This is a genomic window from Caulobacter sp. SSI4214 (assembly GCF_012184455.1).
Lineage (GTDB): Bacteria > Pseudomonadota > Alphaproteobacteria > Caulobacterales > Caulobacteraceae > Caulobacter > Caulobacter vibrioides_E.
The window spans coordinates 1-52,719 of record NZ_SZWJ01000028.1 but is presented as its reverse complement, the minus strand read 5'-3'; the positions used below and the strand labels follow the sequence as shown (position 1 = coordinate 52,719).

Here is a 52,719-nt window from a genome sequence, read left to right as displayed (position 1 = left end):
GGGCGAGACCGCCTCGCTCACCGCCGCCAGGGTATGGGCCTTGGTGACACGCGCCAGGTAGCGGTCGGCGGTGGGCGCCCACCAGTCGGCCATGTCGAGGTCGAGCGCCGTTGCAAGCTGCTCGGCGTGCGCCCAGGCGGCGGGGCGACGCTCGTAGCCGTGCAGCGCATTGACGCTCAGCCCCACGCAGTGGGCCAGGAGGCTCATGCGGCTGTCGAGGTCGAGGCCGACGACGAAGTCCCAGAGGTCGACGGCATTGCTCGGCGCCTGGGCCGCCCAGGCCGCATGGCGGTCGGCCACGGCGAGCGCCGCCGCCGCCCCATCGATGGCGTCGCCCTCCCCCGACATCGGGATCGAGCTCAGCCGGACGTCGAGGCAGGTTGGCATGGCGCCGTACTTGAGGAAGGCATGGCAGACGAGCGCGTGGGTCAGGGCGACCAACGCCAGATCCGGGTTCTGGGCCAGGGTCTCGCGCATGGCCATGGTGCGGTGGGCGGTGAGGTCGGCGACCAGCCGGGCGGTCAGCGGGGCGGCGGCGTCGCCCTCGGGCTCTTCCGGCTCGGCCTGACCGCCCTCGTCCGCCGATTGGCGCTCGTCCCAGGGCGGCGCGTCGTCCTCGCCGGCCATCGCGTCCTCCGCCTCGCCCGCGTCCGCTTCGGGCGCGGGCGGCGGGGGAAGGTCTTCGGCCCGGACCATGCCGCGCTCGATCCGCGCCACGCCGTCCTGCCCCAGGATGACCATTACGCCGGCATAGGCGATCTCGGTCGGGTCGAAGGCGTAGTCGGGCGCGGCGGCCAGCGCCGCCTCGAACGCCGACAGGCGCGCCTCGACCTCGGCGGGCAGGTCCTCGACCGCGCCCCACGCCTCGGAAAGGGCCGCGTAGTCCTCCCGCAGCGCCGCGAGCCGCGCCTGTTCGGCCTCGTCGCGCACGACCGGACGCGGATAGACCCGCGAGAGACCGTGGCCATGCGGGTAGTCGAGATAGGCCGCCGCCCATTTCCAGCCCTCGGCCTCGCGCAGGTCCGTGGCCTGAGCGGTCAGCTTCTCGGCGACCAGGCGGTCCAGCAGCGGCACGTCCTCGACATAGCCGCCGTCGTCCTCGCTGAAGAGGTCGCGCAGGATCGTGCCGCCCGCGCCGAGATAGGCCGGTAATCCCACGAAGGTCAGTCGCCGGTCGCTGACCATGGCGGTGTTCTCGGTCATGGCCCGGCGGATGGCATAGGGCTGGCGGTTGGTCAGGGTCTCGAAGACCTGCCTCTGACGGGCGTGGTCCTCGGTGATGGCGAAGGCCTGCAGCTGGTCCAGCGTCAGGCCGCCCTGGCGGTAGACGTCCAGAAGGTCCGGGGCCACCGCGCCCAGCCGGAGGCGTCGGCGCACCACCTCGGCGGTGACGCCGAACCGCGCGCCGATCTCCTCGGCGCCGAACCCACGCCGCTCGGCCTGATCCCGGAAGGCTTCGTATTCGTCGGCCGGGTGGAGCGCGCTGCGGGAAACGTTCTCGTCGAGCGAGATCTCCTGGGGATCGTTGAGCGTATCCACCAGACACCGCACCGGCGTCGTCTTGCTGATTACCTTGCGCTTGGCCAGCAACCGCAGGGCCAGACGCCGCCCCTCCCCGGCGGTCACAAGGCCATAGCCGGTCTCGGTCCCATCGGCGCGAAGCTCCGGCTCGACGACCAGGGGCGAAATCAGCCCCTTGGCCTGGATGCTGGCCGCCCGCGCCTCGATCTCGGCCTCGGTGTGCGCCACCTTGCGCACGTTGCGCGGCGACTTCTTGAGCTTGTTGAGCGCATAGACGCGCTCCTGGCCACATTGGACGCCAGCGGGCGAAACAGCTTGGCTGTGGGTGTTCATGTCTGCCTCCTCAAGGGCATGGGGGTTCAGGCGCAAAAGGCGCGCCTGAACCCCGACGCCCGTCGGCGAGACCGGGGGTGCAAGCGGAGCGGCCGGCTTCGCGGGGACCCGGCTGCAGGGCGTTCCACCCCGACCATCATCGCCCTTACGACCACGACCGAAGCTGGGCGGAAGCCGGTCCGAAGCGCGCTGGGGGCGGAGCCCTAAGCACGCGGCCGCCAGGCCGCCTCCAAGAATGAAGCCTGCACAGGAGCCCGCGCGAAGCGCGTGGCGGGAGGCGGCGTCGAGCGTCCGGCGGCAGGCCAGAGCCTGCCCAAGGGGGCGCGCCCGAGGGAGCGGCGAAAGCCGCGGGACCGAGCGTGACCGCCGGTCGCTTTCAAAACCCGGTGAAGCCGAACGCGGAAGCGGTCGGCGGGAACCTCGCCTTGTCGCCCTCCGGCTACGCCCCGCAAGAAACCTGCCTTTACCGTCGCCTGTTCGACGTCGAGCGCCCGGTTCTTGCGCCTTCGAACACATGTCCGACGATGGCCCATGTCCCGCCGCCCCCCCGCCCCCAGAAGCCCCATCCCCGACTTCTTCGACTACCTCGAAGAAAAGTCGCCGCCCCCACTACCAACACCTCCGCCCCCATCCGTCTCGTTCTCGGTGACCGATGACTGGCCGGCGCGCGTGCCCATCACTGAGCGCGAGATCGCCGTCCTTGAGGCTCACCTGGCCCGGGTGCTGGACGAACTCCTCGGGTCATCACCCTGACCCAGGAGACTAATCGTGGCCCGACAATCCAAGCGCACCACCCTGCCCACCCAGGCCGCCCTCTATCTTCGGGTTTCAACCGGGCGTCAGGCCGACAACGACCTGTCCATCCCCGACCAGCGTCGCCAACTCGAGGCCTATTGCCTCGCCAAGGGCTGGACCGTCGCCGCCGAGTTCGTCGAGCCTGGCGCCAGCGCGACGGACGACCGTCGCCCGGCTTTCCAGGCTATGATCGAGGCCGGCGCGACCAAGCCGCCGCAGTTCAACGTGGTGCTGGTCCACTCATTCTCGAGGTTCTTCCGCGACCAGTTCCTGTTCGAGTTTTACGCCCGCCAGCTGGCCAAGGCCGGGGTGCGGGTGGTGTCGATCACTCAGGAACTGGGCGACGATCCCATGGGGATCATGATGCGCCAGATCATGGCGTTGTTCGACGAATACCAGTCCCGCGAAAACGCCAAGCACACCCTGCGGGCCATGAAGGAGAACGCCCGACAGGGCTTCTGGAACGGCTCACGCCCGCCGTTGGGCTACCGGGTCGTCGTCGCCGAACAGCGCGGAGCGAAAGCCAAGAAGAGGCTGGAAATCGATCCGCTCCAATCCGAGACGATCCGGCGGATCTATCGTCTCGCTATCCACGGCGAGAACGGCTCGGGACCCATGGGGGTGAAGTCGATTGTCGTCCACCTGAATGATCGTGGTGTCCGCACCCGAGACGGCGGTCGGTTCGGCGTGTCGGCGATCCACGCCATCCTGACCTGCACGACCTATGTCGGCCAACATCGCTTCAACCAGCGGGTGGCGGCGACCGGCGAGTACAAGGACGAGGACGAGGTCATCGTCTGCGAGGTCCCGCCCATCGTCAGCCAGGCCGAATTCCAGGCCGTGCAGGACGCCCTCCACAAGCGCAACCCGAAGCGAATGGCCCCGCGGTTCGTCAACAGCCCGATCCTGCTGGGCGGCATCTGCTTCTGCGGCCTCTGCGGCGGCGCGATGACCCTGCGGACCGGCAAAAACGGGAAGTACCGCTATTACACCTGCTCGACCAAGAACCGCACGGGCGACGGCGGCTGCAAGGGGATCACCGTCCCCATGGACCGCGTGGACAACGCCGTTGTCCACCACCTGGAGACCCGCCTTCTCGATCCGTCGCGCCTGGCGGGCCTGATGGAGAATATCATCGACCGCCGCGCTCAATGGGCGGAGAAGCGCCAGCAGCACATCGGGGACTTGCGCCGACGCGCCACGGAGGCCGCGGCGAAGCTGACCAGACTTTACGCCATGGTCGAAGACGGCTTTGTGGATCCCCGCGATCCGTCTCTGAAAGACCGTATCCGCGCCCTAGCGGATCTGCGCGACACCGCCGAGGCGGAAGCCGACCGCGCCGCCGCCGCCGCCGAAAAGCTAGGACCCGTGATCAATCCAGAGATCCTGATCCGCTTCGCCGCCGCCACCCGGGAGATGCTGCGCGACGAGGACGGGAACCTGCGGCGCGACCTGCTTCGCGCCGTCGCCCAGCGGGTCGAAATCACCTCGACCACGAGCGCAACCGTGATGGGTTCAAAGATTGAACTGCTACGAACCTTGGCGTCGAACGGCGGCGTGGAGACGGCGGTTCTCGACGTTCGCAGTTTGGTACCGAAGTGGCGCGCCCTGCAGGATTCGAACCTGCGACCGCTCGCTTAGAAGGCGAGTGCTCTATCCAGCTGAGCTAAGGGCGCGCGCTGGCCGGCCGGTAACAGGCCCTAGTGGGTCCAGGGCTGCTTGCGGTTGGCGGCGAAGTTGTCGGCGTAGGCCTTGATGATGCGCTTGGGCGTCTTCGGTTCGAACAGCTGGAACGCGATTTCGTGGCGCTGGGCGTAGGCCACGGCCTCGTCGCGGGTCTCGAAGGTCAGGCGGATCTGGCCGTTCATGTCGCTGGACTGGGTCCAGCCCATCAGCGGGTCGGGCTTGCGCGCCGAGGCCGGCTCGAATTCCAGCACCCAGTCCTTGGTCTTGGCCTTGCCCGACTGCATGGCGTTCTTGGCGGGACGATAGATGCGGGCCAGCATGGACCTTCTCCCAAAGAGCCTCACCGATGGTCGGAGCGGCAGGATTTGAACCTGCGACCCTCTGCTCCCAAAACAGATGCGCTACCAGGCTGCGCTACGCTCCGAAACATCGGCAGGCGATGGGGTATAAGGGCTTTTCGATTCCGCGCAACCACGATGCGGAAAACGCGTGGCTTTCCCGCTGATTCCGTGTGGACGGACCGAGCGGGAATGGGATTGCTAGGCGCGAAAAGTCGATGACGCCCTGGATCCGCTCCAGCGCGAGCGAAGCGCCATCGACCTAACGCGTCCGGCTTCTCCGCGCGCCGATCAGGCGTCGCCGGCGGTGATCTCGGCGACAACGAGGCCCTTGGGACCTCGCGCGAACCGCACCAGGACGTCGTCGCCCGGCTGCAGATCTTCGAGCCCCCCCCGTCGGAGCGTCTCAATATGCACGAAGATGTCCCCCGGCTCGGCGTCGCGGATCACGAAGCCATAACCCTTGGTGCGGTTGAACCACTTGACCTTGGCCCGTTCCGCCGGCCCCTCCGGCGTCAGCGCGCCCCGTCCGTGCGGGTCTCGCGACTCACGACGCGGCGGATTATCGGCGAAGGTCCGTCTCTGGCGCTCCAGCGGCGCGGGCGCGCCGCTTTCGTCCAGATCGACGACCTCGCTGACCTGCCAGCCCTTGGGCCGCCTCACCACGTCACACACGATGACCGCCCCCTCCATGGCGGTTTCGCGGCCGCAGTTGCGAAGCGACGTCACATGCAGAAGCACGTCCTTCAGTCCGGTCTGCCCGGGATCATCGGGTACGATGAACCCGTAGCCTTTGCCGGCGTCGAACCACTTCACCCTTCCGCTGATGCGCACGAACTCGTCGGGCGCCGCAGCGTCCTCTAAATCATAACCAGACATCCCACCCCTCTGGCTCGCCCAATCAGCCCATCGGAGCGAGCACCACGAGAACAGTGTTCTCGCGTGACGAGAACCGTCAATGACGAAATCGCGCCGAAACCGCATCCAAGCGCGATCCGCGTCATTCCGTCGCAGTTATGTCATGGAAATAATTGTTAACTACAGCCGAAGGTGGCAGTCCCTAGGGGAGTCGAACCCCTCTCTCCAGATTGAAAATCTGGCGTCCTAACCGATAGACGAAGGGACCACGTCGCCGAAAGGCGAGCATCGTCGGTATGTAAGCCTCGCGGGTGGCAGTCCCTAGGGGAGTCGAACCCCTCTCTCCAGATTGAAAATCTGGCGTCCTAACCGATAGACGAAGGGACCAGCGGCCCCGCGAGGAAGCGGGTGTATAGCCGCGCCGTTTTGGGCGCGCAACCCGCGAAACCGGATTTTTTCGTTCGGACTTCAGTCCGTCCACACCCGGCTGTCGTGGGCGTCCTCGATCTCGATCTGAACCCCGTTTCGGCCCATGTAGTCGTCAGGCTTCAGCTTGCCCACGACGTTCAGCGCGCCGCCGCCCGCCAGCAGGCGCTGGCCCAGCGGCGTCTCGGCGCTGCGCCAGCTGATCGCCTTGATGCGGTCGCCCGTCGGACCGACCAGATCGAGCCGAACATGGCCGCCCTTCAACGCCGAGACGCGCTCGGGCCGCACCTGGGTCAGCGCGAACATGGGCTCGGGATTGCCCAGGCCGAACGGCGCCAGACGCTGAAAATCGTCCAACAGAGCGCGATTGGCCGCGCGGGGTTGGACCAGGGCGTCGATCTCGACCGCCTCCACGCCGATCGCTTCCATTTCGCCCGCCAGCCGCTCTTCCAGAAAGGCTCGGAATTCGGGAATGGCGTCGGGGCGAATCGACAGCCCCGCCGCCATGGCGTGACCGCCGCCGGCCATCAGCAGCCCTGTCTCGAAAGCGGCCTGAATGGCGCGACCAAGATTGACCCCCGGCTGTGAGCGACCCGACCCCTTGCCGACATTGGCGGCGCGGTCGATGCCGATCACCACCACCGGCTTTCGATAGCGCTCGCGCAGACGACCGGCGACGATGCCGATGACGCCGGGATGCCAGTTCTCGCCGGCCACCACGATCACGGGGGCGTCGGGATTGAAATTGCTGCCGCGCTCCAGCATCGCCGCGGCCTCCTCGACAACGGCGGCCTCGACCGCCTTGCGCTCGGTATTGAGGCCGTCGAGCTCTTCGGCCAGGGCGGCGGCCTCCAGCGGATCATCCGTGGACAGCAGCTTCGCGCCGAGGTCCGAGCGACCGATACGCCCCCCGGCGTTGATGCGAGGCCCCAGAATGAAGCCCGCGTGAAAGACCGACGGCTCCCCGGAGCCCTTTCCGACCTCGAACAGGGCTTTCAGCCCGGGATTTGCCCAGGCGCCCATGGTCCGCAGGCCCAGCGCGGTCAAGGCGCGATTGAAGCCGACCAGCTGGGTGACGTCGCAGACCTCGCCCAAGGCCACGAGATCCAGCCACTGGCGCAGATCCGGCTGCGGGCGTTCCTCGGTGAACAGGCCGCGCCCCCGCGCCTCGCGATTCAGGGCGGCCAGCAGCACGAACGTCACCCCGGCGGCGGCCAGAACCCCCTGCCCGCTCCGGCAGCCCGGCCGGTTGGGATTGACCACGGCGGCGGCGGCGGGCGGGTCCTCGCGCATCAGGTGGTGGTCGATGACGACGACCTCCAGACCGATCTCGGCGGCGCTGGCGATGGCGTCATAGGCCGCAGCCCCGCAGTCGAGGGTGACGACAAGTTCGGCCCCGCCTTCGCGGATGGTCTTGAACGCCGCTGGGCTGGGGCCATAGCCTTCGGTCAGGCGGTCCGGAATGTAGATGGGCAGTTCGACGCCCATATAGCGAAACCAGCGGACCAGCAGCGCGGCGCTAGTGGCTCCATCGACGTCGTAGTCGGCGAAGACCATGGTGGGCCGGCCTCGTTCCAACGCATCGATCAGGATCTCGGCGGCCCGGTCCATGTCGGTGAAGGTCGACGGATCGGGAAACAGCGCCTTCAAGGTCGGACGCAGATAGTGTTCCGCCTGTTCCAGCGTGACGCCGCGCGAGGCGAGCGCCCTGGCCAGGGGCTCGGTCAGGCCATGGCGCTGCTGGATATCGCGCACCACGGCCAAGTCGGCCGGGCGCTCGCGCCAGACGCGGCCGCTCAGCGAGCGCTCGACGCCCAGAAAGGCGGGGGAAGAGAGGTTGGGAGCACCGTCGGCGGCCATCGCGGCAGAGTATCCGGTCATGCGGATTCGGACCATGCGCCGCCGCGGCGACAGTTCGGGACGTGGCTAGCCCGCCCGCATCTCCGCGCGCACGGCCTCGACCTCGTTGGCCGAGCCCAGCGCGACCGGCACGCGCTGGTGCAGCCTGGTCGGCTGGACGTCCAGGATATCGCCGCCGTCGCCGATCGCCTTGCCGCCGGCCCGCTCGACCAGAAGGCTCATCGGATTGGCCTCGTACATCAGGCGCAGCTTGCCGGGCTTGTCCGGCTCGCGGGCGTCCCACGGGTACATGAAGATCCCGCCGCGCATCAGGATGCGATGGACGTCGGCCACCATCGAGGCCACCCAGCGCATATTGAAGTTCTTGCCGCGCGGGCCGTCCTTGCCCCTTAGGCAGCCGTCGATATAGCGGCGCACGGGCTCGGCCCAATGGCGCTGGTTCGACATGTTGATCGCGAACTCGGCGGTGTCGGCCTTGATGGCAATGGCCCGATGGGTCAGCAGCCAACGCCCCTCGGCGTCGAGCGTGAAGCCGTTGACGCCGCTGGCCAGCGTGAGCACGAGCATGGTCTGCGGACCATAGACGGCATAGCCCGCCGCCACCTGATCGCGGCCCGGCCGGAGGAAATCGGCCTCGACCGGCGCGTGGCCCGCCGGCGCGGGCAGTACCGAGAAGATCGTCCCGACCGAGACGTTGACGTCGATGTTGCTGGAGCCGTCGAGAGGATCGAACGTCACCAGATAGCCGCCGACGCGGCCCGTGGGTTCGACCTCTTCCATCTCCTCCGAGGCCAGGCCGGCGACCGGGCCGCACGCCTTCAGGGCGTCGCTGAGCATGTCGTTGGTGATGACGTCGAGCTTCTTCTGCTCCTCGTCCTGGACATTGATGCTGCCGGCCGCGCCGAGGCTGCCCGACAGGGCGCCGGAGGCGACGACGCGGCTGATCCGCGCGCAGGTCGCCGCGATCGTCCGTACGACGTCCTTGAGCGCGGCGTCGGCCGGCTCGGCCGCGAGCCAGGCGGTCAGGTCGACGAAGGTGGTCATCTCATATCCTCGGGAACCGGAAGCGGACCGCCGCTACTACAGGACGGTCGTGACAAGAAAGTCTCGGGGTGCGCGCGCCCTAGACCTTACGCTTCATGCGAACCTCGCGGACCGTGCCCGTCGAGGAGTTCATCACCAGGGTGTGGGTGTGGACGCAGCCGTCGCGGAAGACGACGCCGTCCAGCAGCCCCCCGCGCGTCACGCCGGTGGCCGCGAAGATCGCCTCGTCTCGGACGATCTCGTGCAGGTCGTACTTCTTGTCCAGTTCGGTGACGCCCCAGCGCGCGGCCCGGGCCCGCTCGTCGGCGTTGCGGAAAAGCAGCCGCCCTTGGAACTGGCCGCCGACGCACTTCAAGGCCGCGCAGGCCAGAACGCCCTCGGGCGCGCCGCCCGAGCCCAGATAGAGATCGATGCCCGTCGACGGATCGGTGGTGTTGATCACCCCGGCCACGTCGCCGTCCGTGATCAGTTGGATGCGCGCGCCGGCCGCGCGGACGCCGGCGATGATCTCGGCGTGGCGCGGGCGATCCAGCACGCAGACGGTGATTTCGCTGGCGGCGACGCCCTTGGCCTCGGCCAGGGCCTGGATGTTCTCGGCCGGCGAGCGGTCCAGGTCGATCACCCCGGGGGGCAGGCCCGGGCCGCAGGCGATCTTGTCCATATAGGTGTCGGGGGCGTTCAGCAGCGTGCCCTTGGGCGCCCAGGCCATCACCGTCAGGGCGTTGGGCTGGGACTTGGCCGCCAGGGTGGTGCCCTCCAGCGGATCCAGGGCGATGTCGATCCTGGGGCCTTTGCCCGAGCCGACCTTCTCGCCGATATAGAGCATGGGCGCTTCGTCGCGCTCGCCCTCGCCAATGACGATCTCGCCGTCGATGTTCAGCTCGTTGAGAGCGTTGCGCATCGCGTCGACGGCGGCCTGATCGGCGGCCATCTCGTCGCCCCGCCCCAGCATCGTCCATGAAGCGATGGCGGCGGCTTCGGTTACGCGAACGGCGTCCAGGACCAGCGAGCGGTCCAGGGTGTTCGAACTCATCCGTTTCTCCCGGTCCTCCTAGGAGGACCTGTTCCCAATGTCGCCTTCGGCGCCGTCTTTTGACGGCTTTATTAGATGCGCGCGACGCGCAGAAGACGGGGACGCTCTAGCACGGTCCGCAGCTTTTCGATGCGGCTAATCGCGTCCAGCAATTTGGATTCCGGAGTCGCATGGGTAACGAGCACGATCGGCACCCCGCCCGCGCCTTCGACGGGCTTTTGCAGGAAGCTGTCGATCGAAACGTCGCATTCGGCCAGGGTCTCGGAGATCGCGGCGATCACGCCCGGCTGGTCCTGGACCATCACGCGCAGATAAGCCTTGCCCACCGCGCGGGCGGGATCGATGGCCACGAACGGCGCCAAGTCGCCGGCCGGAGCCTGAAACACCGGACGCACGGCCTTGGTCATGACATCGGCGATATCGGCGGCCACGGCGGCGGCGGTCGGACCCGCGCCCGCGCCCGGCCCCTGGATGAAGATCCGGCCGATGCGCTTGCCCTCGATGAACAGCGCGTTCAGAGCGCCGCCGGCCTGGGCCAGCGGATGGTCCAGCGGGACAAGCGAGGGATGCACCTTCACCGCGACGCCGTCCTCGGCCTTGGCCGCCGCGGCGATCAGCTTGATACGATAGCCCAGATCCTTGGCCAGCTTGATGTCCAGCAGGTCGACCTCGCTGATGCCCTCGATCTCGGCGGCGTCGAAATTGGGAGCGCAGCCGAAGGCGAGCGCGGCGAGGATGCTGATCTTGTGGCCCGCGTCGAAGCCGCCGACGTCGGTGGTCGGATCAGCCTCGGCATAGCCCAGCCCCTGCGCCTCGCGCAGCACGTCGGCGAACGAGCGACCGGTCTTCTCCATCTCCGAGAGGATGAAGTTGCAGGTGCCATTGAGGATGCCGGCCACCGAGACCACGTCGTCGCCGACCATGGCTTCGCGCAGCATCTTCACCGCCGGCGTGCCACCCATGACGGCCGCTTCGAACAGCAGCGGCACGCCCTGAGCCTCGGCCAAGGCGGCCAGCTCGGCGCCGTGGACGGCGATCAGGGCCTTGTTGGCCGTGACCACCGGCTTACCGGCCTTCAGGGCGGTTTCGACGGCGACCTTGGCCGGACCGTCGCTGCCGCCCACCAGTTCGACGAACAGGTCGATGTCCGGCGATCCCGCCAAGGCCACCGGATCGTCGAACCAGGCCAGATTCGAAATATCGACCGTGCGCGGCCGCGACTTGTTGCGGGCCGAGACGGCGGTGATCACCGCCCGATCGCCGGCCGGCGCGAAGTCGGGGCGATCAGCCAGGAACCGCAGGAGGCCGCCGCCGACGGTGCCCAGGCCCGCCACGCCGATGCGCCAGGTCTTCTTCGTCATCTTCGAAATCCTTGGGGTGAACCGGCCTTAAGCCTGTTCCATCTTGTTGTGGGCCTTGGCCAGGATGGAGTCGGCGTTGGCGATGAATTTCTTGACGTTGCGCGCGGCCTGGCGAATGCGGTGCTCGTTCTCGACCAGACCGATGCGGACATAGCCTTCGCCGTATTCGCCAAAGCCGATGCCGGGCGCGACGGCGACGCCGGCCTCCTCGATCAACAGGCGCGAGAACAGCATCGAGCCCGCCTCGCGATAGGCCTCGGGGATCTTGGCCCAGGCAAACATCGAGGCCGGCGGATTGGGAATGTCCCAGCCGGCGGCGGCCATCGACTTGATCAAGGTGTCGCGGCGGCTCTTGTAGATGCCCCGGATCTCGTCGACGCAGTCCTGCGGCCCGTTCAGCGCCGCGGCGGCCGCCACCTGCACCGGCGTATAGGCCCCGTAATCAAGATAGGACTTCACCCGCGCCAGCGCCGCGCAGATGCGGCTGTTGCCGACCACCATGCCCACGCGCCAGCCAGCCATGGCGTAGGTCTTGGACAGCGAATTGACCTCGACCGCGATGTCCTTGGCGCCGTCGACCTGCAGCACCGACGGCGGGGGGTTGTTGTCGAAATAGATCTCGCCATAGGCCACGTCGCTGATGACCAGAAGGTCGTGCTTCTTGGCCAGGGCGATCGCGTCCTTGTAGAAGTCCAGCCCCACCCATTGGGCGGTCGGGTTCGATGGATAGGACAGGATCATCACCGACGGCGGCGGCACCGAGTGCTTCACCGCGCGGCTGATGTTGGACAGGTAATCCTCGGGCGATAGGGCCGGCACGTGGCGGATAATGCCGCCGGCCATGATGAAGCCGAAGGCGTGGATCGGATAGGCCGGATTCGGACAGATGATCACGTCACCGGGCCCCGTCAGGGCCTGGGCGAGGTTGGCGAAGCCTTCCTTGGAGCCCAGCGTGGCGATCACCTCGGTGTCGGGGTTCAACTTCACCCCGAAGCGGCGGCCATAATAGTTGGCCATGGCCTTGCGAAGGCCAGGAATGCCTTTGGACGCGGAATAGCGACCCGCCTTCGGGTCGCGCGCGGTCTCGATCAGCTTCTCGACGATGTGAGGCGGGGTCGGCATGTCGGGATTGCCCATCCCGAAGTCGATGATGTCGACGCCCTCGGCGCGAAGACGCGCCTTGATCTTGTTGACCTCTTCGAAGACGTAGGGCGGCAGACGGCGGATACGGTGGAAATCGGTGCTCATGGGGGCTCTATGCGCCGCTTCGGCGCTTTGGGAGCGGAAAGTCGGGCATGGATAGACCCCGAGCGGGGTCGAGCCAAGCCGGTTCAAGGAAGATTATGCCTCCGCCACCCTATTGGGGCTGTGACGGAGGCGCGCTAGCTCGGCCGCGCGCGGCCTTGGCGAAGGCTTCGGTCGCGGCGCGATCGGCGTCGGTCGGCGCCTCGAACGCCGGCGGCTTCACGTCGCGATAGGCCTTGTCGGCGTAGGGCTGAGTATCCTTGAGTTCCCAGGTGCCCGGGGCGACGGCCTTGGTCAGGGCTTCGCCGGCGGCGGTCTGGGAGGCCACGCGCGCGCGGATCTGGGCGTCGGTCGGAATGTCCTTCGGCACGGCCGGGATCTGCACGAGCTTGATGCGCGGTTCACGCGACTTGGCGGCGGCGGCCACCTGGGCGGCGATCGGCGACGCGGGATCGACCTGGGCCGTGGCGAACGGGTTCGCGCACGCCGCCGCGCCGGCGGCGAGGCCGACGGTCAGGGCAAGACGCGTGATTTTGCGGGTTTCGCCGTTCATTGGATCTGGTCTTATGCGATGATCGCGACGAGCGGAAGGCGTTCGTCGTCGCTTTTCTCGAACGGGCTCAGGACTAGAGCGGAGGAAACCCAATGGCCACGGCGAAACCCGCCCCCAAGCCTCGGAAGAAAGCCGTTCCCGAGGCCGAGTCGGCCCCCTCCAAGCCCAAGACCCCCAAGGCGAAGGCCAAGCCCGCGATCGCCGAGGCGCCGCCGGAGCCCAAGGCCCCGCCCGAATCGGCCGCCGGAGCCAAGCCGGCTCAGCCCCCCTTCCCGCCGTTCGAAACCGTGCTCTCGGCCGACCAGTTGAAAATGGTCGAGACCCTGTCGGCGAACCTGGCCCGCGCCGCGGTGACCGCCCAAGGCGCGATCGCCGAGGCCGCGTTGCGCCAAGCCGACCGGCCGGCGGCCCTGACGCCCGATCCCTTCCATGTCGCCCCGGCCCTCAACGAGGTTATGGGCCGCCTGGCCGCCCAGCCCGACCGCCTGATGCGCGCCCAGGCCGATCTCTTTGGCCAATACATGGATCTCTGGCAGTCGGTCGCCCGTCGCGCCGCTGGCGAGGAAGTCAAGCCCGTCGTCGCACCGGCCGCCGGCGACAAGCGCTTCAATGATCCGGACTGGGCGTCGAACCCGATGTTCGACCTGATGAAGCAGTCCTATCTCCTGTCGTCGAACTGGCTGAACAAACTGGTGGCCGACGTCGACGGTGTCGATCCGGCCACCAAGCGTCGCGTCGAATTCTTCACCAAGATGCTGACCGACGCCTTTTCGCCGTCGAATTTCCTGATCTCCAATCCCGCCGCCCTGCGCGAGGTCGTGCAGACCCAAGGCGAGAGTCTGGTGAAGGGCATGGAGAATTTCGCCGCCGATCTCGAGCGCGGCGGCGGCCAGCTGGCGATCAGCCAGACGGATCTCGCCAAGTTCAAGGTCGGCGAGAACGTCGCCACCGCGCCGGGCAAGGTCGTCTATCAAAACGACATCCTGCAGCTGCTGCAATTCAACCCGACCACCGAGACGGTGTGCGAAATCCCGCTGCTGATCTTCCCGCCTTGGATCAACAAGTTCTACATCCTGGACCTGCGCCCCGAGAACTCGATGATCCGCTGGCTGACCAGCCAGGGTTTTACGGTGTTCGTCGCCTCCTGGGTCAATCCGGACCGCAAGCTGGCCGACAAGACCTTCGAGGACTACATGTTCGAAGGGATCTATGACGCCACCCAGCAGGTCATGACCCAGTGCGACGTCGATCGGGTCAACACGGTCGGCTACTGCATCGGCGGCACCCTGCTGTCGGTGGCCCTGGCCCACATGGCGGCCAAGGGCGACAAGCGGATCAATTCGGCCACCTTCTTCGCGGCCCAGCAGGACTTCGCCGAAGCCGGCGATCTCCTGCTGTTCACCAACGAGGAATGGCTGCAGTCGATCGAGCAGCAGATGGACCAGGCGGGCGGCTTCCTGCCCAGCCAGTCGATGGCCGACACCTTCAACGCCCTGCGCGGCAACGACCTGATCTGGTCGTTCTTCGTCAGCAACTATCTGATGGGCAAGGAGCCGAGGCCGTTCGATCTTCTGTTCTGGAATGCCGACCAGACCCGGATGCCCAAGGCGCTGCACCTGTTCTATCTGCGCAATTTCTATAAGGACAACGCCCTGACCACGGGCAAGCTCAACCTGGGCGGCGAGCATCTGGATCTCTCCAAGGTGAAGATCCCGATCTACGTCCAGTCGTCGAAGGACGACCACATCGCGCCCTATCGCAGCGTCTATCGCGGGGCCAAGGCGTTCGGCGGGCCGGTCACCTTCACCATGGCCGGCTCGGGCCATATCGCCGGGGTAATCAATCACCCCGACGCCAAGAAGTATCAGCACTGGACGAACGATAAGCTGCCGGGCGACGTCAGCGAATGGATCGCCGGGGCGCAGGAGCATCCCGGCTCCTGGTGGCCGCACTGGGGCGCCTGGCTGAAGGCGCGCTCGGGCGACCAGGTTCCCGCCCGGGATCCCGCCAAGGGCAAGCTGAAGCCCCTGGAGGACGCGCCCGGCAGCTTCGTGCTGGTGAAGTCATGAACCGCCTTATCGGCGCGGCGCTGATCGCGGTGACTGCCGTGCTGGCCGCCCAGCCGGCGGACGCTCAGCGCCTGCGCGACCGGATCGCCGCGCGAATGGCCGAACGCGCCGAGGCCCGCGCGGCGACCGCGCCAGCGCCGGACGGCGTCGAGGTCGATCGCGACATCGCCTACGGCGGCGACAAGGCCCAGACCTTCGACGTCTATCACTCCAAGGCGGCCAAGGGCGCGCCGATCGTGGTCATGGCGCACGGCGGCGGCTGGCGGATCGGCGACAAGGCCATGGGTCGCGTGGTCGACAACAAGGTCCGATGGCTCTCCAGCCAGGGTGTGATCTTCGTCTCGATCAACTATCGAATGCTGCCCCGGACCGGCGTCGCCGAGCAGGCCGCTGACGTCGCCCGCGCCGTGGCCGCTGTCCAGGCCAAGGCGGAAAGCTGGGGCGGCGACCCTGGCAAGGTGGTGTTGATGGGCCATTCGGCCGGCGCGCACCTCGTGGCGCTGTTGACCGCGGAGCCCGCCCTCGCCGCCCAGCAAGGCGTCAAACCCTGGCGCGGCACTGTGGCGCTAGACAGCGCGGCCATGGACGTTCCCGCGATCATGGAGGCCAAGCACTTCAAGCTCTATGACGACGCTTTCGGCCACGACCCCATCGTGTGGCGGGCCCTCTCGCCTCTGCACCAGATGAAGTCCGCCCCCGTTCCGATGCTTTTGGTCTGCTCCTCGCGCCGCGCCGACTCGTGCCCGCAGGCCAAGGGGCTGGCGGACAAGGCCGTGGGCCTCGGCGGCAAGGCGAGCGTGCTGCCCGAGGATCTCAGCCACGGCGAAATCAACGCCCAGCTCGGTGAGCCCGGCGGCTATACGCTGGCGGTCCAGCGCTTCATCGAGTCGGTAACGCGCTAAAGCCTGTCCGCCCCGACGCGAATATCGGCCATCGGCCTTACAGGCCCGCGCTTTCCTTCAGGCCCAGGGCGAGATTGAGGTTCTGCACCGCCGCCCCGGAGGCCCCCTTGCCGAGATTGTCGAGCAAGGCCACCAGCCGCGCCTGGCCGCTGGTGTCCGAACCGAACACGAAAAGCTTCAGGCGATTGGTGCCGTTCAGGCCTTCCGGATCCAGGGTGGTCAGGCTTTTGGCCTCGTCCAGCGACGCCACCTCGACGAAATGCTCGCCCTTGTAGTGCTTGACCAGGGCGTCGTGCAGGTCGCCCAGCGACGGCGCGCCGTTCAGGGTCGAGAAGTGCAGCGGCAGCTCGACGATCATGCCCTGCGGATAGCGTCCGACGGCCGGCATGAAGATCGGGCGGGTCAGAAGACCGCCGTGCTTTTGCATTTCCGGCACATGCTTGTGCGCCAGGGACAGGCCGTAGATCCGGTAAGGAACCTTGGTGTGGTTCGGCGCGCCCTCGTCCTCGAACTCGGCGATCATCGCCTTGCCGCCGCCGCTGTAACCGGAGACGGCGTTGTATGAGATCGGCAGTTCGGCGGGCAGGATGCCGGCGCTGACCAGCGGCCGCGTCAGGGCGATGGCGCCGGTCGGATAGCAGCCGGGATTGGAGATGCGCTTGGCGGCGGCGATCTTGCCGCGCTGTTCCTTGTCCAGCTCCGGGAAGCCATAGGTCCAGCCCTCCGCGGTGCGATAGGCCGTCGAGGCGTCGATGATCACCGTGTTCGGATTGGTGACCAGCGAGACAGCCTCCTTGGCCGCGTCATCGGGCAGGCACAGGATCACGGCGTCGGCGCCGTTCAGCATCTCGGCGCGGGCGTCGGCGTCCTTGCGCTTGTCCGGATCGATCGAGATCAGCTCCAGGTCCTTGCGGCCGACCAAGCGCTCGCGGATCTGCAAGCCGGTGGTGCCGGCTTCGCCGTCGATGAAGACCTTGGGGGCGCTGGACATGGCGAACTCCGATCTGGGGCGATCAGCCAGAAGAAGCAGAAAACAGAGACAGAAATGAAAAAGGGCGCTTCGGCCGAACCGAAGCGCCCCTTCCCAAACACGTAATCGTCGCGATTAGCGCTTCGAGAACTGGAAGCTGCGGCGGGCCTTGGCCTTGCCGTACTTCTTACGCTCGACGACGCGGCTGTCGCGGGTCAGGAAGCCGTGCGGCTTCAGGACCGGACGCAGGCCGGGTTCGTAATAGGTCAGAGCCTTGGACAGGCCGTGGCGGATGGCGCCGGCCTGACCCGACAGGCCCGAGCCTTCGACCGTCACGACGACGTCGAATTGACCCAGACGGTCGGTCACTTCCAGCGGCTGGGCGATCATCATGCGCAGCACCGGACGGGCGAAATAGACTTCCTGGTCACGACCGTTGATCGTGATCGAGCCCTTGCCTGGCTTGATCCAGACGCGAGCGATCGCGTTCTTGCGCTTGCCGGTCGCGTAGGCGCGGCCTTGGGCGTCGATCTTGGGCTCGGCCGGGGCGGCCGCTTCCGGGTTGCTGGACAGGCTGGCCAGCGCGTCAAAGCCTTGAGCGTCGGTCATAGCTTAGAGGCTCCGGATGTTCTTGGCGTTGCGGCCCGCGAAGTCGACGACTTCGGGGTTCTGCGCTTGGTGCGGGTGCTCACCGGTGTTGTAGATGAGCAGGTGGGTCAGCTGCTTGCGAGCCAGGGGGCTCTCCTTGGGCAGCATGCGCTCGACGGCCTTTTCCAGGACGCGCTCGGGGAAACGACCGCCCAGCACCTTGCGCGGGGTGGTTTCCTTGACGCCGCCCGGGTGACCGGTGTGACGGTAGTAGACCTTGTCGTCCAGCTTCTTGCCGGTGAACTTCACCTTGTCGGCGTTGATGACGACGACGAAGTCGCCGCAATCGACGTGCGGGGTGTAGTCAGGACGGTGCTTGCCGCGAAGACGCATGGCGATGAACGTCGCCAGACGGCCGACAACGGCGTTCTCGGCGTCGACCACGATCCACTTCTTCTCGACCTCGGCTGGCTTCAAGGAAGCCGTGATCTTCTGCATGGGATTGATCCGTAATTTCTAGGCGTCCGACCCCGAGAAATCCGGTTTCGTCCGTGTGAGGCGCGGCATGTACGGGAGGGTTCGCCCCCTGTCAACAACAGCGATACAAAAAACTTACAAAACCAATATAATACAAAGAGATACGACAAAAGGTAATATAATACCGCAACCGCGAATTCGGCGCGCCGCGAGGTCATGCGTCCGCCGCTTCACGCGGCCAGCCGCTGAAGGTCTATGGGGAGGCGACGGAGCGGCCGGGCGAACCCGGAGACCGTAGGGTTTGTTGTGTTTCGGCTCGCGAGTCCGCTCCGCCAGGCTGTTCTTGCCCGTGAGGATGGGAGGCGTGAGCGTATTTCAGCTCGGGTCCCCACTAGCCCCCGGACGGGCGCGGACCAACTGGGACGGCTACATCCGGACCCAGCCCGACGATCCACGATAGGCGGCTTGTACGATCACCGCCCTGTCGCTCCGCGCTCGCCCCTCCACGGCCTCTTCCGAGATCCCGGATCTATCCAACGAACAGACCCCGGTCGAAACCGCTTCGAGACCACGCGGCCCCGCTCAACCTAGCCCCGCCGCCGTTTTGGGCCGGATCCAAACGCCCTCCCCCGCGACGGGGATGGCTAGGATTATGGCGCGGCGCCGAACGCCGAGGATTGGCGGGGGTGTAAAATCGACAAGGCGTTGATTTCGCTGTGTTCGAGATCGCGAACGCCGAGGACAGAGCGCCTCCAATCCCCATACCGCCCTCTCCGCGGGGAGAGGGAGGGACCCGCGCGAAGCGCGGGAGGGTGAGGGGCCAAGCCCTTTCCGAACAGGGCCTCGAAGATCCGCCGCGCGGAAAGATCCGTGTGTTCCCGGCCCACTCCGTTCACCCTCACCCTCCCATCCCGACTTTCGTCGGGACGGGCCCCGCCCTCTCCCGACGGGAGAGGGATTGGGTGGGGCGGCTCCGCCGCTCTCCATGAGCCTCGGCTTCTGCCTCGCGACAAAGCCGAGACTGTGTCAGGGCCGCCGCACGCGCCAGGCGAAGACCGTCGCGGTCGCCAGCAGCAGCGCCGCGCCCGCCTGGTGCAGCACGCCGAGCGCGATCGGCGCCTGGGCCATCAGCGTCCAGACTCCCAAGGCGGCCTGTAGGGTGACCACGATCGCCACCGCCATCGCCACGGCCTTGGCCCCGCCGGCCAACAGCCGATCGCGCCCGGCGACGACGCCGACGGCGATGCCGCCTAGGAACAGCAGATAGGCCATCAGCCGGTGGTGCAGTTGCACCGCGCCCTGGCTGTGGGCCAGCGTGCCCCAGAGGCCGTGACCGGCATAGTCGGCCGGGAAGACATGACCATTCATCAGCGGCCAGTCGTTATAGACCAGGCCCGCGTGATTGCCGGCGACCAGCGCCCCCAACATGCACTGGAAGAACACCGCCGCCAGGAAAGCCAGCGCCCAGCCGCGCCATTTGGAGCGTTCCTCGACGCGCGGCGAGCCGTTCCAGGCGTCCAGGCCCGTCCAGATCAGCACCACGAACAGGGTCAGGGCCAGGCTCAGATGGATCATCAGGCGCTCGGGCGCCACCGAGACACGCTCGGAAAGGCCGCTGGAGACCATCCACCAGCCCACGAGGCCTTGCAGCCCGCCAAGCCCCAGCATCGCCGCGCAACGCCAGATCAGGCGGCGCGGAATATCGCGGCGGATCAGGAAGACGACGAAGGGGATCGCGAAGGCCGCGCCCACCGTGCGGCCCAGCAGGCGGTGCGCCCACTCCCACCAGAAGATGCTCTTGTACCCCTCCAGCGTCATGTCGGGGTTCACCAGCTTGAACTGAGGGATCTTCTTGTAGAGCTCGAAGCTCTCGCGCCAGGCCTGATCCGACAGGGGCGGCAGAGCGCCCATGATCGGCTTCCACTGGGTGATCGAGAGGCCAGAGCCGGTCAGGCGGGTGGCTCCGCCGACGACGACCATGGAAAAGACCATGGCGGCGACGATGAACAGCCAGATCGCGACGGCGCGCGAGCGGTCGGAACGCAGGAAAGACGTCATGGGATCGGAAAAGCGTCACTTCTGGGCCGAAATGCGGCGTGTCTTCCCTACGCCCGCCGGACGCTCGGGGCAATCTTCGCGTGGTCTGGCATGACGGCGTCGCGCGTTCATGCGAGAAATGGACGTTCAGGGGCAGAGACCAGCATGAGCGGCATGGGCGTATTCGCGGCGGCGGTGATCGGCATCCTGGCCGGCTGGATCGCCGACCTTGTCCTGGCGCGCCACCACTCGCTGTTCATCAAGCTCTTGATCGGCGTCATCGGCTCGTACATCGGAGCGTTCATCGCCTCGCGCATCGACCTGCATCTGCCCGGCTTCGCCGGAGAGCTGGTCGTGTCCAGCGTGGGCGCGATCCTGTTTCTGGCTGTTCTCAGCCTTTTCCGGAGAACCGCGTGAGCGCTCCCCTGATTCCCGCCCGCCCGCGCAAGCTGATCGGCTCGCTCGCGGTCATGGTCGTGTTGTTCGCCTGGATCTGGGTCTTCACCAGCCTGTACGACCGACTGCCGCCCAACCGCCTGGTGCACCTCGTTTACTTCGTGGCGCTGGGCATGGGTTGGGTCCTGCCGGTGATTCCGCTGATCTCCTGGATGGGCAAGGCCGACAAGCCGCTCGACGTCGGCCAGCGATAACCGCGAGGCGACGCGAGGCGACGGAACATGAAAAAGGCCGCCCCGAAGGGCGGCCTTTCGTCTTCCGCGAATGGTCGGAGCGACAGGATTCGAACCTGCGACCCCTTGACCCCCAGTCAAGTGCGCTACCAGGCTGCGCCACGCTCCGACGCGGAAGGAGCGCCCTTATAGGCGCCGCTCGGGGGTTGGGCAACAGCGATTTCGGACGAAATCGACGGTGCGTTCAGCCGCGCGCCAGAAGACCGTCGAGGCGGGATTTCACGGCCGTGAGGTCGTCGAGAGCAAACGCCAGGCGATGACGGGCGCGGTCATCCAGACGTCGGGCGGCCGCAGCGTCGTCCTTGTAATCCACCTCGGGATCCAGGTTCGCCGCCCCATTCGCGCCAAGACCCGCGGCGATCACCTGCGCCAGCCCGTGGTCGCGGTGCAGCTTCTGGACGCCCTTGATGGTCAGGCCTTCGCTGTGCAGCAAGGTTCGCACGCCGTTCAGAACGGCGACGTCCTGGGGCCGATAGAAGCGTCGGCCGCCCGCTCGCTTCATCGGCCGGATGAACGAGAACTTGGTTTCCCAGAAGCGCAGAACGTGTTGAGGCACGCCCAATTCGTCGGCGGCCTCGGAAATCGTGCGGAAGGCGTTAGGCCCCTTCGCCACCGCGGCCATCCCTAGTCGCCGAGCGCGCGATCGATTCGCGCCTTCATGACTTGGGAAGCCCGGAAACCGATCACCCGACGGGGCTCGATCTCGGCCGGCTCGCCGGTCTTGGGATTGCGGCCCATGCGCGCGCGCTTGGAACGGACCTGGAAGACGCCGAAGCCGGAAAGCTTGACCGTTTCGCCCTCCTCGAGCGCCTCGGCCACGAGATCCAGGGTGCGCTCGACCAGTCCGGCGCAGTCCTGACGGGTCAGTCCGACCTCTTCATGGACCGCCTCGCACAGGTCGGCCCGGGTCAAAGTAGCGCCCTTCATGCAACCCCCTTCACGCGTATCGAAGCGGCGCGGAGGCCGCTTAAGACGGAGTACTCGCGGCAAGTCCGATGCGGCGCCGCCACCCTCGTTTGGCCGCGCCCGAATTCACCGATGACCTCATGCCGTGATTATCGCATGAAGTCAAAGACTCAAGGACAGGAGTTCATGCCCGAGCGTAAGCTTCGCCTTAAAGGCGAAGGACGCAGGCGCCCCAGGTCAGGCCGCCGCCCATGGCTTCCAGCAACAGAAGGTCGCCCTTCTTGATTCGGCCGTCCTTGATCCCGTGGGCCAGGGCCAGCGGAATCGAAGCGGCCGAGGTGTTGGCGTGGATGGCGACGGTCGAGATCACCTTGTTCTCGTCGATGCCGCAGCGATGGGCCACGCCGGCCAGAATGCGCTGATTGGCCTGGTGCGGGATGAACCAGTCGACATCCGCCACGGCGACGCCCGCGTTGGCGGCCGCGGCATGGATGGCTTCGGAGATGTTGACCACGGCGTGCTTGAAGACCTGGTTGCCCAGCATCCGCAGCTTGCCGACCGTGCCGGTGGTCGAAACGCCGCCGTCGACATAAAGCAGGTCCTGCTTGGTCCCGTCGGCGCGCAGGGCAAAGCCCTGCAGGCCCTGGTCGGCCGTGGTCCCCTCGCCCGCCTTGGCCTCCACCACGACCGCGCCGGCCCCGTCGCCGAACAACACGCAGGTGCCGCGGTCGCTCCAGTCCATCAGGCGGGTCATGGTCTCGGCGCCGATCACCAGGGCGCACTTGGCGTGACCGCGCGCCACGAAGCCGTCGGCGACGCTCAGGGCATAAACGAAGCCCGAGCAGACGGCCTGGACGTCGAAGGCGATGCCGACCGGCGCGCCCAGCTTGCGCTGGACCATGGTGGCGACGGCGGGAAAGGTCAGGTCGGCCGTGGTGGTGGCCACGATGATCAGATCGACCTCGGCGGCGGTCTTGCCGGCGGCCGCCAGGGCCTCCTTGGCGGCCTCGGTGGCGAGATCGGAGACCGGCTGGTCGTCGGCGGCCTGGTGGCGTTGGCGGATGCCCGTGCGCTCAACGATCCATTCGTCGCTGGTGTCGACGAACTTGGCCAGATCGTCATTGGTCACGACCTTGGGCGGCAGGTACGCGCCGACCCCGGTCACCACGCTTCTCACTAAGCTCACTCGACCGCTCCCTGGTCCTGCCCCGCCTTCGAGGCTTCGTCCTTGGCCGCGGCGGCGGTCAGGCTCTTCAGATTTCTGTCGATCTCGGCGCGGAAATCGCTGCGCGCGAGATTGATGGCGACCCGCACGGCCGAGGCGAAGCCGTTGGCGTCCGCGCCGCCGTGGCTCTTGACCACGATCCCGTTGAGCCCCAGCAGCGGGGCGCCGTTGACCCGGCTGGGATCCAGCCGCTGGCGCATCCTCTTCAGCGCGCCCGAGGCGATCATGGCCCCCAGCATGGCCAGCGGCCCGGAGGTCAAGGTGGTCCTGATCTCGTTCGAGAAGAACCGCGCCATGCCTTCGGCGGTCTTCAGGGCGACATTGCCGGTGAAGCCGTCGGTGACGACCACGTCCACGACGCCGTAGGCCAGGTCGCTGCCCTCGACAAAGCCGTGATAGTCGAAATCGAGCTTGGCCTCGCGCAGGATAGCGTGGGCCTCGCGCACTTCCTCGTGGCCCTTCTGGTCCTCGGAGCCGACGTTCAGCAGCCCGACCGTGGGGCGCTCCACGCCATGCATCGCGTGGTGGAAGGCCGCGCCCATGATCGCGAACTCGACCAGCTGGTCCGCGTCGCTCTCGACATTGGCGCCGACGTCCAGGACCGTGGCGACGCCCTTCATGTTCGGCCAGTTGGCGACGATCGCGGGACGCTCCAGCTCCGCGCCCATGCGCAGGATCAGCTTGGAGATGGCCATCAGGGCGCCGGTGTTGCCCGCCGAGACGCAGGCCTGGGCCTCATCGGCGCGAACCGACTCGATGGCGTTCCACATCGACGAGCCCTTGCCCCGGCGCATGGCCTGGGCGGGCTTTTCGTCCATGGCGATGGCCTTGTCGCAGTGGCGGATCTCGCTGACCGCGCGCGCGGCGGGACAACGGGCCAGTTCCGCCTCGATCCGCGCGCTATCGCCGTGCAGCAGGAAGCGCACCCCCGGCAGGGCCTGGGCCGCCTGGGCCACGCCCGGCACAACGATCGACGGACCGTGGTCGCCGCCCATGGCGTCGACGGAGATGACTACGGATTGGGGCACGTGGCGCGAGAAGCTCCAACAGGCGGGCCGCCTTTTCCAAGGCGGCGGAAGATACATCCGCGTGAATATCACGCAAGCGGGCGAGTCGAGCCGTTCAGCCCTCGTCTTTCGCCGCTTTCAGGCTCTTGAGCGCCGCGAACGGAGAAAGTTCGACCGGCTCCGGCGGCTGCACGAACACCGCGCCCGGCTTGCGGGGGAACGGATCGAGCTCCAGGGCCAGGTGCTCGACGACATAGCCGGAGACGTCGATCCTATCGCCCTCCAGCACGTCGGGCGGGTCGTCGCCGTCGGGATCGATGCCCAGGTCGCCGAACGCCTCCTGCGGGGCGTTCTGGCTATTGGCCGGCAGGACCTTCAGGTCGAAACGAGCGTCGATCGGGGTCTCGAAGTCGTCGGCCGTCGCGCCGCAGGTCTGCACCACGCGCGCCCGCAGCACGCCCGAGACCTCGGCGCCGTCAAGCCAGGAGGTCAGGTAGACCTCGGCGCTCAGCGCCTCCAGGCTGACGAGGCCAAGCTGCTTGGCGATGGCCTTGCGCTGGGCCGCGTCGGGTTCAAGGCGCAGCTTGACCGCGCCTCGGTCGACCTGGGCCAGCGGAATTTCGCACGGCCAGGCGGCGGTCACGGGTTCGGCCATGTCACGTCTCCTTGCAGCAGGGCGTCCAGCGACTGGTCCGCCAGCATCCCGCGCGCGGCGGCGACATAGGCGGCGAGCGCCGCCACGTCGCCCTCTGCGCGCTCCTCGAACGCGGTGCGGGCCAGAAAGTCGATCAGCGCCGTGTTTTCCGGCAGGCTGGCGACCGCTTCGTCATAGGCCTTCAGCCGCCCGTAGAAGGCGCCGGCCAGCTTCTTCATCTTTTTGCCGACAGAGGTGTCGGCCACGCCGATCTCGCGGAACGCGTCGTCCAGGCCCTTCACATAGGAATCGAAAACGGCCTGCGAGGTTTCCGCCGCCGCCTCTCCTTGCCCCTTCAGCCGCTCGATCAGGAAGATCACGTGCAGGCTGAACAGTTCGAAGCGCCCTTCCATCGAGTCGCGGACGCCGAAATCGCGATAAAAGGCCGCCGACCGCGCCTGCCCGACCGCCGAAGCATAAAGCTTGGCGCCCGCCGCCTTGGCCGGCCTGGGCTTGAGCAACCTGTCCAAAAACATCAAACGCCTCGATTTCGCCGCGACATCCCGCTATGCGCGGTATCCGCTTTCACGCGGGCATTGAACTAAGCTCCCGCGGGCGATAGGTCAAAGTCTGCATTTTTCCGGTTCGGAGCCTTGATGTCTCGCCCCGCCGTTCTCGCCGCCGCCGTCCTGGCCGTGGCCCTCGCGTCTTCGGCCTGCACGCCGCTGACGAGCTACTCCGGCTTCCAGGCCATCGACAACAAGCCCGCCGACATGAAGGTCGGGCAGGACAGCAAGTCGACCCTGATGGAAAAGCTGGGTTCGCCGTCGGCGGTTTCGACCTTCGACAACAACACCTGGTACTACATCTCGCAGACCACCGACCGCGTGGCCTTCTACATGCCGCGCGTGATCAAGCGCGACGTCGTGGCCATCAAGTTCAACCCGGCCGACGAGAAGGTCGCATCGGTGAACACCTACACGCTGAAGGACGGCAAGGTCATCGCCTATAACGGCCGTGAAACGCCGACCCGCGGCCGCGAGATGACCATCCTCGAACAGCTGCTGGGCAACGTCGGTCGTGGCGGGATGCTGCCGCAAGACGATACGGCGCCCGGCCAGCGCCCGGGCGACCGCCGCTAGAGCTTTCCGTCGACTATTCTACGAACAGCCGCTCGTCGGAAGACGGGCGGCTTTTTCGTATGCCCGATGGATCAGGAAAGGTCACACCGCCCTTCGGCGAGCGCGAACGACGCGCTGAGCGCCGGCGAAACCCGAGGCCCAGCTCGAACCCACGAGCGTTCGACACGCGGAATGGGCGCACCTCGGATCATCCCAACCGCTCCGGATGCCTCTGGACCCCGCCATTCGCCGGGGAGGTCGGGGCAAGAGGTGGTGTTCAACGCCTAAAGCAGAACGCCCCGGAGTCTCCTCCGAGGCGTTCGAGGTTTCACACCGCGCCGAGGGTCAACCGGCGTGGGCCAGGACCGCCAGCAGCAGCAGGGCCACGATGTTGGTGATCTTGATCATCGGGTTCACGGCCGGGCCCGACGTGTCCTTGTAGGGGTCGCCGACGGTGTCGCCGGTGACGGCGGCCTTGTGGGTCTCTCCCCCCTTCTTGTGCAGGACGCCGTTCTTGTCGGTGAAGCCTTCCTCGATCACCTTCTTGGCGTTGTCCCAGGCGCCGCCGCCGCTGGTCATCGAGATGGCGACGAACAGGCCGGTGACGATCACGCCCATCAGCATGGCGCCGAGGGCTGCGAAAGCGTCGACCTTGCCCGCGATGGCCTTGATCACGAAGAACAGCACCACCGGCGAGACGACCGGCAGCAGGCTGGGCACGATCATTTCGCGGATCGCCGCCTTGGTCAGGATGTCCACGGCCTTGCCATACTCTGGCTTGACCTCGCCGGTCATGATGCCCGGGTTCTCGCGGAACTGACGACGGACCTCCGCGACCACCGACTCGGCCGCGCGCCCCACGGCGGTCATCGACAGGCCGCCGAACAGGAACGGCAGCAGGCCGCCGAACAGCAGGCCGACCACGACATAGGGGTTGGACAGGTCGAAGGTCACCGGACCCATGCCGTCGAAGAAGCTGCCCGACGCGGCGTGCGCCGAGAAGAACTTCAGGTCCTCGGTATAGGCGGCGAACAGCACCAGGGCGCCCAGGCCGGCCGAACCGATGGCGTAACCCTTGGTCACGGCCTTGGTGGTGTTGCCCACGGCGTCGAGGGCGTCGGTGGTGACGCGGACCTCGGGCGGCAGCCCCGCCATCTCGGCGATGCCGCCGGCGTTGTCGGTGACCGGACCGAAGGCGTCCAGGGCGACGATGAAGCCGGCCAACGACAGCATGGTCGTGGTGGCGATGGCGATGCCGAATAGGCCCGCCAGATTAAAGGTCACGACGATGCCGACGATGATGGTCAGGGCCGGCAGGGCCGTGGCTTCCAGCGACATGGCCAGACCCTGGATCACGTTCGTGCCGTGGCCCGAGACGCTGGCCTGCGCCACCGACTTCACCGGACGGAAGCCGGTGCCGGTGTAGTACTCGGTGATCATCACGATCGCGGCCGTGACGGCCAGGCCGACCAGGCCGCAATAGAACAGGCCGTCGGCCGTATAGCTGCGCGTGGCGGTCTCGACCGTGGTCGGCACCAGCTGATGCAGCACGTACCAGACGGCCGGGATCGACAGCGCGCCCGTGACGATCAGGCCTTTGTAGAGCGCGCCCATGATGTTGTTGTTATTGCCCAGGCGGACGAAAAACGCGCCGATGATCGAGGTGACGATGCACACCGCGCAGATCGCCAGCGGCAGCAGCATCATCGCCGACACCGCCTCGGTCCCACGGAAGAAGATCGCCGCCAGCACCATGGTGGCGACGGTGGTCACCGCATAGGTCTCGAACAGGTCGGCGGCCATGCCGGCGCAGTCGCCGACGTTGTCGCCGACATTGTCGGCGATGGTCGCGGCGTTGCGGGGGTCATCTTCCGGGATGCCGGCTTCCACCTTGCCCACCAGGTCGCCGCCCACGTCGGCGCCCTTGGTGAAGATGCCGCCGCCCAGACGGGCGAAGATCGAGATCAGCGAGGCGCCAAAGCCCAGGGCCACGAGGGCGTCCACGACTTCGCGGCTGGTGGGCTCAAGGCCCAGAACGCCGGTGAGAACGTAGTAGTAGCCCGCCACGCCCAGCAGGGCGAAGCCGGCGACCAGCATCCCGGTGACGGCGCCCGAGGTGAAGGCCAGCGACAGGCCCTTGGCCAGGCCTTCGGACGAGGCCTGGGCCGTGCGGACGTTGGCGCGCACCGAGATCAGCATCCCGGCGAAGCCCGCCGCGCCGGACAGCACCGCGCCGACCAGGAAGCCCAGGGCGGCCCAATGGCCGATCAGAACATAGACGGCGACGAGGATGACCACGCCGACGATCGAGATGGTGAGATATTGCCGACGCAGATAGGCTTGCGCGCCCTCCTGGATCGCCGCGGCGATCTCCTGCATCCGCGCGTTGCCGGGCGACGCCCGCATCAGACTGGCCGTCTGCACCGCGCCATAGAGCACCGCCAGCAGCCCGGCCCCGATGGCCAGATAAAGCCAAAGACTCATAAGCTCTTCACCCCTTCGCGCTTCCAATCACGAGGGGGATGCCGGTCCCGGCGGCTGGAGGTAATGACACACGTCAAACCCACGCCCGGATCGACGGGCGGGCCTTTGGCCTCGTGCCCCCTCGATGCTCCCAATATGACGCCGGAACAGCGTCATCCCAAGGAGACTGTCAGATGGTCCAGGAGCGCGCAACCCGTGTCGGGACAAGCGTTTGGCGTCGCTTTCGCCGTACCGGAAGATGGAATCAGGGATCGAGGTCCGGATTCGACGCCGGCGTGGCCCCGCCCGGCTTGGGCGGCATCAGCTGCTGGCGAGGGATCTGCTTGGTGATCTCGACGGACGCGAACTTGCCCTTGCCGGTCAGCAGATTGGCCTGCGCCAGCACGAAGCGGGTCAGTTTTGGACCATCGACCTCTTTCCAGGTGTCGGGCCGGACGAACGGCGTCTTGTAGGCGGCGCGGATGATCGCGTCGCGCAAGGCCGGCTCCTTGCCCTCGAACATGGCGATATCGGTGCCCGAGGTCAGCTTCAGGGTCATGCTGACGAAGACATAGTTGACGATACGACCGTTAACGATGATCGGGATCGTGATCGCCTGAAGCTTGATCGTCGGGTCGAGCGCCTGGCCGTCCCCCTCTTTTTTCTTCTCTTCCTTCTTCTCGCCCGCGAAGGCCGGGCTGGCCGCCAGGACGCAGGCGCCCGCGAGAACGAGGCGGCGGGAAAGGGTGAGCGGCATGATCGTGTCCGTCCTTGACCGGCGGGATGGGCGTCCTCGGGCTAAAGGCTCTAAATCAAATGTTTAGAGCGTGAGATAAGCTGAAACCGGTTCCCACTTTCAGCCTCACGCTCTAGCCGTGCAGCCAGCCGAGGCGGGACGGCGTCACATCGCGGCCCCTGTAATAGGCGCTGACCCCCTCGCCTTCCACGAACTCGCCGATTTCGCTGACTTTCACGCCGGCGGCGGCGGCGGCCACGCGGAAGTTCCACGCTTCGTTGGGATCGACGGCGCAGACGATCTCGTAATCGTCGCCGCCAGACGCCAGGGAGATGCGGCCCTCGACCTGTTCGGGTTGCTGGTCCAGCCAGGCCTGGGCGCCCGGCGACAGCGGCAGGCGCTCCAGATCGACGCGCACGCGGCAACCGCTGGCCTTAGCGATGTGCGAGCTGTCGGCCAAGAGGCCGTCCGAGACGTCCGCGGCGGCCTTGGCGTGGATGCGCATGGCGTCGCGCAGCGTGACGCGTGGCTCTGGCTGCCGATAGCGGCGCAGCATGGCGCCGTCGGCGTCCATCACCTCGCCCCACTGGGCCAGCAGCCCCAGCCAGCCATCGCCGATGGTGCCCGAGACCATCAGGCGGTCGCCGGGCTTGGCCCCCCGTCGCAGGATCGCGCCGCCCTGAGGCGCCCAGCCCAGCAGGGTCGCCGAGACGACCAGCGGACCCGAGGTCGTGACGGTGTCGCCGCCGAGCAGCGAAATGTCGAAAGCCGCGCCGTCCTCGGCGAGGCCCCGGGCGAAGGTCTCGCGCGAGGCGACGTCGGCGCCCGAGGGCCAGCCGACGGCCAGGAAATAGCCGTAGGGCTCGGCCGCCTTGGCGGCGAGATCGGACAGGTTGGTGCGGAGCAGCTTGCGGGCGACGACGTCCAAGGCTTCGTCGGGAAGAAAATGCACGCCCGCCACCATGGCGTCCTTGGTGATGACCAAGTCATAGCCGGGCCTGGACGGCAGCACGGCCGCGTCGTCCAGCAGATCGAGCGCCGCCGGATCGCCCCGCGTCAGCGGGCGCAGGAGCCGTTCGATATGATCGAATTCCGTCGCGGGCGCCACCGCCGTCGGCGGGGCGTCGTCTTCAGCGAACCAGTCTTCTTCGTCAGTCTCTTGCATCACGAGCGATCGCGTCGAGGGCGCCATTGATGAAGCCTGACTCAGGACCCTCAAAAAAGGATTTCGCGATCTCGACGTATTCGTTGATCACCACCTCCGTGGGGACGTCCGGGCGGAACATCAGTTCATAGGCGCCGGCGCGCAACACGGCGCGGGCCGTGGCGTCCAGACGATCCAGACGCCAGCCCGAGGCCAGGCGCTTGACGACGCCCTGATCGACCTTCGCCTGGTTGGCCACCACGCCCTTGGCCAGCTCCGCGAAAAACGCCTCGTCGGCGGCGGCCAGCCGCTCGCCCTCGACATCGCGGTCGAAGCGGTGCTCGGAGAACTCGCGGATCACGGAATCGACGCCCGCCCCCGACACTTCCATCTGATACAGGGCCTGGACGGCGGCCAGACGCGCCACCGAGCGGGGTTGGATACGGCTGCCGCTCATCGGGACTGTCCCAGCAGTTGACGCTTGAGGGCGATGGTTTCGAGGCAGGCCTTGGCCGCGCCCCCGCCCCGGTCGCCCTCGCTGACCTTGGCGCGCGCCCAGGCCTGGGCTTCGTCGTCCACCGCCAGCACGCCAAACCCGATCGGCAAGCGCCGACCGATGCCCAAATCCTGCAGGCCCCGCGCGGTCTCGTGAGCGACCAGCTCGAAATGGTAGGTCTCGCCGCGAATGACGCAGCCCAGCGCCACATAGCCGTCATAGCGCACGCCGACGGGCCGATGACCGGCCTCTTCGGCGATCGCGATGGCCGTCGGGATCTGAAGAGCGCTGGAGACCGTGATCACGTCATAGGCGGCGCCTTGGGCTTCGATCGCCTGGGCGGCTCCGCGCAGCAGTTCGTCGGCGACGCCGGAATGGCTCCGGCTCTCCACGACCAGCAGGCGGATGTTGTCGTCTACCATCTAGCTCGAATCTCCACGGCCACGCGCGCGGCGCGATCAGAAACACACATCAAGGATTAAGGAACTATAGCTCGTCTTCGACGACGTCGCTCAGCCCTTCTTCGGTCAGGAACTTGGCGAAGTCGCCGGTTTCCTTGAAATCCCGATAAACGGACGCGTAGCGGACATAGGCCACGTCATCGAGGGATTTCAGCGCCTTCATGACCATTTCTCCCACGGTCGACGACGGCAGCTCGGTTTCACCCATGCTTTCCAGTTGGCGGACGATGCCGTTGATCATCCGTTCGACCCGCTCGCCCTCGACCGGACGCTTCTGGGTCGCCAGCGCGATCGAGCGGACCAGCTTGTCGCGATCGAACGGCGAACGCCGACCCGAGCGCTTCAGGATGATCAGCTCGCGCAGCTGAACGCGTTCGAAGGTGGTGAAGCGGCCGCCGCACTCCGGACACATCCGGCGACGGCGGATCGCCGCGCCGTCTTCCGACGGGCGGCTGTCCTTGACCTGGCTTTCGGCGTGTCCGCAGAAGGGGCAACGCATGATGTGGCCCCTCCCGCGAAGCCCAGGGACAATTAGTTGTAGATCGGGAAGCGGGCCGTCAAGGCCAGCACTTCTTCGCGCACCTTGGCTTCGACGGCGGCGTTGCCGTCCGCGCCGTTGGCCGCCAGACCATTGACGACCTCGCCAATCAGCTCACCCACGCGGGTGAACTCAGCTTCCTTGAAGCCGCGCGTCGTACCGGCCGGCGTCCCCAGGCGAATGCCCGAGGTGATGGTGAACGGCGCGGTGTCGAACGGCACGCCGTTCTTGTTGCAGGTCATGTGGGCGCGCTCGAGGCTATGCTCGGCGTCGCGGCCCGTCACGCCCTTCGGACGCAGGTCGACCAGCATCAGGTGGCTGTCGGTGCCGCCCGAGACGATATTGACGCCCGACTTCAGCAGAGCCTCGGACAGCGCCCTGGCGTTGGCGATGATCTGGCGGGCGTACTCCTTGAACGACGGCTGGAGGGCTTCGCCGAACGCCACGGCCTTGGCGGCGATGACGTGCTCCAGCGGACCGCCCTGCAGACCCGGGAAGACGGCCGAATTGACCTTCTTGATGATGGCTTCGTCGTTGGTCAGCACCAGGCCGCCGCGCGGACCGCGCAGGGTCTTGTGCGTGGTGGTGGTGACGATGTGGGCGTGCGGGATCGGGTTCGGATAGGCGCCGCCCGCGATCAGGCCGGCATAGTGGGCCATGTCGACCATCAGGTAGGCGCCGATGCCGTCGGCGATCTCGCGGAACTTGGCGAAGTCGATCTGGCGGCTGTAGGCGCTGCCGCCGGCGATGATCAGCTTGGGCTTCTCGCGCTGGGCGACCTCGGCCACGCCGTCATAATCGATCAACTGGTCCTGCTGACGGACGGTGTAGCTGATCGGCTTGAACCACTTGCCCGACTGGTTGGCGGGGCTGCCGTGCGTCAAATGGCCGCCGGCGGCCAGGTCCATGCCCAGGAAGGTGTCGCCCGGCTGCAGCAGGGCCATGAACACCGCCTGGTTGGCCTGCGAGCCCGAGTGCGGCTGGACGTTGGCGAAGCCGGCGCCGAACAGCGCCTTGGCGCGTTCGATGGCGATCGTCTCGATCTCGTCGACATATTCGCAGCCGCCGTAATAGCGCTTGCCGGGATAGCCCTCGGCGTACTTGTTGGTCAGGATCGAGCCCTGGGCCTGCAGAACGGCCTTGGAGACGATGTTCTCCGAGGCGATCAGCTCGATCTGGTTTCGCTGACGTTCCAGTTCCCGACCGATGCGGTCGAAGATGTCTGCGTCCGCGGTGGCGAGGTCCGCGCCGAAAAAGGCGCTGGTGTTGGCTTGGGTCATGACGCTCTCCAGGCGTTTCGGGGAGTCAGCAGAGGCGCCCTCTTTAACGGGATAGGCGCGGCGATCAATCTCGGAACCACATTCGCGACCGCGCGTTGCAGTCCCGCAGGGCGTCGCTCAACCCCTGCGGAGTTCGAACGACAAAGGGAATGGGGTATCTCATGGCGTCTCAGGGTAATGGCGGCAGCGACACGACAAACGGCCGCGAGGTGGACATCCTGGGATTGAGCACGGAGATCGTGGCGGCCTATGTCGGCCAGAACACCGTCTCGCAGTCCGCCCTTCCGGAATTGATCCGCACCGTGCACGATGCGCTGACCGCGCTGGGCGGCGGCGGCGAACCAGCACGTCCGGTCGAGAAGGCCAAGCCGGCCGTGCCCGTCGGCCGCTCGGTGCAGCACGACTACATCGTCTGCCTCGAGGATGGGAAGAAGCTCAAGATGCTCAAGCGCTACCTGCGCTCGCATTACGACATGAGCCCCGAGGAATACCGCCGCAAATGGGGTCTGCCGCCGGACTATCCGATGGTGGCCCCGGCCTATGCCGCCCGCCGCTCGGACTTCGCCAAGCAGATCGGGCTGGGCAAGGGCGTGCGGCGCGGCAGTTAGCGCCGTCCGACCGTTTAGTCGCGCGAACGCCGCCGGACTCCGGCGGCGTTTTCCGTTTCGACGATGAACGTGGCGGTCGAAATCGAAGGGTTGACCGTCCTTAAGCGGCGTGGCCGCCCATGCGGGCGACGTTGCAGTGGGCCCACAGCTTCTCCATGGCGGCGACCAGCTTGCGCATCATGTCGTCGGTATGGAACGGGGTCGGAGTGAAGCGCAGGCGCTCGGTGCCGCGCGGAACGGTCGGATAGTTGATCGGCTGCACATAGACGCCGAAATCGGCCAGCAGCATGTCGCTGATCATCTTGCAGTGCACCGGATCGCCGACCAGCACGGGGACAATGTGGCTGACGCTGTCCATGACCGGAAGGCCGGCGGCCCGGAACATGGCCTTCAGGGTCGCGGCGCGCTCCTGGTGGATCTCGCGCACTTCCGGGTGCTGCTTGAGCCAACGGACGCTCGCCAGCGCGCCGGCCGTCAGCGCGGGCGGCAGCGACGTCGTGAAGATGAAACCCGAGGCCATCAGGCGGATGGCGTCCACCACCTCGGCGTCGCCGGTGATGTAGCCGCCCATGACGCCGAACGCCTTGCCCAGCGTGCCCTCGATGATGTCGATCTGGTCCATCAGGCCTTCGCGCTCGGCGACGCCGCCGCCGCGCGGGCCGTACATGCCGACCGCGTGGACCTCGTCCAGATAGGTCATGGCGCCGTACTTCTTGGCCAGCGCGATCGTGCCGGCGATGTCGGCGATGTCGCCGTCCATCGAATAGACGCTCTCGAAGGCGATCAGCTTGGGCGCGTCGGCCGGGGCCGCCGCCAGCAGCTCCTCGAGGTGCTTCAGATCGTTGTGCTTGAAGACCTTGCGCGGACCGCCGCCGTTGCGGATGCCGGCGATCATCGAGGCGTGGTTCAGCTCGTCCGAGAAGATGATCAGGCCCGGCAGGATCTTCTGGACCACCGACAGGGTCGCCTCGTTCGAGACATAGCCCGAGGTGAACAGCAGCGCGGCTTCCTTGCCATGCAGATCGGCCAGTTCCTGCTCCAGCAGGACGTGATCATGGTTGGTGCCCGAGATGTTGCGGGTGCCGCCCGAGCCCGAGCCGTGCGCCTCGACCGCCGCCTTCATGGCGTCGACCACCACCGGATTTTGGCCCTGGCCCAGATAGTCGTTGCTGCACCAGACCACGACCTCGCGTTCGGAACCGTCCTGGCGAGTCCAGGTGGCCCGCGGGAAGGCGCCGCGCTGGCGCTTCAGATCGGCGAAAACCCGGTATCGGCCCTCGTCGCGGATCTGGTCGACGGCGCTGCGGAACGCGGCTTTGTAATCCATCACGATCTCTAAACCGTCGGCCGATTGCTCCGGCGGTCCCCTAAATCAATGCTCGGCTTTTCGCACCGTGCGCCCTAGCTGTCCATCTAGGGGCATTTACCTAGCGATTTGAAGCCCGCGATTGGACGCATCGACCGCGATGACGACTGAAACGCGGACCTTCGCTGTTGAAGGATTAACAGCGGAAAAGCCAGCTTTCCGCAGCGTAATGGCGCGGCCAACGCCAAATGAACCAGACGCGCTGGGCCGATAATAACCGCGCCCGACGGGCGCGGTTATCGAGATCGGCTGGCCCGCCCCTTACCGCGAAGGCTTGCGGAACTTGAAGACGAACTGATCGGTCTTGCCCCGGATCGACGGGTCGAAGACGCCGACCTTGCGGCTATCGGCCGCATCGCGCAGCACCTTGCTCTCGCCCTCGAAAATGAAGCCCGCCGCCGTGACCTCGGACTTCACCACCGCCGAATCGATGCGGTGCAGCGTCTCGGTGTCGCGCAGGCCGGAACCCGCCTCGGCCGAGTGGTCGATGACCAGATAGACGCCGCCCGGCTTGAGGGCCTTGAAGATCTGACGGTTCACCACCGACAGATCGGCCGGCCCCATGAACTTGTCGTGCATGTCGTGATAGTTCTGGGCCGTGAACACCAGATCCAGCTTCTCCGGCGTCGAGAAGTTCGGCAGCGTGTTCAGCACCACCGTCACGTTGGAATAGGCCGGGTCGCGGGCGATGGCGTTCACCGCCGGCTCGCGCTTGGCCAGCTTGGTCAGCTCGTCCGGCACATAGGCGTAGACATGGCCGCGGGGACCGACCGCCTTCGACAGAATGCGGGTGAAGTAGCCGCCGCCCGGGATGAGGTCGGCGACCTTCGCGCCCTGCCGGACGCCGGCGAAGGTCAGCACCTCGCCCGGATGCCGATCCTTGTCGCGGATCATGTCGGCGGCCGGACGCGACGGATCGCTGAGCGCCGCGGCGATGTTGGGAGCGATCGACACCGCGACCGGGCCGGAAGGCGGCGGCGGCGGGGGCCCCATCGTCGGCTCGGTGGCGCAGGCCGCGAGGCCCAGCACGGCGACGAGACTGAGAAGAGGCTTACGCATGGCTATCCTTCCGAACCGACGTGTTCTTGGTTGCGGCGAGGTTAGCCTACCGCAACCGCTACGTCAGCGGCCTCCATTCCTCCGAAGCGGGAAGCGGCGCGAAAATATCGTCCAGCATGGCGTGGGTGACGCCCTCCAGCGTGGCCGGGCTCCAACGCGGGGCGTTGTCCTTGTCGACGATCACCGCGCGCACCCCCTCGATGAAATCGTGCTTCATCACGACCCGCGCGCCGATGCGGTATTCCATGGCCATGTTCTCGGCGAAGTCGGCCATGGCCGCGCCGCGCTTCAACTGTTCGAACGCCACCTTCAGGGTCTGGGGCGACTTGGTCTTGAGCACCTCCAGCTGGGCCTTGCCCCAGTCGCTGGAGTCGAGGGCCAGGAACTCGAAGATTTCCTCGACGCTCTCGCCGACGAACAGACGATTCAAGTCTTGCTCGAAACCCAGCAGCGAGGCCTTGCCGGCGTCGGCGCGGTAATTGCGCAGGATCTCGTCGCTCCGGCGCGGGTCGGCGATGATCGCCTTCTTGAGCCCCTCGGTCGCGCCGAACTCGACGAAGTGGGTGGCTATCCCTAGGCGCAGGCAGTCCGCGCCCTTGATCCGCGCCCCGGTCAGGGCCAGCCACAGCCCCGCCTTGCCCGGCAGGCGCGGCAGGTACCAGCCGCCGCCGACGTCGGGGAACAGGCCGATGCCGGTCTCGGGCATGGCGAAGGTGGTGCGCTCGGTGGCGATCCGCACGTGGGCCGGCATCGAAAGGCCGACCCCGCCGCCCATGACGACGCCGTCCATCACCGCCACCACCGGCGTCTCGTAGGTGAACAGCAGGTGGTTCAGCTGATATTCGGTGTGAAAGAACCGCCGGGCCTCGACGCCGTCCTTGGCGCCGCTCTCGGCCAACATGCGAATGTCGCCGCCGGCGCAGAAGCCCCGTTCGCCCGCATGGTCGATCAGGACCATGTAGATTTCGGGGTCTTCCTGCCAATCCAGCAGCGCGCCGATCATCGTCTCGCACATGCCCAGGGTCAGGGCGTGCAGCGCCTTCGGCCTGTTTAGCGTGATGCGGCCGACGTTCTTCTCGACGCGGATCAGGACTTCGGGCTCTTCGGTCATGGGGATCCTAGACGGGTTCGGCGACGGGTTCGCAGTCGAAGCGGTCGACCTGGCCGGCCATCAGGCGATAGACGGCGTCCTGCGGAATGTCTTGGCGCAGAGTCTCGGCCTTCGAAAGCCCCGCATAGACCCCGCGCAGCAGCCGACCGGCGACGCCGTGGCTGACCACGATCAACCGGCGCTCGGGCTCGGAGACCTGCTCGTCGAGCCAGTCGGTGATACGAGCCATCATGGCTTCATAGGTCTCGCCGCCCGGCGCGTGGAAGCCCCAGGCGTCATCGCCGACCAGATGCGAATTCTCGCCGCGCACGTCTTCGCGCAGGCGGTTGGACCACTCGCCGACATCGATCTCCACGAGCCGCTCGTCGGTCGTCACCGACAGGCCCAGCCGCGCGCCGATCGCCTCGGCCGTATCGCGAGCGCGTCGCAGCGGACTGGCGACGATGCGCCAATCGGCCGGCGGATCGCGACGCAACAGGTCGAACAGCAGGTCGCCCATGGCCGCCGCCTGGGCGCGGCCCAGCGGCGTCAGGTCCGACTCCGACCGCCCCTGCAGGCGCCCCTCGCGATTGTGGAAGGTCTGGCCGTGGCGGCAGAGATAGATCATCAAGCCCTCACTGCCTGAACATCTCGCGGGCGATGATGACGCGCATGATCTCGTTGGTCCCTTCCAGGATCTGGTGCACCCGCAGGTCGCGAACGAGGCGCTCCAGCGGATAGTCCTGCAGGTAGCCGTAGCCGCCGTGCAGCTGCAAGGCGTCATTGGCGACCTGGAAGCCGGCGTCGGTGGCGAAGCGCTTGGCCATGGCGCACAGCTTGGTCGCCTCGGGATGCTTGTTGTCCAGCGCGTGAGCCGCGCGGCGAACCATCAGGCGCGCCGCCTCCAGCTCGGTGGCCATGTCGGCCAGCTTGAACTGCAGGGCCTGGAAGTCCTTCAGCGGCCGGCCGAACTGGTTACGGGTCTCGAGATAGGCCTTGGCCGTATCGAGCGCGAACTGAGCGCCGCCCAGCGAACACGAGGCGATGTTCAGACGGCCGCCGTCCAGACCCATCATGGCGAAGCGGAAGCCCTCGCCTTCCTGGCCGATGCGGTTGGCGACCGGCACGCGGCAGTTGTCGAAGTTCACCTGGGCGGTCGGCTGGGCGTTCCAGCCCATCTTGCGCTCATTGGCGCCGAAGCTGAGGCCCGGCGCTCCCTTCTCGACCACGAAGGCCGAGACGCCCTTGGCGCCCTCGCCGCCCGTGCGCGCCATCACGACATAGACGTCGGAGACGCCGCCGCCCGAGATGAAGGCCTTGCCGCCGTTGAGGACGTAATGATCGCCGTCCAGCCTGGCCGTCGTCCGCATGGCCGCGGCGTCCGAGCCCGAGCCGGGCTCGGTCAGGCAGTAGCTGGCGATCAGCTCCATGGTCGTCAGGCGCGGCAGGTAGCGCTGGCGCAGATCGTCCGAGCCGAAGCGGTCGATCATCCACGACGCCATGTTGTGGATGGTCAGATAGGCCGCCACCGGCACGTCGCCGTGGCTGAGGGCCTCGAAAATGATCGAGGCGTCCAAACGCGACAGGCCAGAGCCCCCCACGTCCTCGTTGACATAGATGCCGGCGAAGCCCAGCGCGGCGGCCTGGCGCAGCACGTCGACGGGGAAATGCTTCTTTTCGTCCCATTCGGCCGAATGCGGGGCAAGCTGTCCCTCCGCGAACGCCCGCGCGGCGTCCTGGATCGCGATTTGATCGTCGTTCAGCGCGAAATCCATGCTCGCTTCCTCCGCGTTCGAGGCAGAACCGCCCTCGCCTTCTTGCCGCTGACGTGCCGCGCCGGACGCGGCCTGTCAATCGCGCCCCGACGTCATTTCGGACAGGCGCTCCCGAGGCGGCCTGAAATCCTCCGTTACACGGTGTGAATCGGCGAAACGGCCTCACCCTCTTGATAACCAAGACCTTTCACCTCAAATGCGCCCTCTTCGGGGATGGCGTCCTCCACGGTTCGATCTGCTCAAACGACCATGCGCTTCTGGAAACTCTCGTTGGCCGCTCTGGCGGCGGTGCTGGGACTGGCCGTGGGCCCGGCCCATGCCGGCGGCGACATCGCGCGCAGCTATGGCGTTTGGCGCAACCCGCACGACACCGTGCACCTCGAGATCAAGGACTGCGGAGCGTCGACCTGCGGCGTCGTGGTCTGGGCCAGCCCCAAGGCCGAGGCCGACGCGCGTCGCTCGGGCGAGGACACCCTGATCGGCAAGCAGCTGCTGCGTGACTTCGAGGCTCAGAAGGACGGCTCGCTGAAGGGCCGCGTCTGGGTCCCCACCCTGAAGATCACCCTGGTCGGTTCGGCCGACATCGTCGACGCCAAGACGATGCGCGCCAAGGGGTGTGTCATCGGCGCCTTCCTGTGCAAGTCGCAGCTCTGGACCCGGATCGACGCGCCGGCCCTGATGGCCTCGCGCGCCGCGCCCTGATCTTTTCGCCCGATCGCCAAAACGCCGCTTGATTCAGCGCAAACCTCGCGCGACCCTCTAAGTGTACGTTGATAACCTAAGCGTCCGAAGAGACGCCGGGATCGACATGGCCGCATCGCGGCTCACACGGGAGGAACGGCATGACCGAAGCGGCGACGCTTCCCAAGACCGCGCCGGACGCGGCGACACGACACTTCGACGTCATCATCGTGGGCGCGGGCATATCCGGCGTCGGCGCGGCCTATCATCTGGCCGAGCAGCGACCGGGAACCCGCTTCACGGTGCTGGAGGCCCTGGACAGTTTCGGCGGCACCTGGCTGACCCATACCTATCCCGGCATCCGCTCCGACAGCGACCTCTATACCTTCGGCTATCGGTTCAAGCCGTGGGTCGGCCCTCCGATCGCCACCGCCGCCGAGATCCTGTCCTATATGGGCGAGGTGATCGCCGAGAACGATCTGGCCCGCCACATCCGCTATGGCCGCCGCATCGCCTCGGCCCGCTGGTCCTCGCGGGACAAGCTGTGGACCCTGGAGGTCAACGGTCCCGACGGCGCCGAGACCTACACCACCAACTTCCTCTGGATGTGCCAGGGCTATTATCGCCATTCGGTCGGCTACACGCCGGAGTGGCCCGGCATGGAGGATTTCCAGGGGCGCGTCGTCCATCCCCAGACCTGGCCGTCGGACCTCGACCTCACCGGTAAGAAGGTGGTCGTGATCGGCTCGGGCGCCACGGCCGCCACCCTGGTGCCCAACATCGCCGGCGACTGCGAGCACGTGACGCTGCTGCAGCGCTCGCCGACCTATTTCGTCCCCGGCCGAAACGAGAACGAGCTGGCCAACACCCTTCGCCAGCTCGAGATCGACGAGACCTGGATCCACGAGATCGTCCGCAAGAAGGTGCTGTTCGACCAGCACGAGTTCACGCGCCGCGCCCTCGAGGAGACCGACGCGGTGAAGACCGAGCTGCTCGAGGGCGTGAAGGCGTTCCTCGGCGAGGACTTCGACATCGCCAAGCACTTCACGCCGCGCTATCGCCCCTGGCGCCAACGCATCGCCTTCGTGCCGGACGGCGATCTCTTCCAGGGCATCGCCTCGGGCAAGGCTTCGGTCGTCACCGACGAGATCGAACGCTTCACCCAGACCGGCCTGCTGCTGAAGTCGGGCCAGACCCTGGACGCCGACGTCATCATCACCGCGACGGGCTTCGACCTGTCGGTGCTGGGCGACATCGCCTTCGAGGTCGACGGGGAGCCGCTCGATTTCGCCAAGACCGTGACCTATCGCGGCATGATGTTCACCGGCCTGCCGAACCTCGTCTGGGTTTTCGGCTATTTCCGCGCCAGCTGGACCCTGCGCGCCGACATGATCGGCGACTTCGTCTGCCGGCTGCTGGCCCACATGGACCAGAAGGGCGTCAAGCAGGTCGAGGTCGCGCTGCGCCCCGAGGACCAGGACATGCGGATCGGCGCGTGGATCGATCCCGAGGACTTCAATCCCGGCTACCTGATGCGCAACATGCACCTGCTGCCCCAGGCCGGCGACAAGCCCGAATGGCGTCACACCCAGGACTATTGGACCGAGAAGGACATCTTCCCGGCCATCGACCTGGACGATCCGGCCTTCCGCTACTCGTAGGGTTCCTTCGGGTCCCGGGACTCTTAAGGGTCCCGCGATCTTGCCTCGATCGGCGGCGCGGTTCAAATCAACGCCATGACCACGCCGCCCCTCGCGCCCTATCCCGCCTCCCGCCTGCGCCGTCTGCGTCAGGCGGACTGGACCCGTCGCCTCGTCCGCGAGAGCGAGGTTCGCCCGTCCGACCTGATCTGGTCGATGGTCGTGCACGAGGGCGAAGGGACGATCCCGGTGGCCTCGATGCCGGGCGTCGAGCGCCTGTCGGTGAAAGAGGCCGCCAAGGCCGCCGTCCGCGCGCGCGACCTGGGCATCCCGGCCATCGCCATCTTCCCGCACATCGACGGCGCCCGGAAGGACGCGGCCGGCTCGATCGCCGCCGATCCGGACGGGGTGATCCCGCGCGCCGTGAAGGCGATGAAGGACGCCGCGCCCGAGGTCGGGATCATGTGCGACGTGGCGCTGGACCCCTTCACCGACCACGGCCACGACGGCGTCGTCGAGGGCGGCAAGATCCTCAATGACCCCACCATCGAGCGCCTGATCGAACAGGGCTTGGTGCAGGCCGAGGCCGGCGCCGACATCCTGGCCCCGTCCGACATGATGGACGGTCGGATCGGCAAGCTGCGCGCGGCGCTGGAAGGCGCGAACTTCCAGGACACGATGATCATGTCCTACGCGGCCAAGTACGCCTCGGCCTTCTACGGCCCGTACCGCGACGCGATCGGCTCGGCCAAGCTTTCCGCTGGCCAGGGCGACAAGAAGACCTATCAGATGGACCCGGCCAACACCGAGGAGGCGATCCGCGAGGTCGCGCTCGACATCGCCGAGGGCGCGGACATGGTCATGGTCAAGCCGGGGATGCCGTATCTGGATATCGTCCGCCGCCTGGTCGACGAATTCCGGATGCCCACCTACGCCTTCCAGGTGTCGGGCGAATACGCGATGATCATGGCCGCCGCCCAGAACGGCTGGATCGACCACGACCGCGCGATCCTGGAAAGCCTGGCCGCCTTCAAGCGGGCCGGCGCGGCCGGGATCATCACCTATTTCGCGCCGTGGGCGGCGGAAAAGCTGGGCGGGTGACCTGCGTCCTCGACATCGTCACCGCCGTGATCCGCGACGAGGCCGGCCGGATGCTGCTGGTCCGCAAGCGCGGGACCTCGACCTTCATGAAGCCGGGCGGCAAGCGTGACGCGGGCGAGGACGACCTGACTACCCTCGCCCGCGAACTGGAAGAGGAGCTGGGCTGCCGGCTGGTCGCCGCCGAACTCCTCGGCCATTTCAGCGCCCCGGCCGCCAACGAGGCCGGGTTCACCGTCCAGTCGGCGACCTACCTGGCCACGGTCGCGGGGGACATCGCGCCGCGCGCCGAGATCGAGGAAATCCGCTGGGTCGACCCGGCGCAGCCCGGCGACCTGCGCCTGGCCCCGCTGCTGACCGAGCAGGTGCTGCCGGCCTTGCTGGCGCGCGGCTAAACCTTGCCGCCCAGGGCGGTGATCCGCCCCTGGACCATCTCCAGCGCCAGCTCGCGCGCCCGCTCGGGCGGCCGTCCCAGCAGCTCGCCCAGCGTCGGACCGAACAGGCCCACCCCGATGGCCAGGATGATGTTCAGCAGGATGAAGTCGATGATCGCCTCGCGGCCGACGCCGGCCTCGCGCGCCACCCGCGTGTCGACCACCTCGTCCACCACCTGACGCACCAGGGTCATCCGACCGCCCTCGCCCGTCATCTCCAGCCAAGCGGCCAGCCTGGCCGCGCCCTTGGCCTCGAACGCGTCGAACAGCGCCTTGGCCCCGAACCCCGGCGCGGCCCCCTCCTTCTCGAAGCCCGCGATGACCTGGTCGGCCAGCCGGCGGATCATCCGCTCCATCAGCGCCGTCTCGACCCCGCTGATCGAACCGAAATGATGGATGACATTGGCGTGGACCACGCCGGCGGCCTTGGCCACGTCGGCGAGCTTGATCGCCTGCGGGCCGTGCTCGACCAGCAGCGCCTCGGCGGCGGCCAGGATGTTTTCGCGCGCGGCCTCGGGCGAGCGGCGCACGCGCGCCTTGGGAGCGGTCGGCTCTATTGACATTTTTGTCAGTACAACTCACTATGCGTCACGAGACGGGCTTTGAGAGCCCTAAACCGGCGGAGCACGGAAAGCCATGACGCAGGCCAAGACTACTCCCACCGACCTCGATGTCGCGCCCCGCGATATCCGTTTCGACCTGGACGCGGCGCGCCAGGGCCACTGGCTGAGCGGCGACCCCGTCGGCACGGCCGTGTTCAACGCCCTGTCCCTGACCTTCCCCGACGGCGAGCGCCTGTTCATGGACGCGGTGAAGAACTATCGGGGACAGCTGAGCGGCAAGCTGCTGGAAGACGCCAAGGGCTTCATCGCCCAGGAAGCCATCCACTCGCGCGAGCACCATCAGCTGAACAGCCTGATCGATCGCCAGCGCTATCCGGTCGCCGAGATCGAGGAGACGATCCGGGGCCGCGTCAAGTTCGCCCGCGAGCGCGGTCCGATGGCGATGCTGATCTCGACGATCGCCCTGGAGCACTTCACGGCGATGATGGCCGAGACCCATGCTCGCCATAGCGATCTGTTCGACGGCGCCGCGCCGGGCATCGAACGCCTGTGGCGCTGGCACGCCATGGAAGAGACCGAGCACAAGGCCGTGGCCTATGACGTCTTCATGGAAGTCACCAAGGACTGGAAGCCGCTGCGCCGCTACCTCGTCCGCTGCCGGGCGATGGCCCTGGTAACCTTGATGTTCACCCGCAACATCACGCTCTACGCCGCCCGCCTGCTGGAGGCCGACGGCTATTCGCGCAAGGCGGCGCTGAAAGCGGTCCGGCGGTTCGTCTGGGGCGATCCAGGCGTCTTCCGTCGCGGCTGGAAGACCTATTTCGCCTGGTACCGCCCGGGCTTCCACCCATGGGACCAGGACGACCGCGAGGCCTTCGCCGACTGGAAGGCCGAGTTCGACGCGGCGGTCGCCTAGCCAGATCCAGCGCCGCCGCATAGGGTCGAGCCCGTCGACGCGCCGCACGCGGCGCGATGAGGGGGCTCGACCATGCGACCGCGCGCGCTTTCGTCCTGGATAATCATCGGCGGGGCCATGGCCGCGCTGGCCGCCTGCCAGCCGGCCAAGCGGATCCCGCCGCCGGGCGCGTCTTTGGCCTGGGCCTATCCCACCGCGCCGAACGCCCCGCTGCCGCCCTATCCCAAGGGCGAACTGCGCGTGCCGGGCAGCGGCGTCGTCTATCAAGGCGAGGCGCTGAACAACGGCGCCGGGCCGCCGGACTGGTTTCCCGCCAACCACCCGCCCGCGCCGCCGTCCGTCGCCAAGGGGCGCAAGGACGTGCTGGCCTGCGCCGAATGCCATCAGATCGAGGGTGGCGGCTATCTGGGTACGCCCAACCTGTCCGGCCTGCCCGCCGACTACATCGTCCAGCAGGTGCGCGAATTCCGCGAAGGACGCCGCAAGTCCTGGCTCGCCGGCTGGCCGAACAGTTCCGAGATGATCGCCATCGCCCGCAAGGCCACCGACGCGGAGGTCGCCGCCGCGGCCGCCTATTACGCCGCCCTGCCCTACAAGCCGCGCTACCGCGTCGTCGAGGGCGACACGGCGCCAGCCCACAAGCCGGACCACTACGGCTGGTTCGACCGGGTCCCCGGCCAGCCGCCCCAGCCGCTGAACGGCCAGGTGATCGAACTGGCCGAGGACGAGGCGCGGATGCTGATCGCCGATCCGAACTCCGGCGTCGTGGTCTATGCGCCGACGGGCTCGATCGCGGCCGGCGCGGCGCTGGTCCGGTCCGGCGGACCGGGCGGTCAGGCGTGTACGAGCTGCCACGGCCCGGGCCTGAAGGGCTCGACCATCGCCCCGCCCCTGGCCGGCCGCTCGGCGGCCTATCTCGCGCGGCAGCTGCTGGACATCAAGACCGGAACTCGCGGCAGCCCGGCGGTAACCCAGATGCAGGGCCCGGCGCGCGGGCTGAGCGACGCGCAAATCCGCGACCTCGCGGTCTATGCGGCGTCGCTGACGCCGTAGGCTTGGTTCGGCGGCCCCATTAAACACGCCCGTCATACCGCGCTCCATGCGCGAGATGACGGGTGAATATTACTCTGAGTTGATTTTTCACCCAACTCACGCACTATCGCGCATGGTTCCGCGCAACGCGTCCATCGCCGTCTACATTATGACCAACAGGCCCTACGGCACCCTGTATATCGGTGTGTCGAGCCTGTTCGAGGCGCGCCTCGTTCAACATCGCGAGAAGTTGTTGAAAGGCTTCACCAAGAAATACGGACTGACACGTCTCGTCTGGTACGAGACCCATGACGACATGACCGTCGCCATCCATCGTGAGAGACGGCTGAAAGAATGGCCCCGGCAATGGAAGATCAATTTGATTGAGCGGGATAACCCCCGCTGGGATGATCTCTACGATCAAGTGATGAACTGGACGCCCGTCCCCCGTCAGTTCTGATCGCCGGCGCCCAACACCCCCGTCATCCCGCGCTTTATGCGCGGGACCCATTTGTCCGCCGCAGGTGAGGTGCGGACTCAAACTTGCACGTGAAAGCTGAACCATGGGTCCCGCGCATAAAGCGCGGGATGACGGTGAGTTTTGTGCGGTAGAGCTAAACCCCTACCCCGCGATCAGCCCGAAGTCCGCCACCTGGCCCATCGCGTCCCGCACGGCCGCCAAGGTCTTCAGGCGGTTGTCGCGGTGCTCGGGCTCGTTGACGAAGACGCCGTCCAGATAGGCGTCCACCGGGCCGCGCAGCTCGGCCAGCTGGGTCATGGCGCCGGTGAAGTCTTCCTGGGCGAGGGCTTCCTTCAGCGGCTTATCGAGCAGACGCAGGGCGTTGTAGAGCCCCACCTCGGCGGCGCTGTCCGCGGCCGGCTCGGCGGGCGCGCCGGTCGGCAGCGGGCCCTTCTTCTCCTCGGCCTTGAGGATGTTGGAGGCGCGCTTGTAGCCGGCCAGCAGGTTCTTGCCGTCGTCGGTCTTCAGGAAGCCGTCCAGGGCCTCGACCCGCGCGACGATGCGGGCCAGGTCGTCGTCGCCCAGGGCGAAGACGGCGTCCACGAGGTCGTGACGCTTGCCTTGGTCACGGAAGGTGACCTTCAGGCGGTCGGCGAAGAAGGAGACCAGATCGTCGACATAGGCCTCAACTTTCTGCACTTTTTCCGAGGAAAGGCGGAAGTCAGGGGCGACACCTTTCGCGTCCATCTCCCTCAACATAGCAACAACAGAAGGTGCCAGTTCCGGAGTGTTGGCCAGTTCAGCGACCGAAAGTCGCTCCTCGGGCTTTGCGCGCCCAGCTTCAAGCGAAACAGACGCGCCAAAAGCGACCTCGTTGAGCGGCACCCGCAGCCCGTTCTCCAGCACAATCCTGATCACACCTAGCGCCGCGCGGCGCAGCGCATAAGGATCCTTCGAGCCCGTCGGCTTCTCATCGATCGCGAAGAACCCGACCAGCGTATCCAGCTTGTCCGCCAGCGCCACCGCCACGCTCACCGGCGCGGTCGGCACCGCGTCGCTCGGCCCCTGCGGCTTGTAGTGGTCGCGCACCGCGTCAGCGATCTCGCCGTCCAGGCCGAAGGTTCGGGCGTAGTAGCCGCCCATGATCCCTTGCAGCTCGGGGAACTCGCCGACCATCTGCGAGGCGAGGTCCGCCTTGGCCAGGCGCGCGGCCTCGCGGGTCTTCTCGACGTCCGCGCCCACCAGCGGCGCGATCTCGCCGGCCAGGGCGACGATACGCTCCACCCGCTCCGCCATCGTCCCGAGCTTGGCGTGGAAGGTCACGCCGTTCAGCTTCTCCAGCCACGGCTCGAAGCCGACCTTGACGTCCTCGTCCCAGAAGAAGCGGGCGTCGGACAGGCGCGAGGACAGCACCTTGGCGTTGCCGGCCGCGATGACCGCGCCGCCGTCGGCCGCCTGGATGTTGGCGATGGTGATGAAGTGCGGGGCCAGGCCCGCCTCGCCGGCCTTGCGGACGGCGAAGTACTTCTGGTGGGTCCGCATCGAGGTGCGGATCACCTCGGACGGCAGGTCCAGGAACGCCGGGTCCATGTCGCCCAGCACCGGGGTCGGCCATTCGGCGAGGCCCGCGACTTCGTCCAGCAGGCCTTGGTCTTCGACCAGTTCCAGGTGACGGGCAAAGCACAGGGTCTTGCAGCCCTCGAGGATGCGGGCTTTCCGCTCCTCGACGTCAAGCACGACGAAGTGCGCTTCCAGGCCCGCCGCGTATTCGTCGAAGTCCTTGGCGACGAACGGCTGGCCGTCACCCATGAAGCGGTGACCTTCGGTGACGTCGCCGCTTGGGATGCCCTCGATGGCGAACGGCACGACCTCGCGGTCCAGCACGCAGAGAATCCGCTTCAGCGGACGCACCCAGCGCAGCTTCTTGGTCCCCCAGGTCATCGACTTGGGCCAGGGGAAGCCGCGCACGATGGCCTCGACCATCTCGGCGACGATCTCCGGCGTCGGGCGGCCCTTCTTCTCGATGAAGGCCATCCAGACGCCGTCGCGCTCGACCAGTTGGTCCTGGGTCAGGCCGGCCTTGCGCAGGAAGCCTTCCAGGGCTTGCGGCGGGGCGCCGACGCGCGGACCTTTCAGCTCTTCCTGGCGGTCGGCCTGGGCCAGCGGCAGGCCTTCGGCCACCAGGGTCAGGCGGCGCGGGCCGGCGAAGGTCTTCAGGGCCTCGGGCAGGAAGCCGGCGGCGGCCAGGTGCTCGCGCGCCATCCGCTCCAGGTCCTTGGCGGCCTGGGCCTGCATACGGGCGGGGATCTCTTCCGAGAACAGTTCGAGGAGAAGTTGGGGCATGGGAATTACGCGGCGTCCTGCTGATCGACCCAGGCTTGGGCGCAAAGCTTACAAAGGTCGCGGATGCGGCCGATGTAGCTGGCGCGCTCGGCGACGGCGATCGCGCCGCGGGCGTTCATCAGGTTGAAAAGGTGGCTGGCCTTCAGGACCATGTCATAGGCGGGCAGGACGAGGGCTTTGTTGCGGTACGAGCGGGCCAGCATCAGCGGGACCTGCTCTTCCATCTGCTCGAACTGCTGCTTGAGCACGGCGACGTCATAGCCGTGGAAATTGGCTTCGGACTGCTGGCGCTCGTTCTCCAGGAACACCTCGCCATAGCTGGTCGCGCCCAGGGGCGAGTCCGGGTCGTTGAACGGCAGGTCATAGACGTTGTCGACGCCGAACACGTACATGGCCAGGCGCTCCAGGCCATAGGTCAGCTCGCCGGCCACCGGCGAGACGTCCAGGCCGCCGACCTGCTGGAAGTAGGTGTACTGGCTGACTTCCATGCCGTCGCACCAGACTTCCCAGCCCAGGCCCCAGGCGCCGACGGTGGGGTTCTCCCAGTCGTCCTCGACGAAACGGATGTCGTGGGTGCGCAGATCGAGGCCGATCGCGTCCAGCGAGCCGAGATACAGGTCCTGCATGTTCTCGGGGTTCGGCTTCAGGATCACCTGATACTGATAATAGTGCTGCAGGCGGTTGGGGTTCTCGCCATAGCGGCCGTCGCCCGGACGACGCGAGGGCTGCACATAGGCCGCGTTCCAGGGCTTGGGGCCCAGCGCGCGCAGCACCGTGGCCGGGTGCAGGGTGCCCGCCCCCACCTCGACGTCGTGCGGTTGCAGGATCACACAGCCCTGGCGGCTCCAATAGTCATGGAGCGTCAGGATCAGGCTCTGAAAGGATTTTGGTTTTTCGCGCGACATCAATCGAAAAGGGTCTGGGAAGGCGCCACGATCCCGGGCGATCGCGAACCTTGCGTGATTTCCGAAGGCCTGGCGGGGCCTTGAGCCCCTTCAGCTGACGCCGCCCGGCAAACCGCTCCCGGACCCCTGTCCGTCCGAAGTCCGAAGCCGTTTTTCGGAGCGGCGAAGCCCCCGTTTGCGAACGCCTGATTACACATTCCGGGCCTCGCGTCCAACAGCCAGGCCATCCTTTCTCCGCGCCCGGGCCAAGCCCGCCACGCGCCCGTCTCAAATCCTTCGGCGAACCGTCAACGGCCCGACGTCCGCGTCCTCTATCGCGGCCAAGCTTCACGGCAAACTGGAGGGGATCAAAATGCGTTTTTCAAAGTGGCTGGTGGCGACGACCGCCATCGCTCTGTCGTTCGTCGGCGCGCAGCAAGCCGCCGCCCGGACCGAACCCGCCGGGGCCAATGCTCCGGCCGTCGACGACAATGTCGCCTTGGACCAGATCATCGTGACCGCTGAAAAGCGTAGCGAAAACCTGCAAACCACCGCCATCTCGATCTCGGTTCTGAGCGGTCAGAACCTCGAGGATCGCCAAGTCTACTCGCTGGCCGATCTGGGCGACGGCGCGATTCCGTCGCTGAAGGTCGCGCCGTTCTTCTCGCGCCCGGGCGCGCTGATCATGAACATCCGCGGCATCGGCGTGCTGTCCGACTCCAACCAGCCGGCCCGCGACCAGGGCGTGGGCATCTATGTCGACGGCGTCTATCTGGGCCGTCCGCAGGGCCTGGGCACCGCGCTCTATGACGTTTCGAGCATCGAGGTCCTGAAGGGCCCTCAAGGCACGCTGTTCGGCCGCAACACCGAGGGCGGCGCGGTCAGCATCACCACGAAGAAGCCCACCGGCGAATTCGGTCTGGTCGCCAAGGCCGGGGTGTCCAACTACAGCGGCTACAGCAGCGAAATGCACCTCGACCTGCCGGCCGTCGCCGGCGTCGCGATCAAGCTGAGCGGCGTGGTCGAGGGCCGCAATGGCTGGGTCAGCAATCCCCTGCCATCGGCCTCGGACTTCGGCGAGGTCAAGAAGCGCGCCCTGCGCGCCCGCGCCCTGTGGCGTCCGACCGACGATATCAGCGTCGACTACGCCTATGACACCGCGTTCGACTCGACCACCACGCTCTACCAACAGCTGCTCGCCCGCAGCACCTATCCGACCGCGCTGAAGACCGCCGCGGCCAATATCGTGCAGGCCGACCGGGCCAAGGTCGCGTCGATCGGCACCTCCCAGCAGCCCAGCGACGGCAACACCTGGGGCCACCGCCTGACGGCCGAATGGAAGGCGATGCCGAGCCTGACCCTGAAGTCGATCACCTCGTATCGCGACCTCAAGCAAGGTCAGTACGACAACGGCTCGGTGGCCACCTCGCCGGGCGTCTACAACGCCTCGGGCAACTTCCAGGGCGTCAATTTCGGCCGTTACAGCCTGGCGACCTTCAACCAGATGCAGTTCAGCCAGGAATTCCAGGTGGTGGGCGAACTGCCTCGCCTGAAGTATGTGGCCGGCGCTCTCTATTACCGCGAGAAGGTGTCGGACGACGCCCGCACCTTCACCACCAACACCTTCACCGACGCGGCGGGCCTAAACAGCACGATCATCAACAACAACCTGGTCAGCTACTCGGCCATCGCGCGCGCCAGCAAGGTCAATACGACCAGCCAGGGCGTGTTCGGCCAGGCCACCTACACCCCGCCGATCCTCGACGACGCCCTGAACATCACCCTGGGCGCGCGTTGGACCCGCGACGAGAAGGTCGGTCAGCTTTATCTGGTCAACGGCGCCCTGCCCGTGGTCAACGGCGTGGCCGCGCCCCGCAACCTCAACACCAGCTGGAAGCGCACCGATCCGCTGGTCAATGTTTCCTACGAACTGAGCAAGGCCAGCATGGTCTACGCCAAGTACAGCACCGGCTACCGGTCGGGCGGCGCCAACTCGCGCTCGCTGGTCTACCTGCCGTTCAACCCCGAAACGGCCACCATGTACGAGATTGGCTCGAAGAACGAGTTCTTCGACCGCCGGCTTCGCGTGAACCTGGCCGCCTACACCGGCGACTACAAGGACATCCAGCTGGACTTCTCGGGCCAGTACGTCGGCCGCGACCCGGCGACCGGTCAGTTGGTCACCACGCTGCGGACGACCACCGAAACGATCAACGCGCCGGGCGCGGGCAAGCTGCGCGGCTTCGAGGCGGACGGCGCCTTCGCCGTCAACGCCAACCTGACCCTGTCGGCCAGCTTCGCCTACAACAAGGTCAAGATCCCGGCGACGCTGAATCCGTTCCCGCAGAACGTCAGCGGCGTGCTGACGCAGATCACCGTGCCGATCCCGATCTATCAAGTCTACACGCCGGAGAAGTCGGGCAGCATCGCCATGGACTATGAGCGTCCGTTCCGGGGCCTCAAGGTCGTCGCGCACCTCGACGGCAATTTCAGCGACGGCTTTTATGTCAACTACACCGACGTCGCTTACGACCCCGTCACCCGAGCGGTCACGATCAAGCAGCCGAAGGGCGACTCCTCGTTCATCGTGAACGGCCGTATCTCGCTGGCGGAAATCCCCGCCGGCGGCGGCAAGGCCGCTCTGTCGCTTTGGTCGCGGAACCTGTTCAACGAGGCCCACGTCTTCTATCGCACCTTCAGCGATCTGCAGGGCGAAACCGGGTTCTACAACGAACCGCGCACCTTCGGCTTCGAAGTCAGCGTCAAGATGTAGACCGATCTGATCGTCGAGAGGGGAAGGGCCCGCGCGCGTCGCGGGCCCTTTTTCGTTTTCGGACTAGTTGCCCTTGGGCGGGGTGTGACGACCGCCGTTCGACAGCGGACGGCCGTACTTGGCGCGGTTGGCGACGGTGTCCGGGACTGGAGCGTTGGAGACAACGTTCGGGTCGCCCGCCTTCAGCATCGCCTGCTCATCCGGCGACTTCGAGGACAGCAGCACCACGCCGGAGGTGTTCACCGCCGCGTCCGAGGCGGCCGGCGCCTGCGGCGGCGGCTGGGTCTGGGCGGCGGGATCGGCCATCTGCGCATGGGCGACGCCCGTCGTCAGGGCGGCCGCGGCGGCGGCGGTCAGGAAGCGCCCGAGGGTCTTGGAAGAAATCATGGCGAAGCTCCTTTCGGTTCGAGCGGTTTACGTTCGAAACCCGACTTGGTTCCACGCGAGCGGCCAGGCCATCGCGCGGTCGAGGCCCCACGACGGCGCGGGCCCCAGCCTCCCCGCTGGTCGCGGGCCATGGCGGGCTTCCCGTCGCCCCGGATCGCCGGTTTCTGACGCACTCGCGGCGCGACAAGCCTAAAAATTAGGCGCTCTGCCCATTTCGTTTCCAAAACCTTGCCCGCCGCCCCCGTCACGGAACCGTCGCCGATAGCGTGGCCAAGCCGGGGAAACGATGCAGCGCGTAAAGGCGGCGTCGGCGGTGATCACACCGGGGGCGAGTACGCTTCCGAAAACCAAGCAAGCATTGCCCGCGGCTCGGCGGGACGGAGCAAGGCGGATGAAACTGATCATAGCGGTGGTCAAACCCTTCAAGCTGGACGAGGTGCGCGAGGCGCTCGTCGCCGCCGGCGTCGAAGGTCTGACGGTGTCGGAAGTGAAGGGCTACGGCCGTCAGAAGGGCCAGACCGAGATCTATCGGGGCGCGGAGTACCAAGTGAACTTCGTGCCGAAAGTGAAGCTGGAAGCGGTCGTGGACGACGCTTCGGCGGCCAAGGCCGTCGAGGCGGTCAAGGCCGCCGCGGCGACCGGCAAGATCGGCGACGGGAAGATCTTCGTGCTGAACGTCGAGGAAGCCGTCCGCATCCGCACCGGCGAAACCGGCTCGGCCGCGCTGTAACGCATTCGGGAATAAGGGGATACCGACGATGAAACTCACCTTCAAACCGCTGGCCGGGCTGATGCTCGCCGCGACCATCGCGGG

General features: G+C 67.0%; 51 protein-coding genes and 5 tRNA genes. 16 read left to right on the top strand and 40 right to left on the bottom strand.

Annotation, left to right across the window (positions count from 1 at the left end):
• Positions 1-1,854, bottom strand: a 1,854-nt coding sequence (locus FCU40_RS10705) for a ParB/RepB/Spo0J family partition protein (RefSeq protein ID WP_168074794.1), incomplete at its 3' end; no start/stop codon positions are given.
• Positions 1,855-2,622: 768 nt separating this feature from the next.
• Here FCU40_RS10705 and FCU40_RS10700 point away from each other — a divergent pair.
• Positions 2,623-4,290, top strand: a complete 1,668-nt coding sequence (locus FCU40_RS10700) for a recombinase family protein (protein WP_241693588.1) — start codon at positions 2,623-2,625, stop codon at positions 4,288-4,290.
• On the opposite strand, the gene FCU40_RS10695 is transcribed toward FCU40_RS10700, so the two are convergent.
• The 12 genes from FCU40_RS10695 to FCU40_RS10640 form a co-directional block, all read right to left on the bottom strand.
• Positions 4,249-4,325 (bottom strand) — tRNA-Arg (locus tag FCU40_RS10695). The two genes, FCU40_RS10700 and FCU40_RS10695, sit on opposite strands and share 42 nt — an antisense overlap.
• A 24-nt stretch (positions 4,326-4,349) precedes the next feature.
• Complete coding sequence (locus FCU40_RS10690; RefSeq protein ID WP_004624270.1) at positions 4,350-4,655, bottom strand: ETC complex I subunit; 306 nt, start codon at positions 4,653-4,655, stop codon at positions 4,350-4,352.
• Positions 4,656-4,682: 27 nt separating this feature from the next.
• Positions 4,683-4,759: transfer RNA gene (locus FCU40_RS10685), tRNA-Pro, on the bottom strand.
• 205 nt (positions 4,760-4,964) lie between these two features.
• Positions 4,965-5,552 carry a stationary phase survival cold shock domain protein CspD gene (cspD, locus tag FCU40_RS10680; RefSeq protein WP_004624273.1) on the bottom strand — a complete coding sequence of 196 codons (588 nt, stop codon included), beginning with the start codon at positions 5,550-5,552 and terminating at the stop codon, positions 4,965-4,967.
• Positions 5,553-5,724: 172 nt separating this feature from the next.
• A tRNA-Glu gene (locus FCU40_RS10675) sits at positions 5,725-5,799 on the bottom strand.
• 44 nt (positions 5,800-5,843) lie between these two features.
• Positions 5,844-5,918 (bottom strand) — tRNA-Glu (locus tag FCU40_RS10670).
• Between the two features lie 81 nt (positions 5,919-5,999).
• Positions 6,000-7,817, bottom strand: coding sequence for a single-stranded-DNA-specific exonuclease RecJ (gene recJ / locus FCU40_RS10665; RefSeq protein ID WP_168074796.1), 1,818 nt, complete (start codon positions 7,815-7,817; stop codon positions 6,000-6,002).
• 66 nt (positions 7,818-7,883) lie between these two features.
• Complete coding sequence (locus FCU40_RS10660) at positions 7,884-8,861, bottom strand: class 1 fructose-bisphosphatase (protein ID WP_168074793.1); 978 nt, start codon at positions 8,859-8,861, stop codon at positions 7,884-7,886.
• A gap of 79 nt (positions 8,862-8,940) precedes the next feature.
• Positions 8,941-9,894, bottom strand: a complete 954-nt coding sequence (glpX, locus tag FCU40_RS10655) for a class II fructose-bisphosphatase (RefSeq protein WP_168074792.1) — start codon at positions 9,892-9,894, stop codon at positions 8,941-8,943.
• A 71-nt stretch (positions 9,895-9,965) separates the two neighbouring features.
• On the bottom strand, positions 9,966-11,255 hold the full coding sequence (locus tag FCU40_RS10650) for a homoserine dehydrogenase (RefSeq protein WP_004624280.1): 1,290 nt from the start codon (positions 11,253-11,255) through the stop codon (positions 9,966-9,968).
• Positions 11,256-11,282: 27 nt separating this feature from the next.
• Positions 11,283-12,503: an LL-diaminopimelate aminotransferase gene (locus FCU40_RS10645; protein WP_004624282.1), complete on the bottom strand. Its 1,221-nt coding sequence runs from the start codon at positions 12,501-12,503 to the stop codon at positions 11,283-11,285.
• A gap of 109 nt (positions 12,504-12,612) precedes the next feature.
• Complete coding sequence (locus tag FCU40_RS10640; RefSeq protein ID WP_004624284.1) at positions 12,613-13,053, bottom strand: hypothetical protein; 441 nt, start codon at positions 13,051-13,053, stop codon at positions 12,613-12,615.
• A 92-nt stretch (positions 13,054-13,145) separates the two neighbouring features.
• On the opposite strand from FCU40_RS10640, the gene FCU40_RS10635 reads away from it, so the two are divergent.
• Positions 13,146-15,122, top strand: coding sequence for a class I poly(R)-hydroxyalkanoic acid synthase (locus tag FCU40_RS10635; RefSeq protein ID WP_168074791.1), 1,977 nt, complete (start codon positions 13,146-13,148; stop codon positions 15,120-15,122).
• On the top strand, positions 15,119-16,024 hold the full coding sequence (locus FCU40_RS10630; RefSeq protein ID WP_168074790.1) for an alpha/beta hydrolase: 906 nt from the start codon (positions 15,119-15,121) through the stop codon (positions 16,022-16,024). Before FCU40_RS10635 ends, FCU40_RS10630 begins: the two co-directional genes overlap by 4 nt.
• 37 nt (positions 16,025-16,061) lie before the next feature.
• On the opposite strand, the gene argC is transcribed toward FCU40_RS10630, so the two are convergent.
• The 4 genes from argC to FCU40_RS10610 form a co-directional block, all read right to left on the bottom strand.
• Positions 16,062-17,015 (bottom strand): N-acetyl-gamma-glutamyl-phosphate reductase, encoded by a 954-nt coding sequence (gene argC / locus FCU40_RS10625; protein WP_168074789.1) that lies wholly within the window; start codon positions 17,013-17,015, stop codon positions 16,062-16,064.
• A 114-nt stretch (positions 17,016-17,129) separates the two neighbouring features.
• Positions 17,130-17,603, bottom strand: coding sequence for a 30S ribosomal protein S9 (gene rpsI, locus FCU40_RS10620; protein WP_004624294.1), 474 nt, complete (start codon positions 17,601-17,603; stop codon positions 17,130-17,132).
• A 3-nt stretch (positions 17,604-17,606) separates the two neighbouring features.
• Positions 17,607-18,080 carry a 50S ribosomal protein L13 gene (rplM, locus tag FCU40_RS10615; protein WP_004624297.1) on the bottom strand — a complete coding sequence of 158 codons (474 nt, stop codon included), beginning with the start codon at positions 18,078-18,080 and terminating at the stop codon, positions 17,607-17,609.
• A 1,005-nt stretch (positions 18,081-19,085) separates the two neighbouring features.
• Positions 19,086-20,117, bottom strand: a complete 1,032-nt coding sequence (locus FCU40_RS10610) for a COX15/CtaA family protein (protein WP_168074787.1) — start codon at positions 20,115-20,117, stop codon at positions 19,086-19,088.
• 144 nt (positions 20,118-20,261) lie between these two features.
• Between FCU40_RS10610 and FCU40_RS10605 the strand changes: the two genes are divergently transcribed.
• Together FCU40_RS10605 and FCU40_RS10600 are read left to right on the top strand one after the other, a co-directional pair.
• Positions 20,262-20,513, top strand: a complete 252-nt coding sequence (locus FCU40_RS10605) for a GlsB/YeaQ/YmgE family stress response membrane protein (RefSeq protein ID WP_004623645.1) — start codon at positions 20,262-20,264, stop codon at positions 20,511-20,513.
• On the top strand, positions 20,510-20,746 hold the full coding sequence (locus tag FCU40_RS10600) for a DUF2842 domain-containing protein (RefSeq protein WP_004623643.1): 237 nt from the start codon (positions 20,510-20,512) through the stop codon (positions 20,744-20,746). Before FCU40_RS10605 ends, FCU40_RS10600 begins: the two co-directional genes overlap by 4 nt.
• Positions 20,747-20,817: 71 nt before the next feature.
• On the opposite strand, the gene FCU40_RS10595 is transcribed toward FCU40_RS10600, so the two are convergent.
• The 7 genes from FCU40_RS10595 to FCU40_RS10565 all read right to left on the bottom strand — a co-directional run bounded on the left by FCU40_RS10595 (position 20,818) and on the right by FCU40_RS10565 (position 25,093).
• Positions 20,818-20,894 (bottom strand) — tRNA-Pro (locus FCU40_RS10595).
• Between the two features lie 75 nt (positions 20,895-20,969).
• Complete coding sequence (locus FCU40_RS10590) at positions 20,970-21,398, bottom strand: MerR family transcriptional regulator (protein WP_035017726.1); 429 nt, start codon at positions 21,396-21,398, stop codon at positions 20,970-20,972.
• A gap of 11 nt (positions 21,399-21,409) precedes the next feature.
• The gene (locus FCU40_RS10585; RefSeq protein WP_004623639.1) at positions 21,410-21,712 is read right to left on the bottom strand and encodes an integration host factor subunit alpha; all 303 of its coding nucleotides are present in this window, start codon (positions 21,710-21,712) and stop codon (positions 21,410-21,412) included.
• Positions 21,713-21,899: 187 nt separating this feature from the next.
• Positions 21,900-22,877 (bottom strand): beta-ketoacyl-ACP synthase III, encoded by a 978-nt coding sequence (locus FCU40_RS10580; protein WP_168074785.1) that lies wholly within the window; start codon positions 22,875-22,877, stop codon positions 21,900-21,902.
• Positions 22,874-23,944: a phosphate acyltransferase PlsX gene (gene plsX / locus FCU40_RS10575; RefSeq protein ID WP_168074783.1), complete on the bottom strand. Its 1,071-nt coding sequence runs from the start codon at positions 23,942-23,944 to the stop codon at positions 22,874-22,876. The genes FCU40_RS10580 and plsX overlap by 4 nt, the downstream gene beginning before the upstream one ends.
• 94 nt (positions 23,945-24,038) lie before the next feature.
• Positions 24,039-24,578, bottom strand: coding sequence for a DUF177 domain-containing protein (locus FCU40_RS10570; protein WP_168074781.1), 540 nt, complete (start codon positions 24,576-24,578; stop codon positions 24,039-24,041).
• Entirely contained in the window at positions 24,563-25,093 is a 531-nt protein-coding gene (locus FCU40_RS10565) for a ubiquinol-cytochrome C chaperone family protein (protein WP_168074780.1), read from the bottom strand. Before FCU40_RS10565 ends, FCU40_RS10570 begins: the two co-directional genes overlap by 16 nt.
• Before the next feature lie 120 nt (positions 25,094-25,213).
• Here FCU40_RS10565 and FCU40_RS10560 point away from each other — a divergent pair, with 120 nt between their 5' ends.
• A complete protein-coding gene (locus tag FCU40_RS10560) occupies positions 25,214-25,699 on the top strand; it encodes an outer membrane protein assembly factor BamE (RefSeq protein WP_004623629.1) in 486 nt (161 codons plus the stop codon).
• A gap of 324 nt (positions 25,700-26,023) precedes the next feature.
• On the opposite strand, the gene FCU40_RS10555 is transcribed toward FCU40_RS10560, so the two are convergent.
• The 7 genes from FCU40_RS10555 to glyA form a co-directional block, all read right to left on the bottom strand.
• Complete coding sequence (locus FCU40_RS10555; RefSeq protein ID WP_168074779.1) at positions 26,024-28,162, bottom strand: sodium-translocating pyrophosphatase; 2,139 nt, start codon at positions 28,160-28,162, stop codon at positions 26,024-26,026.
• A 244-nt stretch (positions 28,163-28,406) separates the two neighbouring features.
• Positions 28,407-28,898 carry a flagellar basal body-associated FliL family protein gene (locus tag FCU40_RS10550; protein WP_168074778.1) on the bottom strand — a complete coding sequence of 164 codons (492 nt, stop codon included), beginning with the start codon at positions 28,896-28,898 and terminating at the stop codon, positions 28,407-28,409.
• Positions 28,899-29,010: 112 nt separating this feature from the next.
• A complete protein-coding gene (gene thiL / locus FCU40_RS10545) occupies positions 29,011-30,069 on the bottom strand; it encodes a thiamine-phosphate kinase (protein WP_004623623.1) in 1,059 nt (352 codons plus the stop codon).
• Positions 30,029-30,478: a transcription antitermination factor NusB gene (gene nusB / locus FCU40_RS10540; RefSeq protein WP_168074777.1), complete on the bottom strand. Its 450-nt coding sequence runs from the start codon at positions 30,476-30,478 to the stop codon at positions 30,029-30,031. The genes thiL and nusB overlap by 41 nt, the downstream gene beginning before the upstream one ends.
• Entirely contained in the window at positions 30,475-30,939 is a 465-nt protein-coding gene (ribH, locus tag FCU40_RS10535; RefSeq protein ID WP_004623620.1) for a 6,7-dimethyl-8-ribityllumazine synthase, read from the bottom strand. Before ribH ends, nusB begins: the two co-directional genes overlap by 4 nt.
• A 64-nt stretch (positions 30,940-31,003) precedes the next feature.
• Complete coding sequence (gene nrdR / locus FCU40_RS10530) at positions 31,004-31,477, bottom strand: transcriptional regulator NrdR (RefSeq protein ID WP_004623619.1); 474 nt, start codon at positions 31,475-31,477, stop codon at positions 31,004-31,006.
• Positions 31,478-31,509: 32 nt separating this feature from the next.
• The gene (glyA, locus tag FCU40_RS10525) at positions 31,510-32,796 is read right to left on the bottom strand and encodes a serine hydroxymethyltransferase (RefSeq protein ID WP_168074776.1); all 1,287 of its coding nucleotides are present in this window, start codon (positions 32,794-32,796) and stop codon (positions 31,510-31,512) included.
• A 161-nt stretch (positions 32,797-32,957) separates the two neighbouring features.
• On the opposite strand from glyA, the gene FCU40_RS10520 reads away from it, so the two are divergent.
• Positions 32,958-33,404, top strand: a complete 447-nt coding sequence (locus tag FCU40_RS10520) for a MucR family transcriptional regulator (RefSeq protein WP_168074775.1) — start codon at positions 32,958-32,960, stop codon at positions 33,402-33,404.
• A 100-nt stretch (positions 33,405-33,504) separates the two neighbouring features.
• On the opposite strand, the gene hemA is transcribed toward FCU40_RS10520, so the two are convergent.
• The 5 genes from hemA to FCU40_RS10495 form a co-directional block, all read right to left on the bottom strand.
• Entirely contained in the window at positions 33,505-34,731 is a 1,227-nt protein-coding gene (gene hemA, locus FCU40_RS10515) for a 5-aminolevulinate synthase (RefSeq protein ID WP_168074774.1), read from the bottom strand.
• A 300-nt stretch (positions 34,732-35,031) separates the two neighbouring features.
• Positions 35,032-35,829 carry a class I SAM-dependent methyltransferase gene (locus FCU40_RS10510; protein WP_168074773.1) on the bottom strand — a complete coding sequence of 266 codons (798 nt, stop codon included), beginning with the start codon at positions 35,827-35,829 and terminating at the stop codon, positions 35,032-35,034.
• A 58-nt stretch (positions 35,830-35,887) separates the two neighbouring features.
• Positions 35,888-36,940, bottom strand: coding sequence for an enoyl-CoA hydratase/isomerase family protein (locus FCU40_RS10505; RefSeq protein ID WP_168074771.1), 1,053 nt, complete (start codon positions 36,938-36,940; stop codon positions 35,888-35,890).
• A 7-nt stretch (positions 36,941-36,947) separates the two neighbouring features.
• Positions 36,948-37,547, bottom strand: coding sequence for a histidine phosphatase family protein (locus FCU40_RS10500; protein ID WP_168074769.1), 600 nt, complete (start codon positions 37,545-37,547; stop codon positions 36,948-36,950).
• A gap of 7 nt (positions 37,548-37,554) precedes the next feature.
• Complete coding sequence (locus FCU40_RS10495) at positions 37,555-38,694, bottom strand: isobutyryl-CoA dehydrogenase (protein WP_168074767.1); 1,140 nt, start codon at positions 38,692-38,694, stop codon at positions 37,555-37,557.
• A 249-nt stretch (positions 38,695-38,943) separates the two neighbouring features.
• Here FCU40_RS10495 and FCU40_RS10490 point away from each other — a divergent pair, with 249 nt between their 5' ends.
• The 4 genes from FCU40_RS10490 (at position 38,944) to FCU40_RS10475 (ending at position 42,508) form a co-directional block, all read left to right on the top strand.
• The gene (locus FCU40_RS10490; protein WP_168074765.1) at positions 38,944-39,396 is read left to right on the top strand and encodes a DUF2147 domain-containing protein; all 453 of its coding nucleotides are present in this window, start codon (positions 38,944-38,946) and stop codon (positions 39,394-39,396) included.
• Between the two features lie 140 nt (positions 39,397-39,536).
• The gene (locus FCU40_RS10485; protein ID WP_168074764.1) at positions 39,537-41,036 is read left to right on the top strand and encodes an NAD(P)/FAD-dependent oxidoreductase; all 1,500 of its coding nucleotides are present in this window, start codon (positions 39,537-39,539) and stop codon (positions 41,034-41,036) included.
• Positions 41,037-41,111: 75 nt separating this feature from the next.
• Complete coding sequence (gene hemB / locus FCU40_RS10480) at positions 41,112-42,116, top strand: porphobilinogen synthase (protein WP_168074763.1); 1,005 nt, start codon at positions 41,112-41,114, stop codon at positions 42,114-42,116.
• Positions 42,113-42,508: an NUDIX domain-containing protein gene (locus tag FCU40_RS10475; RefSeq protein WP_168074762.1), complete on the top strand. Its 396-nt coding sequence runs from the start codon at positions 42,113-42,115 to the stop codon at positions 42,506-42,508. Before hemB ends, FCU40_RS10475 begins: the two co-directional genes overlap by 4 nt.
• Here FCU40_RS10475 and FCU40_RS10470 read toward each other — a convergent pair.
• Positions 42,505-43,110 carry a TetR/AcrR family transcriptional regulator gene (locus FCU40_RS10470; RefSeq protein WP_168074761.1) on the bottom strand — a complete coding sequence of 202 codons (606 nt, stop codon included), beginning with the start codon at positions 43,108-43,110 and terminating at the stop codon, positions 42,505-42,507. The genes FCU40_RS10475 and FCU40_RS10470 overlap by 4 nt on opposite strands.
• Positions 43,111-43,183: 73 nt before the next feature.
• Between FCU40_RS10470 and FCU40_RS10465 the strand changes: the two genes are divergently transcribed.
• The 3 genes from FCU40_RS10465 to FCU40_RS10455 all read left to right on the top strand — a co-directional run bounded on the left by FCU40_RS10465 (position 43,184) and on the right by FCU40_RS10455 (position 45,518).
• On the top strand, positions 43,184-44,026 hold the full coding sequence (locus FCU40_RS10465) for a metal-dependent hydrolase (protein WP_004623598.1): 843 nt from the start codon (positions 43,184-43,186) through the stop codon (positions 44,024-44,026).
• A gap of 72 nt (positions 44,027-44,098) precedes the next feature.
• Positions 44,099-45,079: a c-type cytochrome gene (locus tag FCU40_RS10460; protein WP_168074760.1), complete on the top strand. Its 981-nt coding sequence runs from the start codon at positions 44,099-44,101 to the stop codon at positions 45,077-45,079.
• A gap of 112 nt (positions 45,080-45,191) precedes the next feature.
• Positions 45,192-45,518 (top strand): GIY-YIG nuclease family protein, encoded by a 327-nt coding sequence (locus FCU40_RS10455; RefSeq protein ID WP_168074795.1) that lies wholly within the window; start codon positions 45,192-45,194, stop codon positions 45,516-45,518.
• Positions 45,519-45,680: 162 nt separating this feature from the next.
• Here the strand turns inward: FCU40_RS10455 and glyS are convergent, their stop codons facing one another.
• Together glyS and FCU40_RS10445 are read right to left on the bottom strand one after the other, a co-directional pair.
• Positions 45,681-47,861 carry a glycine--tRNA ligase subunit beta gene (gene glyS, locus FCU40_RS10450; RefSeq protein ID WP_168074759.1) on the bottom strand — a complete coding sequence of 727 codons (2,181 nt, stop codon included), beginning with the start codon at positions 47,859-47,861 and terminating at the stop codon, positions 45,681-45,683.
• A gap of 5 nt (positions 47,862-47,866) precedes the next feature.
• Positions 47,867-48,766, bottom strand: a complete 900-nt coding sequence (locus FCU40_RS10445) for a glycine--tRNA ligase subunit alpha (protein WP_004623588.1) — start codon at positions 48,764-48,766, stop codon at positions 47,867-47,869.
• Positions 48,767-49,118: 352 nt separating this feature from the next.
• On the opposite strand from FCU40_RS10445, the gene FCU40_RS10440 reads away from it, so the two are divergent.
• Entirely contained in the window at positions 49,119-51,518 is a 2,400-nt protein-coding gene (locus FCU40_RS10440) for a TonB-dependent receptor (protein ID WP_168074758.1), read from the top strand.
• Between the two features lie 63 nt (positions 51,519-51,581).
• Here the strand turns inward: FCU40_RS10440 and FCU40_RS10435 are convergent, their stop codons facing one another.
• Positions 51,582-51,905 (bottom strand): hypothetical protein, encoded by a 324-nt coding sequence (locus FCU40_RS10435; protein ID WP_004623584.1) that lies wholly within the window; start codon positions 51,903-51,905, stop codon positions 51,582-51,584.
• A 391-nt stretch (positions 51,906-52,296) separates the two neighbouring features.
• On the opposite strand from FCU40_RS10435, the gene FCU40_RS10430 reads away from it, so the two are divergent.
• Positions 52,297-52,635 (top strand): P-II family nitrogen regulator, encoded by a 339-nt coding sequence (locus tag FCU40_RS10430; RefSeq protein WP_004623580.1) that lies wholly within the window; start codon positions 52,297-52,299, stop codon positions 52,633-52,635.
• Positions 52,636-52,719: the final 84 nt, after the last annotated feature.

Bases quoted from the DNA above. Each gene is read 5' to 3' on its own strand.
- FCU40_RS10690 (WP_004624270.1), bottom strand. From the start codon at position 4,655: ATGCTGGCCCGCATCTATCGTCCCGCCAAGAACGCCATGCAGTCGGGC.
- cspD (WP_004624273.1), bottom strand. From the start codon at position 5,552: ATGTCTGGTTATGATTTAGAGGACGCTGCGGCGCCCGACGAGTTCGTG.
- recJ (WP_168074796.1), bottom strand. From the start codon at position 7,817: ATGGCCGCCGACGGTGCTCCCAACCTCTCTTCCCCCGCCTTTCTGGGC.
- FCU40_RS10660 (WP_168074793.1), bottom strand. From the start codon at position 8,861: ATGACCACCTTCGTCGACCTGACCGCCTGGCTCGCGGCCGAGCCGGCC.
- glpX (WP_168074792.1), bottom strand. From the start codon at position 9,894: ATGAGTTCGAACACCCTGGACCGCTCGCTGGTCCTGGACGCCGTTCGC.
- FCU40_RS10650 (WP_004624280.1), bottom strand. From the start codon at position 11,255: ATGACGAAGAAGACCTGGCGCATCGGCGTGGCGGGCCTGGGCACCGTC.
- FCU40_RS10645 (WP_004624282.1), bottom strand. From the start codon at position 12,503: ATGAGCACCGATTTCCACCGTATCCGCCGTCTGCCGCCCTACGTCTTC.
- FCU40_RS10640 (WP_004624284.1), bottom strand. From the start codon at position 13,053: ATGAACGGCGAAACCCGCAAAATCACGCGTCTTGCCCTGACCGTCGGC.
- FCU40_RS10635 (WP_168074791.1), top strand. From the start codon at position 13,146: ATGGCCACGGCGAAACCCGCCCCCAAGCCTCGGAAGAAAGCCGTTCCC.
- FCU40_RS10630 (WP_168074790.1), top strand. From the start codon at position 15,119: ATGAACCGCCTTATCGGCGCGGCGCTGATCGCGGTGACTGCCGTGCTG.
- argC (WP_168074789.1), bottom strand. From the start codon at position 17,015: ATGTCCAGCGCCCCCAAGGTCTTCATCGACGGCGAAGCCGGCACCACC.
- rpsI (WP_004624294.1), bottom strand. From the start codon at position 17,603: ATGACCGACGCTCAAGGCTTTGACGCGCTGGCCAGCCTGTCCAGCAAC.
- rplM (WP_004624297.1), bottom strand. From the start codon at position 18,080: ATGCAGAAGATCACGGCTTCCTTGAAGCCAGCCGAGGTCGAGAAGAAG.
- FCU40_RS10610 (WP_168074787.1), bottom strand. From the start codon at position 20,117: ATGACGTCTTTCCTGCGTTCCGACCGCTCGCGCGCCGTCGCGATCTGG.
- FCU40_RS10605 (WP_004623645.1), top strand. From the start codon at position 20,262: ATGAGCGGCATGGGCGTATTCGCGGCGGCGGTGATCGGCATCCTGGCC.
- FCU40_RS10585 (WP_004623639.1), bottom strand. From the start codon at position 21,712: ATGAAGGGCGCTACTTTGACCCGGGCCGACCTGTGCGAGGCGGTCCAT.
- FCU40_RS10570 (WP_168074781.1), bottom strand. From the start codon at position 24,578: ATGGCCGAACCCGTGACCGCCGCCTGGCCGTGCGAAATTCCGCTGGCC.
- FCU40_RS10565 (WP_168074780.1), bottom strand. From the start codon at position 25,093: ATGTTTTTGGACAGGTTGCTCAAGCCCAGGCCGGCCAAGGCGGCGGGC.
- FCU40_RS10560 (WP_004623629.1), top strand. From the start codon at position 25,214: ATGTCTCGCCCCGCCGTTCTCGCCGCCGCCGTCCTGGCCGTGGCCCTC.
- FCU40_RS10555 (WP_168074779.1), bottom strand. From the start codon at position 28,162: ATGAGTCTTTGGCTTTATCTGGCCATCGGGGCCGGGCTGCTGGCGGTG.
- FCU40_RS10550 (WP_168074778.1), bottom strand. From the start codon at position 28,898: ATGCCGCTCACCCTTTCCCGCCGCCTCGTTCTCGCGGGCGCCTGCGTC.
- thiL (WP_004623623.1), bottom strand. From the start codon at position 30,069: ATGGCGCCCTCGACGCGATCGCTCGTGATGCAAGAGACTGACGAAGAA.
- nusB (WP_168074777.1), bottom strand. From the start codon at position 30,478: ATGAGCGGCAGCCGTATCCAACCCCGCTCGGTGGCGCGTCTGGCCGCC.
- ribH (WP_004623620.1), bottom strand. From the start codon at position 30,939: ATGGTAGACGACAACATCCGCCTGCTGGTCGTGGAGAGCCGGAGCCAT.
- nrdR (WP_004623619.1), bottom strand. From the start codon at position 31,477: ATGCGTTGCCCCTTCTGCGGACACGCCGAAAGCCAGGTCAAGGACAGC.
- glyA (WP_168074776.1), bottom strand. From the start codon at position 32,796: ATGACCCAAGCCAACACCAGCGCCTTTTTCGGCGCGGACCTCGCCACC.
- FCU40_RS10520 (WP_168074775.1), top strand. From the start codon at position 32,958: ATGGCGTCTCAGGGTAATGGCGGCAGCGACACGACAAACGGCCGCGAG.
- hemA (WP_168074774.1), bottom strand. From the start codon at position 34,731: ATGGATTACAAAGCCGCGTTCCGCAGCGCCGTCGACCAGATCCGCGAC.
- FCU40_RS10510 (WP_168074773.1), bottom strand. From the start codon at position 35,829: ATGCGTAAGCCTCTTCTCAGTCTCGTCGCCGTGCTGGGCCTCGCGGCC.
- FCU40_RS10505 (WP_168074771.1), bottom strand. From the start codon at position 36,940: ATGACCGAAGAGCCCGAAGTCCTGATCCGCGTCGAGAAGAACGTCGGC.
- FCU40_RS10500 (WP_168074769.1), bottom strand. From the start codon at position 37,547: ATGATCTATCTCTGCCGCCACGGCCAGACCTTCCACAATCGCGAGGGG.
- FCU40_RS10495 (WP_168074767.1), bottom strand. From the start codon at position 38,694: ATGGATTTCGCGCTGAACGACGATCAAATCGCGATCCAGGACGCCGCG.
- FCU40_RS10490 (WP_168074765.1), top strand. From the start codon at position 38,944: ATGCGCTTCTGGAAACTCTCGTTGGCCGCTCTGGCGGCGGTGCTGGGA.
- FCU40_RS10485 (WP_168074764.1), top strand. From the start codon at position 39,537: ATGACCGAAGCGGCGACGCTTCCCAAGACCGCGCCGGACGCGGCGACA.
- hemB (WP_168074763.1), top strand. From the start codon at position 41,112: ATGACCACGCCGCCCCTCGCGCCCTATCCCGCCTCCCGCCTGCGCCGT.
- FCU40_RS10470 (WP_168074761.1), bottom strand. From the start codon at position 43,110: ATGTCAATAGAGCCGACCGCTCCCAAGGCGCGCGTGCGCCGCTCGCCC.
- FCU40_RS10465 (WP_004623598.1), top strand. From the start codon at position 43,184: ATGACGCAGGCCAAGACTACTCCCACCGACCTCGATGTCGCGCCCCGC.
- FCU40_RS10460 (WP_168074760.1), top strand. From the start codon at position 44,099: ATGCGACCGCGCGCGCTTTCGTCCTGGATAATCATCGGCGGGGCCATG.
- FCU40_RS10455 (WP_168074795.1), top strand. From the start codon at position 45,192: ATGGTTCCGCGCAACGCGTCCATCGCCGTCTACATTATGACCAACAGG.
- glyS (WP_168074759.1), bottom strand. From the start codon at position 47,861: ATGCCCCAACTTCTCCTCGAACTGTTCTCGGAAGAGATCCCCGCCCGT.
- FCU40_RS10445 (WP_004623588.1), bottom strand. From the start codon at position 48,766: ATGTCGCGCGAAAAACCAAAATCCTTTCAGAGCCTGATCCTGACGCTC.
- FCU40_RS10440 (WP_168074758.1), top strand. From the start codon at position 49,119: ATGCGTTTTTCAAAGTGGCTGGTGGCGACGACCGCCATCGCTCTGTCG.
- FCU40_RS10435 (WP_004623584.1), bottom strand. From the start codon at position 51,905: ATGATTTCTTCCAAGACCCTCGGGCGCTTCCTGACCGCCGCCGCCGCG.
- FCU40_RS10430 (WP_004623580.1), top strand. From the start codon at position 52,297: ATGAAACTGATCATAGCGGTGGTCAAACCCTTCAAGCTGGACGAGGTG.